52 protein-coding genes (1 of these 52 running past the window's edge) are annotated in these 57671 nt (G+C 65.9%); 20 read left to right on the forward strand and 32 right to left on the reverse strand.

All coding sequences use genetic code 11. The annotated features are described in order from the left end of the window. The first annotated feature begins 33 nt into the window (after window positions 1-33). From WBB14_RS10440 to WBB14_RS10480, 9 genes are all read left to right on the forward strand, one after another. Window positions 34-1449, forward strand: coding sequence for a THUMP domain-containing class I SAM-dependent RNA methyltransferase (locus WBB14_RS10440; RefSeq protein WP_424239836.1), 1416 nt, complete (start codon window positions 34-36; stop codon window positions 1447-1449). A gap of 260 nt (window positions 1450-1709) precedes the next feature. After that, entirely contained in the window at window positions 1710-1898 is a 189-nt protein-coding gene (locus tag WBB14_RS10445) for a hypothetical protein (RefSeq protein WP_006389355.1), read from the forward strand. A 188-nt stretch (window positions 1899-2086) separates the two neighbouring features. Next, window positions 2087-2605, forward strand: coding sequence for an RDD family protein (locus WBB14_RS10450; RefSeq protein ID WP_332013450.1), 519 nt, complete (start codon window positions 2087-2089; stop codon window positions 2603-2605). 147 nt (window positions 2606-2752) lie between these two features. Next, window positions 2753-3661 carry a DUF2167 domain-containing protein gene (locus WBB14_RS10455; protein ID WP_424239764.1) on the forward strand — a complete coding sequence of 303 codons (909 nt, stop codon included), beginning with the start codon at window positions 2753-2755 and terminating at the stop codon, window positions 3659-3661. A 155-nt stretch (window positions 3662-3816) separates the two neighbouring features. Beyond that, entirely contained in the window at window positions 3817-4689 is an 873-nt protein-coding gene (locus tag WBB14_RS10460; RefSeq protein WP_424239765.1) for a UDP-2,3-diacylglucosamine diphosphatase, read from the forward strand. Window positions 4690-4816: 127 nt separating this feature from the next. Beyond that, window positions 4817-6532 (forward strand): acyl-CoA synthetase, encoded by a 1716-nt coding sequence (locus WBB14_RS10465; protein ID WP_424239766.1) that lies wholly within the window; start codon window positions 4817-4819, stop codon window positions 6530-6532. Between the two features lie 2 nt (window positions 6533-6534). Next, the gene (locus WBB14_RS10470; RefSeq protein ID WP_424239767.1) at window positions 6535-7056 is read left to right on the forward strand and encodes a gamma carbonic anhydrase family protein; all 522 of its coding nucleotides are present in this window, start codon (window positions 6535-6537) and stop codon (window positions 7054-7056) included. Window positions 7057-7129: 73 nt separating this feature from the next. After that, complete coding sequence (hslO, locus tag WBB14_RS10475; RefSeq protein ID WP_424239768.1) at window positions 7130-8059, forward strand: Hsp33 family molecular chaperone HslO; 930 nt, start codon at window positions 7130-7132, stop codon at window positions 8057-8059. A gap of 92 nt (window positions 8060-8151) precedes the next feature. Next, entirely contained in the window at window positions 8152-8886 is a 735-nt protein-coding gene (locus tag WBB14_RS10480; protein WP_424239769.1) for a TadE/TadG family type IV pilus assembly protein, read from the forward strand. A 36-nt stretch (window positions 8887-8922) separates the two neighbouring features. Here WBB14_RS10480 and ftsB read toward each other — a convergent pair whose 3' ends face one another. From ftsB to WBB14_RS10500, 4 genes are all read right to left on the reverse strand, one after another. Next, window positions 8923-9336: a cell division protein FtsB gene (gene ftsB, locus WBB14_RS10485; protein WP_424239770.1), complete on the reverse strand. Its 414-nt coding sequence runs from the start codon at window positions 9334-9336 to the stop codon at window positions 8923-8925. A gap of 68 nt (window positions 9337-9404) precedes the next feature. After that, window positions 9405-10691: a phosphopyruvate hydratase gene (eno, locus tag WBB14_RS10490; protein ID WP_006218107.1), complete on the reverse strand. Its 1287-nt coding sequence runs from the start codon at window positions 10689-10691 to the stop codon at window positions 9405-9407. 4 nt (window positions 10692-10695) lie between these two features. Continuing rightward, window positions 10696-10980: a DUF1330 domain-containing protein gene (locus WBB14_RS10495; RefSeq protein WP_013392289.1), complete on the reverse strand. Its 285-nt coding sequence runs from the start codon at window positions 10978-10980 to the stop codon at window positions 10696-10698. Window positions 10981-11183: 203 nt separating this feature from the next. Beyond that, window positions 11184-12836, reverse strand: a complete 1653-nt coding sequence (locus tag WBB14_RS10500) for a CTP synthase (RefSeq protein WP_013392287.1) — start codon at window positions 12834-12836, stop codon at window positions 11184-11186. Window positions 12837-13057: 221 nt separating this feature from the next. Between WBB14_RS10500 and WBB14_RS10505 the strand changes: the two genes are divergently transcribed. Continuing rightward, a complete protein-coding gene (locus WBB14_RS10505) occupies window positions 13058-14059 on the forward strand; it encodes a hypothetical protein (protein ID WP_424239771.1) in 1002 nt (333 codons plus the stop codon). 66 nt (window positions 14060-14125) lie between these two features. Here WBB14_RS10505 and WBB14_RS10510 read toward each other — a convergent pair whose 3' ends face one another. The 9 genes from WBB14_RS10510 to WBB14_RS10550 form a co-directional block, all read right to left on the reverse strand. After that, window positions 14126-15916, reverse strand: coding sequence for an aminopeptidase P family protein (locus tag WBB14_RS10510; protein WP_424239772.1), 1791 nt, complete (start codon window positions 15914-15916; stop codon window positions 14126-14128). A gap of 14 nt (window positions 15917-15930) precedes the next feature. After that, a complete protein-coding gene (locus WBB14_RS10515; RefSeq protein ID WP_424239773.1) occupies window positions 15931-16755 on the reverse strand; it encodes a M55 family metallopeptidase in 825 nt (274 codons plus the stop codon). Window positions 16756-16775: 20 nt separating this feature from the next. Next, window positions 16776-17870, reverse strand: coding sequence for a P1 family peptidase (locus WBB14_RS10520; RefSeq protein ID WP_424239774.1), 1095 nt, complete (start codon window positions 17868-17870; stop codon window positions 16776-16778). Between the two features lie 145 nt (window positions 17871-18015). Next, window positions 18016-18915, reverse strand: a complete 900-nt coding sequence (gene gsiD, locus WBB14_RS10525) for a glutathione ABC transporter permease GsiD (RefSeq protein WP_332011536.1) — start codon at window positions 18913-18915, stop codon at window positions 18016-18018. A gap of 7 nt (window positions 18916-18922) precedes the next feature. Continuing rightward, window positions 18923-19843, reverse strand: coding sequence for a glutathione ABC transporter permease GsiC (gsiC, locus tag WBB14_RS10530; RefSeq protein WP_057284822.1), 921 nt, complete (start codon window positions 19841-19843; stop codon window positions 18923-18925). Between the two features lie 89 nt (window positions 19844-19932). Continuing rightward, window positions 19933-21486, reverse strand: a complete 1554-nt coding sequence (gene gsiB, locus WBB14_RS10535; RefSeq protein WP_424239775.1) for a glutathione ABC transporter substrate-binding protein GsiB — start codon at window positions 21484-21486, stop codon at window positions 19933-19935. Window positions 21487-21551: 65 nt separating this feature from the next. Beyond that, window positions 21552-23432 (reverse strand): dipeptide ABC transporter ATP-binding protein, encoded by a 1881-nt coding sequence (locus tag WBB14_RS10540; protein ID WP_424239776.1) that lies wholly within the window; start codon window positions 23430-23432, stop codon window positions 21552-21554. A gap of 44 nt (window positions 23433-23476) precedes the next feature. Next, window positions 23477-24457, reverse strand: coding sequence for an isoaspartyl peptidase/L-asparaginase (locus WBB14_RS10545; RefSeq protein WP_332011534.1), 981 nt, complete (start codon window positions 24455-24457; stop codon window positions 23477-23479). Continuing rightward, a complete protein-coding gene (locus WBB14_RS10550; protein WP_424239777.1) occupies window positions 24454-25329 on the reverse strand; it encodes a MurR/RpiR family transcriptional regulator in 876 nt (291 codons plus the stop codon). The genes WBB14_RS10545 and WBB14_RS10550 overlap by 4 nt, the downstream gene beginning before the upstream one ends. A 186-nt stretch (window positions 25330-25515) precedes the next feature. On the opposite strand from WBB14_RS10550, the gene WBB14_RS10555 reads away from it, so the two are divergent. Then, window positions 25516-25974, forward strand: coding sequence for a GNAT family N-acetyltransferase (locus WBB14_RS10555; RefSeq protein ID WP_424239778.1), 459 nt, complete (start codon window positions 25516-25518; stop codon window positions 25972-25974). 49 nt (window positions 25975-26023) lie between these two features. Here the strand turns inward: WBB14_RS10555 and WBB14_RS10560 are convergent, their stop codons facing one another. From WBB14_RS10560 to WBB14_RS10570, 3 genes are all read right to left on the reverse strand, one after another. Further along, window positions 26024-26677, reverse strand: a complete 654-nt coding sequence (locus tag WBB14_RS10560) for a CoA transferase subunit B (protein ID WP_013392275.1) — start codon at window positions 26675-26677, stop codon at window positions 26024-26026. Between the two features lie 11 nt (window positions 26678-26688). Then, window positions 26689-27387, reverse strand: a complete 699-nt coding sequence (locus tag WBB14_RS10565; RefSeq protein WP_013392274.1) for a CoA transferase subunit A — start codon at window positions 27385-27387, stop codon at window positions 26689-26691. Between the two features lie 198 nt (window positions 27388-27585). Then, window positions 27586-28035, reverse strand: coding sequence for an acyl-CoA thioesterase (locus WBB14_RS10570; RefSeq protein ID WP_332014433.1), 450 nt, complete (start codon window positions 28033-28035; stop codon window positions 27586-27588). A gap of 112 nt (window positions 28036-28147) precedes the next feature. Here WBB14_RS10570 and WBB14_RS10575 point away from each other — a divergent pair, with 112 nt between their 5' ends. From WBB14_RS10575 to WBB14_RS10590, 4 genes are all read left to right on the forward strand, one after another. Then, window positions 28148-29794, forward strand: coding sequence for an electron transfer flavoprotein-ubiquinone oxidoreductase (locus tag WBB14_RS10575; protein WP_424239779.1), 1647 nt, complete (start codon window positions 28148-28150; stop codon window positions 29792-29794). A 75-nt stretch (window positions 29795-29869) separates the two neighbouring features. Beyond that, window positions 29870-30730 (forward strand): NAD-dependent epimerase/dehydratase family protein, encoded by an 861-nt coding sequence (locus tag WBB14_RS10580; RefSeq protein WP_424239780.1) that lies wholly within the window; start codon window positions 29870-29872, stop codon window positions 30728-30730. A 72-nt stretch (window positions 30731-30802) separates the two neighbouring features. Next, complete coding sequence (locus tag WBB14_RS10585; protein WP_424239781.1) at window positions 30803-31906, forward strand: cytochrome; 1104 nt, start codon at window positions 30803-30805, stop codon at window positions 31904-31906. Next, window positions 31903-32247, forward strand: coding sequence for an antibiotic biosynthesis monooxygenase family protein (locus WBB14_RS10590; protein WP_424239782.1), 345 nt, complete (start codon window positions 31903-31905; stop codon window positions 32245-32247). The genes WBB14_RS10585 and WBB14_RS10590 overlap by 4 nt, the downstream gene beginning before the upstream one ends. 10 nt (window positions 32248-32257) lie before the next feature. Here the strand turns inward: WBB14_RS10590 and WBB14_RS10595 are convergent, their stop codons facing one another. Genes WBB14_RS10595 through WBB14_RS10615 form a run of 5 tightly spaced genes read right to left on the reverse strand, consistent with a single transcriptional unit; the run spans window position 32258 to window position 38537 of the window. After that, window positions 32258-34033, reverse strand: a complete 1776-nt coding sequence (locus WBB14_RS10595; protein WP_424239783.1) for an ABC transporter ATP-binding protein — start codon at window positions 34031-34033, stop codon at window positions 32258-32260. Continuing rightward, window positions 34030-34851, reverse strand: coding sequence for an ABC transporter permease (locus tag WBB14_RS10600; protein WP_332010757.1), 822 nt, complete (start codon window positions 34849-34851; stop codon window positions 34030-34032). Before WBB14_RS10600 ends, WBB14_RS10595 begins: the two co-directional genes overlap by 4 nt. Before the next feature lie 7 nt (window positions 34852-34858). Next, on the reverse strand, window positions 34859-35803 hold the full coding sequence (locus WBB14_RS10605) for an ABC transporter permease (RefSeq protein ID WP_013392266.1): 945 nt from the start codon (window positions 35801-35803) through the stop codon (window positions 34859-34861). 6 nt (window positions 35804-35809) lie between these two features. Then, window positions 35810-37381, reverse strand: a complete 1572-nt coding sequence (locus WBB14_RS10610; RefSeq protein WP_424239784.1) for an ABC transporter substrate-binding protein — start codon at window positions 37379-37381, stop codon at window positions 35810-35812. 49 nt (window positions 37382-37430) lie between these two features. Beyond that, on the reverse strand, window positions 37431-38537 hold the full coding sequence (locus tag WBB14_RS10615) for a C45 family autoproteolytic acyltransferase/hydolase (RefSeq protein WP_424239785.1): 1107 nt from the start codon (window positions 38535-38537) through the stop codon (window positions 37431-37433). A 161-nt stretch (window positions 38538-38698) separates the two neighbouring features. Between WBB14_RS10615 and WBB14_RS10620 the strand changes: the two genes are divergently transcribed. Next, window positions 38699-39580 (forward strand): GntR family transcriptional regulator, encoded by an 882-nt coding sequence (locus tag WBB14_RS10620; RefSeq protein ID WP_424239786.1) that lies wholly within the window; start codon window positions 38699-38701, stop codon window positions 39578-39580. Between the two features lie 163 nt (window positions 39581-39743). Next, window positions 39744-41078 (forward strand): aspartate aminotransferase family protein, encoded by a 1335-nt coding sequence (locus WBB14_RS10625; RefSeq protein ID WP_424239787.1) that lies wholly within the window; start codon window positions 39744-39746, stop codon window positions 41076-41078. A 13-nt stretch (window positions 41079-41091) separates the two neighbouring features. Here WBB14_RS10625 and ltaE read toward each other — a convergent pair whose 3' ends face one another. From ltaE to WBB14_RS10655, 6 genes are all read right to left on the reverse strand, one after another. Next, entirely contained in the window at window positions 41092-42102 is a 1011-nt protein-coding gene (gene ltaE, locus WBB14_RS10630) for a low-specificity L-threonine aldolase (protein ID WP_424239788.1), read from the reverse strand. A 35-nt stretch (window positions 42103-42137) separates the two neighbouring features. Next, window positions 42138-43025 carry a DMT family transporter gene (locus tag WBB14_RS10635; RefSeq protein WP_424239789.1) on the reverse strand — a complete coding sequence of 296 codons (888 nt, stop codon included), beginning with the start codon at window positions 43023-43025 and terminating at the stop codon, window positions 42138-42140. A 153-nt stretch (window positions 43026-43178) separates the two neighbouring features. Continuing rightward, window positions 43179-45158, reverse strand: coding sequence for an acetate--CoA ligase (gene acs / locus WBB14_RS10640; protein ID WP_424239790.1), 1980 nt, complete (start codon window positions 45156-45158; stop codon window positions 43179-43181). A gap of 224 nt (window positions 45159-45382) precedes the next feature. Continuing rightward, entirely contained in the window at window positions 45383-46723 is a 1341-nt protein-coding gene (locus tag WBB14_RS10645; protein ID WP_424239791.1) for an MFS transporter, read from the reverse strand. After that, window positions 46720-47127: a GlcG/HbpS family heme-binding protein gene (locus WBB14_RS10650; RefSeq protein WP_424239792.1), complete on the reverse strand. Its 408-nt coding sequence runs from the start codon at window positions 47125-47127 to the stop codon at window positions 46720-46722. The genes WBB14_RS10645 and WBB14_RS10650 overlap by 4 nt, the downstream gene beginning before the upstream one ends. Then, entirely contained in the window at window positions 47124-49013 is a 1890-nt protein-coding gene (locus WBB14_RS10655) for a propionate--CoA ligase (RefSeq protein WP_424239793.1), read from the reverse strand. Before WBB14_RS10655 ends, WBB14_RS10650 begins: the two co-directional genes overlap by 4 nt. Before the next feature lie 287 nt (window positions 49014-49300). On the opposite strand from WBB14_RS10655, the gene WBB14_RS10660 reads away from it, so the two are divergent. Beyond that, on the forward strand, window positions 49301-49960 hold the full coding sequence (locus WBB14_RS10660; RefSeq protein WP_424239794.1) for a C40 family peptidase: 660 nt from the start codon (window positions 49301-49303) through the stop codon (window positions 49958-49960). Window positions 49961-50114: 154 nt separating this feature from the next. Here WBB14_RS10660 and WBB14_RS10665 read toward each other — a convergent pair whose 3' ends face one another. The 4 genes from WBB14_RS10665 to WBB14_RS10680 all read right to left on the reverse strand — a co-directional run bounded on the left by WBB14_RS10665 (window position 50115) and on the right by WBB14_RS10680 (window position 54484). Beyond that, window positions 50115-50438: a DUF2325 domain-containing protein gene (locus WBB14_RS10665; protein WP_013392254.1), complete on the reverse strand. Its 324-nt coding sequence runs from the start codon at window positions 50436-50438 to the stop codon at window positions 50115-50117. Between the two features lie 199 nt (window positions 50439-50637). Next, the gene (locus WBB14_RS10670; RefSeq protein ID WP_424239795.1) at window positions 50638-51582 is read right to left on the reverse strand and encodes a CysB family HTH-type transcriptional regulator; all 945 of its coding nucleotides are present in this window, start codon (window positions 51580-51582) and stop codon (window positions 50638-50640) included. 94 nt (window positions 51583-51676) lie between these two features. Next, entirely contained in the window at window positions 51677-53170 is a 1494-nt protein-coding gene (locus tag WBB14_RS10675; protein ID WP_207470163.1) for a CoA-acylating methylmalonate-semialdehyde dehydrogenase, read from the reverse strand. Window positions 53171-53266: 96 nt separating this feature from the next. Beyond that, window positions 53267-54484, reverse strand: coding sequence for an ABC transporter substrate-binding protein (locus WBB14_RS10680; protein ID WP_207470161.1), 1218 nt, complete (start codon window positions 54482-54484; stop codon window positions 53267-53269). Window positions 54485-54707: 223 nt separating this feature from the next. Here WBB14_RS10680 and WBB14_RS10685 point away from each other — a divergent pair, with 223 nt between their 5' ends. Further along, window positions 54708-55628 (forward strand): LysR family transcriptional regulator, encoded by a 921-nt coding sequence (locus tag WBB14_RS10685; RefSeq protein WP_424239796.1) that lies wholly within the window; start codon window positions 54708-54710, stop codon window positions 55626-55628. 52 nt (window positions 55629-55680) lie between these two features. On the opposite strand, the gene lptF is transcribed toward WBB14_RS10685, so the two are convergent. Continuing rightward, the gene (gene lptF / locus WBB14_RS10690) at window positions 55681-56784 is read right to left on the reverse strand and encodes an LPS export ABC transporter permease LptF (RefSeq protein ID WP_424239797.1); all 1104 of its coding nucleotides are present in this window, start codon (window positions 56782-56784) and stop codon (window positions 55681-55683) included. Window positions 56785-56841: 57 nt separating this feature from the next. On the opposite strand from lptF, the gene WBB14_RS10695 reads away from it, so the two are divergent. Further along, window positions 56842-57671 carry the 5' portion of a leucyl aminopeptidase gene (locus tag WBB14_RS10695; RefSeq protein ID WP_424239798.1) on the forward strand. It continues 679 nt past the right edge of the window, so 830 of the gene's 1509 nt are visible here — the first part of the coding sequence; it begins with the start codon at window positions 56842-56844; its stop codon lies beyond the right edge, outside the window.

The following is a 57671-nucleotide window of genomic DNA, read 5'->3' on the forward strand; positions in this document are numbered from 1 at the left end:
CGCTCCGGCCGCGCCCCGCAGCGCGCGCCGCGCCTGCGCGACGATCAATACATCGCGCCCGCCACGCCGGCGGGACGCTTCTACGATCCGTTCGAGGACGACGGCCCCGCCCCTGAATATCTGCCCGAACCCGAGCACGCGCAGGCAGCGGATTTCGCCGAGGCACGCGACCATGATGACGGCCGCGACGATAGCGACGATAGCGACGATCATGGCGACGGCCATGGCCACGATCAGCGCCGCGGCAGGCGCGAACCCGCCGCGGAGACCCGCAGCCGCCGCCCGCGCGAAACCCGCCAGGCGGAAGTGTTTCCCATCTTTGCCCCCTGCCCCCAAGGGCTGGAAGAGGCGCTGACGGCGGAAATGCAGGCGCTGGGCTTCGACGACGCGCAGGTCGGCCGCGCCGGCTGCTCCTTTACCGCCGACTGGGCGGGCGTGCAGCGCGCCAATCTGTATTCGCGCCTGGCCACCCGCATCCTGGTGCAGGTGGCCCATTCCGAGATTTCGCACGAAGACGACATCCTGGATCTGGCCCGCGACACCCCCTGGGAACGCTGGTTCGGCGCGGAGCAGACCCTGCGCGTGGACACCTCCGCCATCAAGAGCCCAGTGCAAAGCCTGCAGTATTGCAATCTGCGCGCCAAGGACGGCATCTGCGACCGCCTGCGCGAACTGGAAGGCGAACGCCCGAGCATCGACACGGTGCGCCCGGATGCCCGCGTGCACCTGTTCCTGACCGGACACACGGCGACCCTGTACCTGGACACCTCGGGCGAATCGCTGTTCAAGCGCGGCTGGCGCCTGGACAAGGGCGAGGCGCCGCTGCGCGAAAACCTGGCTGCCGGCATGCTGGCGCTGGCGGGCTGGGACCCGGCCGCGCCGCTGCTGGATCCGTTCTGCGGGTCCGGCACCATCCTGATCGAAGCCGCCTGGATCGCGCTGGGCGTGCCCCCGGGCATCTCGCGCCCGTTCGGCTTCGAGCGCCTGCGCGGCCATGACGCCTACCGCTGGCGCGACCTGAAGGACGACGCCCGCTCGCGCATCCTGCCGCAGCTGGACGCGCCGCTGGTCGGCTACGACCTGGATCCGCAAGCCATCGAATTCGCCCGCAACAACGCCGAACGCGCCTGGCTGACAGAGGATTCCATCCGCTTCGAGGTCGGCGACGCCCGCGACGTCACGGCGCCGGCCGACCATGGCTGGATCGTCACCAACCCGCCCTACGGCGAGCGCATGGGGACGGAACAGGACGCGGATCTGTGGCGCGATTGGGCCACCTGCCTGAAGCGCAATTTCGCCGGCTGGCAGTTGCACGTCATCACCAGCGACCTGACCCTGCCCAACCAGATGCGCCTGAAACCCAAGCGCCGCGTGCCCCTGCACAACGGTTCGCTGGATTGCCGCCTGTTTGGTTTCGAGCTGGTCGCCGCCGGCTACCGCGACGCCTGAACATGCCCCGCCCCGGGCGGCTTCGGCCCCCGGGGCGCCTACGGTTCCCGGCTGTTCGCCCGCTGGGCGGCACGTTGTAAACGCGCAGCAACATGGTGCGCGTATCTTTGCTTATGGTGTTCCCCCGCCCTGTTTGGGAGCATCATCGCACCAAGGTGTTGCCAATTCGCACCGGCCACTTGCACAAGTTCAGGGTTAACCCCTATAATTCGGGTTATCCCTAGTAGCTAATTAAACAGTGCAAGCCCGTGGAGGCTATTGTGATCAACCCGAACAACACCATCCGCCTGACCGACGAACTCGAGCGCCAACTGATGCTCCAGGCTATTGAAGAACAATTCCGTCCGCACCCGATGCGGGCGTTGGCCGCCGGCCTGCGTAAGCTGGCCCACGGCATTCGTGCCCTGGCTGGCAAGACGAGCGCCAAGAACGCGCACTCCGCCGCCTAAGCAAGGCCCCAGGCTTCCGGCCTGAACAGTTTTCCCCTTGGGGGCTGCACAGCCCCTTTTAAGACCCGCCCTTACCGACGGGTTTTTTTTTGCCTGGAACGCCCCGGCAAAACATCTTGCGGGGTCGCCGCAAGCATTGCGCTCGGGCCAGGTCGCCAAAGTCCGGCTTTGTCGGATAATAGCGACCCATGACGACTGACGCCCTGCTCGACCAGACCCCCAACCGGCTGCGCCGGTTCGCCTGCATGATGTACGAGGCCGTGCTGCTGTTCGGCGTGGTGTTCTTGTCGGGCTATCTGCTGGATACCCTGACCCAGAGCAAGAACGCGCTGGAATTGCGCGGAGCCCGGCAGGCCTGGTTATTCCTGGCCATCGGCGCGTACTTCGTGCTGTGCTGGCGCCGCCGCGGCCAGACCCTGCCCATGAAGACCTGGAACATCCGCCTGGTCGACCGCGACGGCAATACGCCGTCCACGGCCAGGCTGATGCTGCGCTATGTCCTGGTCTGGCCCCTGGTGCTGGCCGGCGCGGCAGTCGTCTGGGCCGCCGCCAGCGCCACCGGCTGGCCCTCGATGGACATGTTCATCGTTGCCGCGCCCTTCACCATCTTTATCTGGTCCTGGTTCGACCCCGACGGCCAGTTCCTGCACGACCGCATCCTGGGCACGCGGCTGCGCAACGCGCCGCAACGCAAGAAGGCCCGATAGTCCGGATCCGGCGCGCCCGGCGGCACGCCGCATACATCCTGCGACAAACAGCAACATCGTGCGGCGATTTAGGCGTTTGCTTTCAGAAAGTTGAAAGTCGACCGCAAAGACAATGAGGCCCCTTTTTCAGACGCCTCAGATCCCTTTATGCACGCTTTCCTTTCCCGTGTTGCGCTGGCCGCCGCCAGCGCCCTGTTCCTGCTGCCCGCCGGCGTCCACGCACAGAACGCGTCCGCCCAGCAGGAAATCGAAGCGGCCACGAAAGCGGCCTTCGCGGCCGCCCAGCAAGGACCCGCCGACGTCAAGCTGGGCGAACAGGCCGTCGTGCGCCTGCCGGAATCCATGTTCTTCGTGCCACGCCTGCAGGCGGACCGGCTGATGGCGGCCTACGGCAACGGCAAGGATCCTTCGCTCTTGGGCGTGGTGATGCCCAAGAGCGACGATGACGACTGGGTCATTACCGTCAATTTCGACAAGGCCGGCTACATCAAGGACGACGACGCCAAGAACTGGAACGTCAACGAGTTGCTGGACAGCCTGCGCGAAGGCACAGAACAGTCCAACGAAGAACGCACCAAGCGCGGCTTCCCCGAATTGATCATGGACGGCTGGGTGGAAGCGCCGAAGTACGACAGCCAGACGCAGCGCCTGGTCTGGTCGGTCGCCGTCAAGCACAAGGGCGAAAGCGCTGCCGAGAATCCCACCGTCAACTACAACACTTATGCGCTGGGCCGCGACGGCTACATCACGCTGGACCTGATCACGCAGAAGAGCATGGTGCCCAAGGACAAGACGGCCGTGCTGACCCTGCTGGACAATCTGAACTACGTCGAAGGCAAGCGCTACGCCGACTTCAACTCGTCGACCGACAAGGTCGCCGAGTATGGGCTGGCCGCCCTGGTGGCCGGTGTGGCCGCCAAGAAACTAGGGCTGTTCGCCGTGATCGCCGCCTTCCTGGCGAAATTCGCCAAGGTGGGCGTGCTGGCCGCGGCCGCGCTGGGCGGCGGCCTGTGGAAGCGCCTGCGCAACAAGAAGGCCAACCAGCAGCAACCCTGAGCGCCGGACCCAAAAGCGGCTGCGGCCGCACAATTCCCTGACGTCCGCGCACGGCCACCCGCCGTGCGCCACTGAACCGCGCAGCCGCGCGCGGTCACAACAGCGTCACATGGCGTTCATGTTCCGGTCATCGCCGGGTGGTTTCATTCCCAGGCATGAGCACAGTCCCTGGGAAAGCTACCGTGAACGAGATCCGCCCCGCGCACTGGCGCGCCCTCTGGATTTCCGATATTCACCTGGGCACCGCCGGGTGCAAGGCGGAATTCCTCCTCGACTTCCTCGACCACAACGATTCCGACACGCTTTACCTGGTGGGGGACATCGTCGACGGCTGGCAGTTGCGCAAGCATTGGCACTGGCCCCGGGCGCACAACGACGTCATCCAACGCATCCTGCGCAAGGCGCGCAATGGCACCCGGGTCGTGTTCATCCCGGGAAACCACGACGAATTCGCGCGTGAGTTCGCCGGCTACGCCTTCGGCGACATCGAGATCCTGGACGAGGACGTGCACGTCACCGCCAAGGGAGAGCGACTGCTGGTGTTGCATGGCGACCAGTTCGACGGCGTCATCCAGCACAGCCGCTGGCTGGCACACCTGGGCGACGGGCTCTACCAGTTGGCGCTGTGGATCAACCATCATTTCAACCGGTTGCGCCACCGCCTGGGACTGCATTATTGGTCCCTGTCGCAATACCTGAAGCACAAGGTCAAGAACGCCGTGTCCTTCATCACGGACTTCGAGGAAGCGCTGGCGGGCGAAGCCCGGCGCAGAGGGCTGGACGGCGTGGTCTGCGGCCATATCCACAAGGCCGAACTGCGCTACGTGGGCGAGATCCTCTACTGCAACGACGGCGACTGGGTGGAAAGCCTTTCCGCCCTGGCGGAGACCCACGACGGCCAGCTCCAGCTGCTGGACTGGGCCGCCGTCACGGCGGAACGCGAGGCCGACCCTGCTACCCGTCCGCCCCGCTCGCTCACGCTGCCGGCCCTGCCGTCCGCGCTGCGTCGTCAAGGCAAACACCCGTGATAACCCGTATGCGTCCCCGTTACGCAACGGGGATGTTGCAGTTCACGGCCCTCTAGGTCATGCTTGCATCTGGGGCAACGGGCGAACTTGACCCGTTCACGCTGCAACATGCTTACAACATAGGGCCATGAACGACCAATATCAGGCGCTCTACCAAACATTCCGCTGGCTGGTACCCACCCAGTTCAACATCGCGGAAGCGTGCTGCCACCGCTGGGCATCCAGCAGTCCGGATGCGCGGCGCATTGCCATCTACTACGAAGATGAGTCCGGCAACCGCGAGGTCTGGACCTATGCCCGCCTGGCGGAAGCGGCCAATCAGCTGGCCAACGGCCTGGTGAAAATGGGCGTGGGGCGCGGCGACCGCGTCGGTGTGGTGTTGGGACAACGCCCCGAAACCGTGGTGGCCCACATGGCCATCTACAGCGTCGGCGCGGTAGTGCTGCCGCTGTCCGCCCTGTTCGGCCCGGAAGCCCTGGAAAGCCGCCTGCGTGACTCCGAAACCCGCGTCGCCATCGTGGATCACGCCTCCAGCGCCAACCTGCTGGCGGTAAGCGACAACTGCCCCCAACTGCAGCAAATCATCGGCATCGGCTTCGCCGACGAGCGCGTATTGCCCTGGCGCAGCCTGCTGGCGCGTCAGCCCAGCGAATTCAAGATGATCCAGACCCGCTCCTCGGATCCGGCCATCCTGCTCTATACCTCCGGCACCACCGGCGCCCCCAAGGGCGCGCTGCTGCCGCATAGCGTCCTGATCGGCAACCTGCCGGGCTTCGTGGCGTCCCAAGACTGGTTCCCCAAGCCCGCGGACGTGTTCTGGTCGCCTGCCGACTGGGCCTGGACCGGCGGCATGATGGACGCCCTGCTGCCCACCCTGTACTTCGGACATCCCATCGTCGGCACGCGCGGCCGCTTCTCGGTCGAACGCGCCTTCGAACTCCTGGAGCGCTACCAGGTCACCAACACCTTCCTCTTTCCCACCGCGCTCAAGATGATGATGAAAGCGGTGCCGGAACCGCGCAACCGCTACCAGCTGGCCTTGCGGTCCATCATGAGCGCCGGGGAAAGCGTGGGCGAAACCGTCTTCGAATGGTGCCAGTCGGCATTGGGCGTAACGCCCAACGAAATGTTCGGCCAGACGGAAATGAACTACGTGGTCGGCAACAGCCAGAAGCGCTGGCCCGCCAAGCCGGGCAGCATGGGCCGCCCATACCCGGGCCACAACGTCGCAGTGCTGGACGATGACGGCAAGCCGGTAGCGCCCGGCGCCACCGGCGAGATCGCCGTCAACCGGCTCGATATCCATGGCTACCCGGATCCGGTGATGTTCCTGGGCTACTGGCGCAATGAAGCCGCGACCCAGGCCAAGTTCAAGGGCGACTGGTGCCTGACGGGCGACCTGGCGACGGTCGATGCCGACGGCTACCTCTGGTACGCGGGCCGCGCGGACGACGTGTTCAAATCCGCCGGCTACCGGATCGGCCCCGGAGAAATCGAAAGCTGCCTGATCGGACATCCGGCCGTGGCCAACGCCGCCGTCGTGCCCAAGCCGGACACAGAACGCGGCGCCCTGGTCAAGGCCTATGTGGTGCTGACGCCGGAGTTCGCGCAGCGCGACCGCAACGACATCATCGAAAACCTGCAGGAGCATGTGCGCGAGCGCCTGGCCCCGTACGAGTACCCCAAGGAGATCGAATTCGTCGACGAGCTGCCCATGACGACCACCGGCAAGATCCAGCGCCGCGTCCTGCGCCTGCGCGAAGAAGAACGCTCGCGGGCGACCGCAGGCATTGCAGACGCGCAACAAGCCCCCCAAGGCCTGACGCCGCAACCGGAGAACTAGGCATGCCCATTTACCAGCTCGACGACCTGATCCCCCGCATCGACCCGGCGGCCTATGTGGCCGACAGCGCCGACATCATCGGCAACGTCACGCTGGAGGCAGGCGTCAGCATCTGGTCCAACGTGTCGATCCGCGGCGACAACGACGCCATCCTCATCCGCAGCGGGACCAATATCCAGGAAGGCAGCGTGCTGCACGTGGACGACGGCTGTCCCATGACCATCGGCCCCAACGTGACGGTGGGCCATCAGGCCATGCTGCACGGCTGTACCATCCATGAAGGCGCGCTGGTCGGCATGCAGGCGATCGTGCTGAACAACGCGGTCATCGGCCGCAACTGCCTGATCGGCGCCGGCGCCATCATCCCCGAAGACCGCGTCATCCCCGACAATTCCCTGGTCATCGGCATCGGCAAGGTCGTCCGCGAACTCTCGGACGAGGAAATCGCCAACCTGCACAAGAACACCGCCCATTACGTGGCGCGCGGCCAACACTACAAGACCGCCCTGAAACGGATCGGCTGAGCGCCCTGGCGCAACGCTTCGACCCTGCTGGCGGCAGGGGGAATAGACGGGCCCGATCGGCTAACATTCCTCCATGACCGATCAGCTCAAGAAATACCTTACCGAAGACCGCAGCGTCCGCATCCAGGCCGTGCGCCTGGAGGCGACCTGGAAGGCCGTGCAGGCCAATCACGACTATCCCCCCGCCATCACCCATCTGTTGGGCGAACTGGTGGCGGCATCCACCCTGCTGGCCGCCAACATCAAGTTCGACGGCTCGCTGGTGTTGCAGATCCAGGGCGACGGCCCCATCGCCCTGCTGGTGGTGGAATGCCGCAACGACCTGAGCCTGCGCGCTACCGTCAAGATGCGCGAAGGCCACGAAGTGCCCAGCGACGGCAACATGCAAAGCCTGCTGAACCCGGGCGGCAACGGCCGTTTCATCGTGGTGCTGGACCCGCAGCGCAAGCTGCCAGGCCAACAGGCCTACCAGGGCATCGTGCCCCTGCAGGGCGACACCGTGGCCGAGGCGCTGCAACACTACATGAAGGCCTCCGAACAGCTGGACACGCGCCTCTGGCTGGCCGCCAACGCCGACCATGCCACGGGCATGCTGATCCAGCGCCTGCCGTACCACGGCGGTTCGGACGCGCCTACGCTCACCGAGCAGAACGCCGCCGAAACCTGGGATCGCGCCTGCGCCCTGGCCGCCACCATCAAGCATGACGAACTGCTGGCCACCGACATCGACACGCTGATCCATCGCCTGTTCTGGGAAGAAACCCTGGTGGCGTTCGATCCGCTGGCCGTGCGCTGGCACTGCCCCTGCACCCGCGAACGCGTAGCCAGCATGCTGCGCACGCTGGGCCAGGAAGAGGTCAACAGCATCCTGGCCGAACGCGGCCAGGTCGACGTGGCCTGCGACTTCTGCGGCACGCCGTACAAGTTCGATTCCGTCGACTGCGCCACCTTGTTCTCGTCCAGCGCGGCGCCCGCCGCGGACGAACCTCCCACGGTGCACTGACCCCGTGCCGGCGGCCTCGCCGCCGGGACAATTCCAACACGCCGGCTTATCCTCATCGACAGGCGGCCATGCCTGCGCCAGACTGCGCAGCCATGACCGCCTTTTTTCATGTCCCTTCCTGCCGGCAATGCGGCGCGGCCGCCATCGAATTCGCGGTGGCGGCCGCGCTGGTGCTGATGCTGGGCCTGCTGGCAATCGAGGCCGCCCGCTGGCAAGGCGTGCGCCAGATGGCCTATCTGGCGCTGATGGAGGCGGCTCGCGCCGGCGCCACCGGGCATGGCGATCCGGCACGCATGCGGGCAGCCTTTCTGCAGGCCCTGCTGCCGCTCCACGCCGATGCACACGGCCAAGCCGGCGCCCGCCGCCGCCAGAACGACACGCTGGCTGAACTGACGGCCATTTCAGGCACCCATCCCTGGCGCATCGAAGTCCTGCTGCCCGACCAGCAGTCGTTCCGCGAACACGCCCGCCCGGATCTCAAAGTGCCCGTGGCGGAAGGCCTGCGCGCCATCGACAACGGCTACCAGGATCTGCAACATGCGCGCCGGCCGCCGCGCCCGGGCGGCCAGAGCATCTTCCACGCCAATACCTTGAAATTGCGCCTGACCTATCTGCACAAACCGCTGCTGCCGCCCATGCGTGTGCTGCTGGCCGCGCTCGGCCCCGACCTCAACAGCTACGCCGGCAACGCGCAGGCCAAGGGCCTGCTGCCCTTGCGCATGGAGTTGGAAACGGAGATGCACTCGCACCCTGTGGATTGGGCGCGCAGAATGCCGCAACCCGCCGGCATCGTGTACGGCGAGTGCCGCAGCCTACGCTGCGGCTGAACCAAACGGGGAATGAACAGGAACGGCGGCCGACGCTCAGTGCCGGGCGTTGACCTGATTGGCGGGCTTGGGAGCCGCAGCCGCCGGACGCGCGGCGGGTGCGCTGGCACGCGCGGGCGCGGCCGGCTTGGCCGCGGCATCGGCAGCCAGGGAGGCGCCGCCCGCCGGAGCCGGGGTGTTCTGCGGCAGGATGTGCACGAACACCTCGCCTTCGCGCATCATGCCCAGTTCGCCGCGGGCGCGTTCCTCGATGGCGCCGGAGCCGCCTTCGAGGTCACGCACTTCCGCTTCAAGCGCGGCATTGCGCGCGCGCAGGCCTTCGTTGGTCTCGCGCTGCTCCGCCACCTGGCGTTGCAGATCCCAGACCTTGAACCACCCGCCCTTACCCAGCCACAGCGGGTATTGGATCAGGCCTAGCAGCACGAACAGCACCAGGAACAACAGGCGCATACGCGGGAACCCTCAGCAGTCGTGGCGTGGATGCGGCCCCGGGTTTGCGCCCAGGGCCGAGCTTGTCATCAACGCAGGTTGTAGAAAGCTTCCAGGCCCGGATACGACGCGACTTCAGCCAGCTCTTCCTCGATGCGCAGGAGCTGGTTGTACTTGGCCATGCGGTCCGAACGGGACAGCGAACCCGTCTTGATCTGCATCGCGTTGGTCGCCACGGCGATGTCGGCGATGGTGGAGTCCTCGGTTTCGCCCGAACGGTGCGACACGACGGCGGTGTAGCCGGCGCGCTTGGCCATTTCGATGGCGGCGAAGGTCTCGGTCAAGGTGCCGATCTGGTTGATCTTGATGAGGATCGAGTTGGCCACGCCCTTCTGGATGCCTTCGCGCAGGATCTTGGTGTTGGTGACGAACAGGTCGTCGCCCACCAACTGCACCTTCTTGCCCAACTGGTCGGTCAGCAGCTTCCAACCATCCCAGTCGTTTTCAGCCATGCCGTCTTCGATGGAGATGATGGGGTACTTGTCGCACCAGGTGGCCAGCAGGTTGGTGAATTCCTGCGAGGACAGCGAGATGCCGCCTTCGCCGGCCAGCGTGTACTTGCCGTCGCGGTAGAACTCGGAGCTGGCGCAATCCAGGCCCAGGGCGATCTGCGTGCCCGGCTCGTAGCCGGCTTCGGTGATGGCCTTCAGGATCAGCTGGATGGCGGCCTCGTGGCTGGGCACGTTGGGGGCGAAACCGCCCTCGTCGCCCACGGCCGTGGACATGCCCTGGCCGTGGATCAGCTTCTTGAGCATGTGGAAGACTTCGGCGCCCCAGCGCAGGGCTTCGCGGAAGCTGCCTGCGCCCACCGGCAGAATCATCAATTCCTGCAGGTCCAGCGTGTTGTTGGCGTGCGCGCCGCCGTTGATGACGTTCATCATCGGCACGGGCATGCTCATGGGGCCGCTGCCGCCGAAGTAGCGATACAGGGACAGGCCCGACTCGTCGGCGGCGGCGCGGGCCACGGCCATGGAGGCGGCGAGGATGGCGTTGGCGCCCAGGCGTTCCTTGGATTCGGTGCCGTCCAGCTCGATCAGGGTGCGATCGACGAAGGTCTGTTCCTGGGCGTCCAGGCCCATCAGGGCTTCCGAGATTTCCGTATTCAGGTTCTCGACGGCGCGCAGCACGCCCTTGCCCAGATAGCGGCTCTTGTCGCCGTCGCGCAGCTCGATGGCTTCGCGCGCGCCGGTAGAGGCGCCCGACGGCACGGCCGCGCGGCCCATGGCGCCGGACTCCAGCAGCACATCGCATTCGACGGTGGGGTTGCCGCGCGAATCCAGAATCTCGCGGCCGATGATATCGACGATAGCACTCATGACTTTACATTCCCTGAACGATAAACATATTCATGACAGCCGCACCTTCGCGGGCATTGCGGGCGCGGCGGTACTGCCAGGAGTCGTAGAAAGCCTGGGCCGCGGTCATGGAGGGAAACTCCATGACGACGGTACGACCAGGCTCACGGCCCTCGAGGTGCCTGGAATCGCCGCCGCGCACCAGGATCTTCGCATCGTACGCGCGCATCGCGAGCGTGGACAGACGCTTGTAATCCTCGTACTGCGCGGGCTTGGTCACTGAGACGTCGGCGATGAGGTAGGCACTCATGGGGTTCCTTCAGAGCAGTTGCGTTGGTTTCGGTCTGACGCCGGATACGGCAATGCCGCCAGTGTCGCGCAAGGCGGCCGGGCGACGCATATCCGATGCTAATTGGTTGTATCCGAAAGCAGCGCCGCCGTACAGGGCGGCGCTGGGGCGGCGGCCCGCGGTCCCGAAGATCCGCTTACGGAACTCCAGACCGCAGGCGCGCATTACGCCTCCTGGCCGCGGCGAGCCTTCTGCTCGATGGCGGCGCGGATATAGCTGCTGAACAACGGGTGGCCGTCACGCGGAGTGGACGTGAACTCGGGGTGGAACTGCACGCCCACAAACCACGGATGGTCGGGCAATTCCATCATTTCCGGCAAGTTCTCGGTCGGCGTGCGGGCGCTGATCACCATGCCGGCCTCTTCCAGGCGCGGCACGTAGACGTTGTTGACCTCGTAGCGATGGCGGTGACGTTCGTTCACTTCGTCGCCATAGATGGTCTGCGCGCGGGTGCCCGGCTTGATCGGCACGCGTTGGGCGCCCTTGCGCATCGTGCCACCCAGGTCGGACGAGTTGTCGCGCTTTTCGACCTTGCCTTCGCGGTCCATCCATTCGGTGATCAAAGCCACCACGGGGTGCGGAGCCGAAGGATCGAATTCCGTGCTGTTGGCGCCGCCCAGGCCGGCGACGTGGCGCGCGAACTCGATGACGGCCAGCTGCATGCCCAGGCAGATGCCCAGGTAAGGCACGCCGTTTTCACGGGCGTAGCGTATCGCGGCGATCTTGCCTTCGGTGCCGCGCTTGCCGAAGCCGCCCGGAACCAGGATGGCGTCCAGGTGCTTGAGCTGATCGGTGCCGCGGGTTTCGATGTCTTCGGAGTCGATGTACTCGATGTTGATCTTCGAGCGCGTGTGGATGCCGGCGTGAACCAGGGCTTCCGTCAGCGACTTGTACGACTCGGTCAGGTCGACGTACTTGCCGACCATGCCGATGGTGAGCTGGTGCTGCGGATGCTCCAGCGCCTCGACCAGGTTGTCCCACATGGACAGGTCAGCCGGCGGCGGGGTCAGGCCCAGCGCTTCGCAGACGATGTTGTCCACGCCCTGCTTGTGCAGCATGGCCGGGATCTTGTAGATCGAGTCGGCGTCCCAGACGGAGATGACCGCGTCCAGGGGCACGTTGGAGAACATCGAGATCTTGGCGCGCTCGTCGTCCGGGATGCGGCGGTCGGCGCGGCACAACAGCGCATTCGGGTAGATGCCGATTTCGCGCAGCTTCTGCACCGAGTGCTGGGTCGGCTTGGTCTTGAGTTCACCAGCCGACGCGATGAAGGGCACCAGGGTCAGGTGCACGAAGGCGGCGTTGTTGCGGCCCATGCGCAGGCTCATCTGGCGCGCGGCCTCCAGGAACGGCAGGGACTCGATGTCGCCGACCGTGCCGCCGATCTCAACGATCGCGACGTCGGTGTTGCCATTCCAGCCGGCTTCGGCGCCACGGGCGATGAAGTCCTGGATTTCGTTGGTGATGTGCGGAATGACCTGGACGGTCTTGCCCAGGTAATCGCCGCGGCGCTCCTTGCGGAGCACGGATTCGTAGATCTGGCCGGTGGTGAAGTTGTTCACCTTGTGCATGCGAGCCGAAATGAAACGCTCGTAGTGGCCAAGGTCCAGGTCGGTTTCGGCGCCGTCTTCCGTGACGAACACCTCGCCATGCTGGAACGGGCTCATGGTGCCCGGGTCGACGTTGATGTACGGGTCGAGCTTCAGCATGGTGACTTGCAGGCCACGCGACTCGAGAATAGCGGCGAGCGACGCAGCGGCGATGCCTTTGCCCAGGGAAGACACCACACCGCCGGTGACAAATACGTATTTGGTCATCGTAATGAGCACCCGGGACGAGCGGGCGCGTGCGGGAAATTTGGATTATAGCCGGGAGGCGGAGCTTATTTGGGTTTTCCCCTAGCCTCGGGGCGTAACATTTGGCAGCACTCGAATGGGCGCGAGGGCCATCGCCTTGCGTGGCGCGGTGCGGCGCCGTGCTATGTTCGATCCCTATTTTTTCGGTTGCTGTTTTTTCTCAACACTTCCTCTCTCCGCCGATGACCGATCCCGCCCGATCCTCCTACTCGCTCGCCTGGCGCCTGGCGCTGACCGCCGTTTTCCTGCGGCTGGCCTACTCAGCGCTGGTCCAGTCCTATAGCCTGCTCGCCCTGCCCGGCTTGGAGCAAATGCGGGAGATGTACAGCCAACCCCAGTTCCTGGCGCCGCTCCTCGCCCATATCGTCGCAGGAGCGGCAATCGCCGGATTGACCACCTGGGGGGCCATGAGCGGCTGGCTGGCGCGCCATGACACCACGGCGGTTGACGAACCCCGCAAGCTGTACGGCACTTTCATTGCCCTGTTTCTGCTCTACACCCTGGCCGTGGCGGCGGGAATGGCCTTCCTGCAGAACACGCTGATGCGCGTCGTCATGGACAACCGCGACATGCTGCAGGAACGACTCGGCTTCGGCATGATCGGGCAGTTCCTGACGCTGAACATCATCACCAAGCTCGTGAGCATCGTGCTGGAGATCATCGGCATCTGCGTCATCGTGCGCATTGCCGCCTGGACCGTGCAACCCGCAGGCCCGGCCGGCGGCCCCGCCTACGAACGGCGCCACGCCGCCTGGGTTACCGGGCTGACCGTGCTGGTCTGGCAACTGACCGTTTCAATCTCGGTGGGCAGTTTCCTGCAGATGCAGGCCCCGGGCGCAGGTTGGACCGAATTCGCGCTGGGCTATCTGGCCCTGCCCGCGGCCCTGCTGGCGCTGTGCGTCCTGGTCTGCCTCAAAACCCTGCCGCATCCGATCGGCACGGCCCGATTTGGACGGGCCGTTGCCCACGGCAGCATCGCATTCTGGTTGGCCCAGGGGTTGGGCATAGGCCTGGGATTCCTGGTCGTCCGGGCGATGACCTGGGGCCAGTTGATCCGCGCCTCGGAATCCCATGCTGCCGCCGCCATGACGCTGTTGGCCTACGGCGCGCTGCTGGCCCTGGGCTGCGTGATAGGCAGGCTGGTGCTGTACCGCGGCGCCAAGACTGTCGCGCCGCAAGGCTGACTCGGCCGAACAAGAAAAGGCCGCTGATTCGCATCAGCGGCCTTTTTCATGCGCTCACGAAGCGGTTCAGATCGCCGCGGTGCGGCGCTCCAGCCAGGCCAGCGCCTCTCCTGCGACCAGCGGCGACAGGCGCTCGAACACCGTCTTGTGGTAGTCGTTGAGCCAGGCGACTTCATCAGCGCGCAGCAGCGACGGTTCGATGCAGCGCGTGTCGATCGGGCACAGCGTCAACGTTTCAAAGCACAGGAATTCGCCGAGTTCGGAGGTCAGCCAGCTGCGGTTGGCGACCAGGTTCTCGATGCGCACGCCCCAGCGGCCCGGCCGGTAGATGCCCGGCTCGTTGGAGGTGATCATGCCCGGTTCCATCGCGGTGTGCGGACCGGGCATTGCGCGGTAGGAAATGACCTGCGGGCCTTCGTGCACGTTCAGGAAGTAACCCACGCCATGGCCCGTGCCGTGGCCGTATTCCGCGCCGCCTTCCCAGATGGGAGCGCGCGCGATGGCATCCAGCATGGGCGAAGGCGTGCCGCGCGGGAACGAGGCGCGCGACAACGCGATCATGCCCTTGAGCACCAGCGTGAAGTCCACCTTCTGGTCGGCGCTGGGCGTGCCCACCGCGACCACGCGGGTGATGTCGGTGGTGCCGCCCAGGAACTGGCCGCCCGAGTCGATCAGCAGCAGGCCATCGCCTTCGATGGTCGCGTGCGATTCCTGAGTGGCGCGGTAGTGCGGCATCGCGCCGTTGGCGTTGAAGCCGGCAATGGTGGCGAAGCTGGGGCAGACGTAGGCGGGCCGGCGCGCGCGGGCGGCGGTGATCTGCTCGTCGATGGTCAGCTCGGTGATGGTTTCATTGCCCAGCGCGCCTTCAAACCAGGCGAAAAATTCACAGAGCGCGGCGCCGTCCTGCGCCATGGCCTGGCGCACATTCGCCAGTTCGGCGTCGGTCTTGCGCGACTTCAGCAACGTGGACGGGTTGATGGCTTCGATCCGCGGCACGGCGGGATCCATGGCGTGGAACACGCCGCAGGTCACGCGGGCCGGATCGATCAGCAGCTTCTGGTCCAGTTCCAGCGAGGCCAGCGCGTCGGCGGCCTGGGCATAGCCGGCCACTTCCACACCGTCGGCCGCCAGGACGGCGCGCAGGGCGGCGTCGATCTTGCCGTCGGCCACGAACAGCGTGGCGTGGTCCAGGCCGATCAGCGCATGGCCGACGAACACCGGGTTGTAGTCCACGTCCGCACCGCGCAGGTTGAAGAGCCAGGCGATGTCGTCCAGGGTGCTGATGAAATGCACGTCGGCGCCATGCGCGCGCATGGCCTCGCGCACCCGCGCCAGCTTGTCGGCGCGGGTTACGCAGGCCTCGGGGGCCACGTGTTCATAGATGGCGGCGCCAGGCAGGCCGGCGCGGTCCGTCCAGACTTCGTCCAACAGATCCTCACGGATTTCCAGGATGGCGCCGGAGGAGGCCGCGGCCGCCGACAGGGCGCGGAAAGCGCCCAGGCCCAGCACCTGTCCGTCCACCCCGATGACCTCGCCCGCCTTCGTATTGGCGGCCAGCCAGTCCACGTGGCCTGGCGTGGTCGCCAGCGCGATCTTCATCAGCTGCACGCCGGTGCCGGCCAGCTGCGCTTCGGCCTGCACCCAATAGCGGCTGTCCACCCACAAGCCGGCAAAATCGGCCGTGACTACCAGCGTGCCCACCGAGCCCGTGAAGCCGGACAGCCAGCGCCGCCCCTGCCAGCGCGCGGGCAGGTACTCGGACAGGTGCGGGTCCGAGGAGGGAACGACATAGGCGGACAGGCCGCGGCGGCTCATGGCCTGCCGCAATTGGGCGATACGGGCGTCGGTGCTAGACATGGGGGATGGGATCCTTAGCGCAACATGAAAGACATGGCGGCCAGGCTGTTCAGCGTGCGGACAGCGGACTGCATGCTATCCGTGGTGAATCGCAAGGTCACGCCGTCCACGCGTTCCAGCGTGGGCCACATGCAGAACAGGTCGGCCAATGCCGAGCTCTGCGTCTGCAACCGGCATTCTATAGGGGCGGGAATGCGGAAAGGAACCGCTCCCCCTTTCTTGAGATTACGCACGGCGGTCTCGGCGGCGGCGGCGATCGCGCGGCGCGAGGCTGCCGGCGACAGGGTCACGCCGCTGCCCTGCCCATGGGCCACCTTGGTCTGTACCCATTCCGCGCCCGGGAAGGTGTCGCGGGTTTCCGCGATGAAGGCGTCGTCGCCGGTGCCCAGGATGACGGGCACGCCCATTTCGCCCGCCAGCGCGCCGTACAGGCCGGCCTCGCCCAGTTCCATGCCGTTGATCATCACGCGGGCGAAGGCGAAGCTGTTGATGGTGTGGGCCAGGATGCCGCGGCCTTGCGAGCGCGAGTGGTAGCCGATCATGAAGACGGCGTCGCAGCCCTCTTCCAGCCCGCCCATCATGCCGAGGTAGCGCGGCTTGCCCAGTACCAGGCGGGCGCGCTCGTCCAAGCCGTCGGGCAGCAGGTTGCGAAAGCCGCCATGCGAATCGTTGACGAGAATCTCTTCGGCGCCGCCGGCGATGGCGCCTTGCACGGCCGCATTGGCCTCGGCGGTCATCCAGGCGCGGGCGCGCTCGTATTCGCCGTTGCCGGCACGCACTTGTTCGGAATGGAAGACGCCGGCGACGCCTTCGATATCGGTGGAGATCAGGATCTTCATGGAATCAGCCTTGGGGGATTTCAGAATTCAGTGTCGGCGAGCCACTGGCGCCATTGCGGCGCCGCGTCGCGGATCGCGGCGCGGTGGTTGCCGTCGCGCCCGGTCACGCCATCGGCATGCCAGAGCGCGGAAATGATGGCCTGTTCGCAGGCCTCGGCGGCGGCTTCGAACAGGGGATCGATGCGGGCTTCGTGCAGCATCGCCACCGCCGGCATGGGTTGCTCGGGCAGTTGCGGCACCGTGTAGGCCGTGGAAAACGCCAGCGCGATGTCGCCGCTGCCGTGGCCGAACACCGAGCCGGTGCGGGCCAGCCCCGCCCCCGCCCGCAGCGACAGGCGGCGCAACTGGCGCGAGTCCAGCGGCGCGTCGGTCGCCAGCAGCAGGATGATGGAGCCCTTCTCCGGCACGATGGCGGCGTTCTCGCCCGCTTGCGCCAGGCTTTGGTCCAGCTGCTGCGCCAGCCGGCGGCCGAAGGGCCGGCCCGCCACGGTCAGGTTGGGCAGGCGGCCGAAGTTGGACAGCACCAGCGCCCCGACCGTGTAGCGCGGCCCCGCCTGGATCGACGCCACGCGCGAAGCCGAGCCGATGCCGCCCTTGAACGAAAAGCAGGACATACCCCGGCCGGCGCCTACCGCGCCCTGCTCGAACTGTTTGCCCGCCGCAGCCAGGGCTTCGGCGTAATGCGATTCCTGCACCGCCAGCGCCTGGATGTCGTTCAGATAACCATCGTTGCACTCGAAGACCAGCGGATTGACGGTAGCCATGCCCCGGCCGATGCCGGGGTTGGCTGCGACCGCGGCGCGGATCTGCGCGTTCGCCACCGTGCCCACGCCAAAGGTGTTGGTCAGCGCGATGGGCGTTTCCAGCACGCCCAGCTCCTGCACCTGGACCAGCCCGATGCTCTTGCCGAAGCCGTTCAAGATGGTCGCGGCGGCCGGCGCCTTGTCCAGATAGGGATCGCCGCCATGCGGACGCACCACGGTCACGCCGGTCTGCAGCGGGCCATCGGCCAGCGTGCGGTGGCCGACGGTGACCTCGCCCACGTCGCAGATCGAATCCAGCGGTCCCGAGGGCAGTACGCCGATGCGGGGGAGGTCCAGCGCTTGTTTGTCCATGTTCGCTACGTGTCGCCACGCTCCAGAATGCAAAACGCCGCCGCCCGGGGTCCGCGACGCGCACTTGGCAGCGCGTGGCGGACTGGGGCGGCGGCGGAAATAACCGCCCTCCATGCCGGCCCTCCAGGGAGTTCCGGCGGCAGGCTTACTTGCGGTCGATCTTGGGATCGAGCGCGTCGCGCAGGCCGTCGCCCAGCAGGTTGAACGCCAGAACGGTCAGGAAGATCGCCAGCGCCGGGAAGATCGCCACGTGCGGGGCAATCACCATGTCGGCGCGCGCTTCGTTCAGCATCGCGCCCCACTCCGGGGTGGGAGGCGATGCGCCCATGCCCAGGAACGACAGGCTGGCCGCGGTGATGATGGAGGTGCCGATGCGCATCGTGCCGTACACCACGATGGGCGAGATCGTGCCGGGCAGGATGTGGCGCATGATGATGGTCCAGTCGGACGCGCCCACGCTCTTGACCGCTTCGACGTAGGTCATCTGCTTGATCGACAGCGTGTTGCCGCGCACCAGGCGGGCAAACGCCGGCACGCTGAAAACAGCCACGGCCACGATCACGTTGATCATGCTGGAACCCAGGATGGCGACCACGCCGATGGCCAGCAGCATGCCGGGGAACGCCAGCAGCACGTCGGAGATCCGCATCGTGATGCGCTCCCACCAGCCTTCGTAGTAGCCCGCCATCAGGCCCATGAAGGTGCCGACGACGGCGCCCATGGCGACCGACAGGAAGCCCGCGGCCAGCGAAATGCGCGCGCCCATGATGATGCGGCTGAAGATGTCGCGGCCCAGCGAATCCACGCCCAGCCAATGGGTGGTGGAAGGCCCGGCGTTCAGGGCGTCGTAGTCGAAGAAGTTCTCCGCGTCGAACGGCACGATCCACGGCGCGAAGATCGCGACGACGACCAACAGCAGGACGAAGATGCCGGCGCCGACGGCGAGCTTCTGCTTCTTGAATTTGCGCCAGAACTCGGTGGCGGGCGTGCGCACGTCGTTCTTGGGAGCGGCGGCGATGGTCGTGGCGGGTGTCGTGTTGCTCATGGCCGCCTCACTTGTAACGGATGCTGGGATTGATGACGCCATAGAGCACGTCGACAATCAGGTTGATCAGGATGAATTCCAGCGAGAACAGCAGCACCAGGCCCTGGATCACCGGATAGTCGCGCTGGGTCACGGCGTCCACCAGCAGACGGCCTAGGCCGGGCCAGTTGAACACGGTCTCGACCACGATCGAGCCGCCCAGCAGGAAGCCGAACTGCAGGCCCATCATGGTGACGACGGGGATCAGCGCATTGCGCAGCGCGTGCTTGATCACGACGCGGCGCTCGGTCAGGCCCTTGGCGCGGGCGGTCCGCACGAAGTCTTCCTGGATGACTTCCACGAAGGAAGCCCGGGTGAAACGCGCCATCACGGCAGCCACTGCGGCGCCCAGCGTGATGGACGGAAGAATGTAGTGTTGCCAGGTCGAGGCGCCCACGGTAGGCAGCCAGCCCAGATTCACGGAGAACACCTGCATCAGCATCATGCCCAGCGCGAACGCGGGGAACGAGATGCCGGACACCGCCAGCGTCATGCCGAGACGGTCGGGCCAGCGATTGCGCCATACCGCCGACACGATGCCGATGATCATGCCGAAGGACACTGACCAGACCATGCTGGCAAGCGTCAGCCACAGGGTGGGCATGAAACGGTCGGCGATTTCGGTCGAGACGGGGCGCTTGGTACGCAAGGAGGTACCCAGGTCGCCTTGCAGCATGTGGCTGAAGTAGCGCACGAACTGCTGCGGCAGGGGCAGATCCAGCCCAAGTTCCTTGCGCACGAGCTCGACGGTTTGCTGGTCGGCCTCCTGGCCCGCGGCCAGTCGCGCCGGGTCGCCCGGAAGCATGTGCACAAACAGGAACACGACCACGGCCACCAGCAGCAGCGTGGGGATCATGCCCAAAAGACGTTTGACGATGTAGGTCAGCATTGAAATTCCTGCAACATCGGCGGGGACACCGCGCCCCCGCCGTATGTGGCCTTACAGGGGCGCGCAGGCCCCGAGAGTTACCGCCAGATTTACTGCTTCAGATCGATGTCGCCGAACCAGAACGAGGTGTCCGGCTCAACGTACACGCCCGACAGGTTCTTCGACTTCACGTACAGGTTGTTCTGGGTCACCAGGAAGGCCCACGGGGCGTCCTTCCAGATGGTTTCCTGAACGTTCTTGTAGATTTCGGTCTTCTTGGCGCGGTCGGTCGTGGCCAGGGCTTGCTGGATGCCGTCGTCCACCGACTTGTTCGAGTAATACGACACGTTGTTGAGCACCGGCGGGAAGGCGGCGGTGGTCAGCAGCGGACGCAGGCCCCAGTCGGCTTCGCCGGTCGAGGACGACCAGCCGGCGTAGTACATGCGGACCTTGGCGTCCTCAGGCTTCTGCACCTGCTGCACGCGTTGCACGCGTTGGCCCGATTCCAGCACTTCGACCGACACCTTGATGCCGACTTGCGCCAGCTGCTGCTGCAGGAACTGGACCACCTTCACCGAGGTGCCGTCGTTATAGGCGGACCACAGCTGGCTTTCGAAGCCGTTGGGGTAGCCGGCTTCAGCCAGCAACGCCTTGGCCTTCTTGATGTCGTAGGGCCACGGACCCGTCTTGTGGGCGAAGTCCACGCCCGTCGGCACCACGCCGTCCACAATGGTGGCGTAACCCGAGAAAGCGACCTTGGCCAGGGCTTCCTTGTTGATGGCGTAGTTGATGGCTTCACGCACCTTGACGTTGTCGAACGGCTTTTGCTGCGTGTTCATCGACAGGTAGCGCGCCATGATCGAGTTCTGGTGATCGACCACGTCCAGCTTGTCGTTCTTCTTCAGCACGGCGGCCTGCTCGAACGGCACCGGGAAAGCGAACTGCGCCTCCCCCGTCTGCACCACGGCGGCGCGGGTATTGTTGTCGGTCACGGTGCGGAAGGTCAGCGTATCGACCTTGGGGTAGCCCTTCTTCCAGTAGCCGTCGAACTTCTTGACCTTCAGGTACTCGGCCGGCTTCCATTCGACGAATTCGAAGGGACCGGTGCCCACGGGGTGGAAGCCGATTTCCTTGCCGTACTTGGCCAGGGCAGCGGGCGAGATCATCATGGCGGCCGGGTGGGCCAGCGCGTTGATGAAGGCCGAGAACGGCTTCTTCAGCGTGATCTTGATGGTCATCGGATCGACCACTTCGGTCTTTTCGATGACGCTGAACTGGATGTAGCGCGACAGGCGGTTGTCCGGGTTGGCCGGGCGGTCGAAGTTGATCTTGACGGCTTCGGCGTTGAAATCGGTGCCGTCGTGGAACTTCACGCCGGGACGCAGCGTGAACGTGTAGACCAGGCCGTCTTCGCTAACGGTGTAGTCGGTGGCCAGCACCTTCTGGACCTTCAGGTCCTTGTCGAATTCAAACAGGCCTTCGTAGTAGGCCTTGCCGGCCGCCTGGTTCAGCGTGCTGTTGGTGTTGTACGGATCGAGCGTTTCCAGCGCGATGGAGACGGCGAACGTCACGTCCTTGGCGGCATGCGCCAGCGGCGACGCGATCACGCCGAAGGCCAGCGCGGCGGCGGCCATCAGTTTGGTGGGGCGCAGAACTTTCATCATTGCAACTCCTGGTTCCGTAAGGAATTAGGGGGTTTGGTGGAAGAAAAACAAGTACGTCAACTGACTCAATACGCTCCGCCGACCGGATGCCGGGCGACGAAGTGATCCGTTCCGACCTGCACCAGCGGCTGCACCACCGGCTCGTCGTCGAGCTTGCGGATGGGGCTGGGGATTTCGTCGGACAACAGCGTGCGCTTCATGTGGCGGCGCGCCGGATCGGCGATCGGCACGGCGGACATCAGCTTCTTGGTGTAAGGGTGCTGCGGATTCTCGAAAATGGCGCGGCGCGGGCCGATCTCCACGATCTGGCCCAGGTACATCACGGCCACGCGATGGCTGACGCGCTCGACCACGGCCATGTCGTGCGAGATGAACAGGAAGGAAATGCCCATGTCGCGCTGCAGGTCGATCAGCAGGTTCACGATCTGCGCCTGGATCGACACGTCCAGCGCCGACACCGATTCGTCCGCGATCACGACCTTGGGGTTCAGGGCCAGGGCGCGCGCAATGCAGATGCGCTGGCGCTGGCCGCCGGAGAATTCGTGCGGATAGCGCTGCGCCATTTCCGCCGGCAAGCCCACCCGCTCCAGCAATTCGGCCACGCGGCGTTCGGCGTCGCGGCCCTTGGCCACGCCGTGCACCAGCAGCGGCTCCATGATGGAGAAGCCAACCGTCACGCGCGGGTCCAGCGAGGCGAACGGATCCTGGAACACGAACTGGATGTCGCGGCGCAGGGACTGAAGCTCGGTGTTCTTCAGGCGCACGATGTCGCGGCCGCCGAAGCGGATCTCGCCGCCCTGGCTGTCCACCAGACGCAGCAGCGAACGGCCGGTGGTGGACTTGCCGCAACCGGATTCGCCCACCAGCGACAGCGTCTCGCCGGGATACAGGTCGAAGCTGACTTGCTCCACGGCGTGCACGCGGCGCTGCACGCGGCTCATGATGCCGCCGCGCAGATCGAAGCGGGTAACCAGCTTGCGTACGCTGAGGATGGGCTCGCGCTTGGCGTCCGGCGCGGGCTGCGCGCTGACGGGAGCGGCTTCAGGCTGGGCCTGGCCCTCGGCCTGCAGCAGCGGAAAGCGCGCCGGCAGATCGGTGCCCTGCATGGCGCCCAGCTTCGGCACGGCCGACAGCAGCGCCTTGGTGTAGCTGTGCTGCGGCGAAGCGAACACCTGCTCGGACGGGCCTTCCTCGACCTTGTCGCCGCGGTACATGACCAGCACGCGATCGGCCACTTCGGCGACCACGCCCATGTCGTGGGTGATGAACACCACGCCCATGTGCATTTCTTCCTGCAGCTGGCGGATCAGTTGCAGGATCTGCGCCTGGATGGTGACGTCCAGCGCGGTGGTGGGTTCGTCGGCGATCAGCAGCGCCGGCTTGCAGGCCAGCGCCATGGCGATCATCACGCGCTGGCGCATGCCGCCCGACAACTGGTGCGGGTAGCGGTCCAGCACCGACTTGGCTTCCGGAATGCGCACCTGCTCCAGCATGCGCAGCGCCTCGGCGCGAGCGGCCGCGGCGTCCTTGCCCTGGTGCTGGCGGATCGATTCGGCGATCTGGTCGCCGGCGGTGAAGACCGGGTTCAAGGAGGTCATCGGCTCCTGGAAGATCATGGCCATGTCCGCGCCGCGCACATTGCGCATGACGCGTTGGCTCGATCCGGCCAGGTCGATCACGGAACCGTTGCGCCGCCGCAGGGCCATGCTGCCCTGGGCGATGCGCCCGCCGCCATGTTCCACCAGACGCATGAGCGCCAGGGACGTCACCGATTTGCCCGAACCCGATTCGCCCACGATGGCCAGGGTCTCGCCCCGGTCCACATGGAACGACAGATTGCGCACGGCTTCGACCGTACGCTCCGATCCCACGAAGCGCACCGTCAGGTCGTCGACCTGGACCACGCGGTTTTCCGGCAGCGCCAGGCTGTTTGCGCGATCAACCATCTCTTTTGATTCCCCAAATACTGAAAAAACGAACCCGCCGCCGCTTATCGGTAGATAGCGGTGACCGGCTTCTCGCCGACGCGGGCGTAACCCCGATACATGCCTTCCGTGTTGAACGGCAAGGCCACATTGCCCTGGGCGTCAACGGCCACCAAGCCGCCCTTGCCGTCGATGGTGGGCAGCTTTTCATGCACGACGCGATCGGCGGCCGCTTCCAGCGACGCGCCGCAATATTCCATCTGGGCCGCCACGTCGTAGGCGGCAACCATGCGGATGAACATTTCGCCGGTGCCCGTGGTGGACACGGCGCAGGTCTTGTTGCTGGCATAGGTGCCGGCGCCGATCAGCGGCGCATCACCCACGCGGCCGACCTGCTTGTTGGTGATGCCGCCGGTCGACGTGGCCGCGGCCAGGTTGCCCTGCGCATCCACCGCCACAGCGCCCACCGTGCCGAACTTCTTGTCCGCATCCAGCGGATCGGCCGGTGCGGGCTGGCCGCGCGCGACCAGGGCCTGGCCGTCGTGATCCAGCACTGCCGCTTCCGGCGTTTCGCGCTGCACGCGCAGCAGCTGCTCGCGGCGGGCTTCGGTGGAGAAATACGAAGGATCGACCAGTTCCACGCCCTCTTGCTTGGCGTAGGCTTCGGCGCCCTCGCCCACGAAGAACACGTGCTTGCTGTTTTCCATGACCTTGCGCGCGGCGAAGATCGGGTTGCGCACGCGGTGCACGCCGGCGATCGCGCCCGAGCGCAGCGTGGCGCCGTCCATGATGGCGGCGTCCAGCTCATGCGTGGCGGCGCTGGTAAATACGGCGCCATGGCCGGCATTGAACAGCGGACAGTCTTCCAGCAGGCGCACGGCTTCCGTCACGGCGTCCAGGGCGCTGCCGCCGCGGGCCAGCACGGCCTGCCCGGCAGTCAGGATGGATTCCAGCGCGCTCAGGTACTCCTGTTCTTTCTCGGGCGACATGGCGGCGCGGGACATCGCGCCAGCGCCACCGTGAATCGCGATCACGGGTTGAATCATCGTTTACCTACTCCATGGATGAGCCACGGCATGACGGACTGGGTCACCCCAGCGGCGGCCGCGACGGAATTCTTGGCCCGATAGGCCACTGCCGAGGACAGGGCTTCAATCAGCCCCAGCGCAGCGGTTTCGGAATTGGGAATCAGCTGGCGCGCGGAGTACGCGTACAGCACCACGGAAGCCGTGGGCGCCAGCGGAGACGTGGGCTTGTCGGTCAGCACCAGCACCGGCACGCCGGCCTGCTTGGCCGCGCCGGCCAGGGTCACCGTGTCGGCCAGGTAGCGCGGAAAGCCGATGGCGATCACCAGGTCCTTAGCCGTCATCCGCGCCATCTGGCGCGCCGCGTGCGACACGCCGCCGGGACCGGCCAGCGATTCGACGGAATGCAGGTGCATGCACAGGCCGCGCTGCAACAGGCCGGCCAGGAAACCGCTGGCGCCGAAACCGATGATGAAGACGCGGTCGGCGGCCAGGATGGCTTCTACTGCCTGCTCGCAGGCGGTGGCATCCAGCGACTGCAGATTACGCTGAGCGTTGCGGATGTCTTCTTCCAGCGTGGCGGCGAAGATCTGCACGGCGCTGGCGGAATGCGCGAGCTCGGTGCGCAGCTTTTCCACGGGTTCCAGCGCGGCCTCGAAGCCGCGCGCCAGTTCGGCGCGGAACTGCGGGTAGCCCGGCAGGTCCAGGGCGCGCGCGAAGCGGTTGGCCGTGGCTACCGAAACCCCCACCGCCGCCGCGAATTCGTCGATGGTCATGGTGGCGGCGCGGAACTGGTGCGCCAGCACATACTCGGCCATCTTGTGCTGAGTACGGCTCAGCGCGGGCTGGGCCCGGGCGATCCGGTCAGCAATCGTAAGTGCGGCCTTGTTCATCGATGCGAGAGGTGGTGTAGCTGGCGTTTATGTAAATCTGTTTACAAGCAAATTTTAGATAAGAAAATAGATTTTCATACTAAGGGTATACCCGTGAATATATGTAACAGTGCTTCAAAAGAAACGGGGCCGGTTTGAGTTACGCTAAGCGCGCTCCCCTTTTCCCAGCCACGCCGGATAGACGCAATGCCCGATTGGATCTGCAAAGCCCACCAGGACCTGACCGTGACCGAGATCTACGCGATCCTGCGGCTGCGCACGGAAGTCTTTGTTATTGAACAGAATTGCATCTTCCAGGACATGGACGGCAAGGACCTGGTCGGCCAGACGTCCCACCTGATGGCCTGGCAGGACGGCAAGCTCGCGGCCTACTGCCGCATCCTGGATCCGTCGCTGAAGGACGGCCAGATCGAGATCGGGCGCGTCATCACGGCGCCGTGGACGCGCGGCCAGGGCCTGGGCCACGAACTGATCCGCCACGCGATGCTGGAAGTGCGCCAGCGCTGGCCCGGCCGCGCCATGTACCTGGGCGCCCAGGCCCGCTTGCGCAATTACTACGGTGGACACGGCTTTGTGCAGGTCACCGAGGAATACATCGAGGACGGCATTCCCCATGTGGGAATGCGACTGGACGAAACGGCATAAAGAAAAACGCCCCTTGCGGGGCGTTTTCATTGATGCAGCGGTTGGCGGATTACTTGACCGCCGACACGTCCAGCTTGGCTTGCGTCTTGGACTTGATCTCGTCCACCGTCACGCCCGGCGCCGTTTCCAGCAGCTTGAGGCCGTTTTCGGTGACTTCCATCACGCCCAGGTCGGTGATGATCAGGTCGACCACGCCCACGCCCGTCAGCGGCAGGTTGCATTCCGCCAGCAGCTTGACGTCTTCGGTGCCGTCCTTCTTCTTGGCCACGTGCTCCATCAGGACCACGACGCGGCCCACGCCCGCCACCAGGTCCATGGCGCCGCCCATGCCCTTGACCATCTTGCCCGGAATCATCCAGTTGGCCAGGTCGCCCTTTTCGGACACCTGCATGGCGCCGAGGATGGCCAGGTTGATCTTGCCGCCGCGGATCATCGCAAACGAATCGGCCGACGAGAAGATCGAGGAGCCAGGCAAGGTCGTAACCGTCTGCTTGCCTGCGTTGATGAGGTCGGCGTCGACCTCATCGTCGGTGGGGAACGGGCCGATGCCCAGCAGGCCGTTTTCGGACTGCAGCCACACTTCCATGCCCTTGGGCACGTGGTTGGCCACCAGGGTCGGCAAGCCGATGCCCAGGTTCACATAAAAGCCGTCTTGCAGCTCGCGCGCGGCGCGCGCCGCCATTTCATCGCGGGACCATGCCATGTCTGTTCTCCTTAGGCCGGGCGAGTGGTGCGTTGTTCGATGCGCTTTTCGGGCGTGGCGTTCAGCACGATCCGTTGCACATAGATGCCGGGCAGATGGATCTGATCGGGATCCAGGCTGCCGGTATCAACGATTTCCTCGACTTCGACCACCGTGAACTTGCCCGCCATGGCGACGTTCGGATTGAAGTTGCGGGCGGTCTTGCGGAACACCAGGTTGCCGCTGCGGTCGGCGATATGCGCCTTGACCAGCGACACGTCGGGCACCAGCGAACGTTCCATCACGTATTGCTGGCCGTCGAATTCGCGGATTTCCTTGCCGTCGGCGACGATGGTGCCCACGCCGGTGCGGGTGAAGAAGGCCGGAATGCCGGCGCCGCCGGCGCGCAGCTTCTCGGCCAGCGTGCCCTGGGGCGTGAACTCGAGTTCGAGTTCGCCGGACAGGAACTGGCGTTCGAATTCCTTGTTCTCGCCCACGTAGGACGCGATCATCTTGCGGACCTGGCGCGTATTGAGCAACTGGCCGAGGCCGAAGCCGTCGACGCCGGCATTGTTGCTGATGCAAGTGAGGTCCTTGACGCCCGAATCGCGCAATGCTGCGATCAGGGCTTCGGGAATGCCGCAAAGGCCGAAACCGCCCACGGCGATCATCTGGCCGTCCTTGACGATGCCTGCCAGCGCCTCCTGGGCGCTTGCAAAAACCTTGTCCATCGCTCCAACTCCTAGTTAAGGTCTAACCGAAGAGGGCGCGGCTGCCGGCGCCGGTCCCAGCAACACCGTACGGTGCCCTGTGGCGGCTGGCGCCGAGGGTGGCGCGCCCTTATTGCTTTTTTTGATTTTGCGCTAGATTTTACCGGCATGCCCGGTCAAAGCACGCGCTATTTTGGCCGGTCCGCCCGAAGCGCCGCGTCAAGCCGCGGGCTTGAACATGGCGCCCAGTTTGGACAGCACCTCTTGCGGCCACGGGGCGGACGCATTGACCGTATAGTCCATCCAGACTAGCACGTTGCGTGCGCGGGCATACGGACCGCCTTCGTCGCCTACCTTCTCCAGCAGCAATTCGAATTCCGCGCTGGAGCGGCCGATGCGCGTGAGCTTGTGCGTCACGAGCACCGTGGCCGGATAGGTCAAGGGACGCAGGAAATCGCAGGACGCATGCGCCAGGATCAGGCCCTGATCGGACGGCAGCGCAAAGCCCGCGCCATAGAGTATCTGTATCCGGGCCTCTTCCATGAGGCGAAAATACATTGCGTTATTCAGATGGTTCAGAGCGTCCGAATCGCCCCACCGCAAGGGCAGTTCGACTTGATGGATATCTCCCACGGCCAGTATCCGCGCTGAGGTTTTGTCCGCGTTCACCAATTGCTCCATATGGCTAAAAGAAATACGAAGGCATACATCACCTCCGCCTGCAATACAATCGCCGATAATACTTCCAGCCATATATGGAATACATACGGGGAGCTTTGCAATGTCTGAACGCGAGTCGATGGAATATGACGTGGTCGTGGTTGGCGGTGGACCCGCCGGCCTGGCCACTGCAATCCGTCTTAAGCAGCTGGCCGCTGAAAAGAATCAGGAAATCGGCGTCTGCGTACTGGAAAAGGGCGCGGAGTTGGGTGCCCACATCCTGTCCGGCGCCGTCATGGACCCGCTGGCGCTGACCGAGCTCATCCCCGACTGGAAGGAAAAAGGCGCGCCGCTGAACGTGCCCGTCACGCATGACAAGTTCATGTTCCTGTCCGAAACCGGCGCGCGCACCACGCCCAACTGGCTGCTGCCGCCCTGTTTCCACAACGAAGGCAACTACATCGTCCGCCTGGGCGACGTGGTGAAGTGGATGGGCGAACAGGCCGAGGCGCTGGGCGTGGACATCTTCCCCGGCTTTGCGGCCGTGGAACTGTTGTACGACGAAAACGGCGCCGTCCGCGGCGTGGCCACCGGCGACATGGGCGTAGCCCGCGACGGCTCGCACACCGACCACTACCAGCCCGGCATGGAACTGCATGCCCGCTACACCGTGTTCGCCGAAGGCGCGCGCGGCCAATTGGGCCGCCAGCTGATCGAACGCTACAAGCTGGACGACGGCCGCAATCCGCAGTCCTACGGCATCGGCATCAAGGAAATGTGGGAAGTCGATCCGGCCCAGTCCAAGCCGGGCCTGGTCATCCACACCGCCGGCTGGCCGCTGGACTCCGACACCTACGGCGGCTCGTTCCTCTATCACCTGGACAACAACCTGGTGGCGGTGGGCATGATCGTGGGCCTGGACTACGCCAACCCCTGGCTGTCGCCGTTCGACGAATTCCAGCGCTACAAGACGCACCCCGCCATCCGCGGCACCTTCGAAGGCGGCAAGCGCATCGCCTACGGCGCGCGCGCCATCACCGCGGGCGGCCTGCTGGCCCTGCCCAAGCTGACCTTCCCGGGCGGCGTGCTGGTCGGCTGCGAGGCCGGCTTCCTCAACGCCTCCCGCATCAAGGGCAGCCATGCCGCCATCAAGTCCGGCAAGCTGGCCGCCGAAGCCGCCTTCGACGCGCTGGTCGCCGACCGCCGCCAGGACGAGCTGGCCGCCTATCCCGCGGCCTTCGAGGCCTCCTGGCTGCACGCGGAGCTGAACAAGGCGCGCAACTTCAAGCAGTGGTTCAAGAAGGGCCGCACCGTCGCCACCGTGATGACCGGCGTCGAACAGCTGCTGCTCAAGGGCAAAATGCCCTGGAGCCTGCGCCACAACAAGCCCGACCATGCCTGTCTGCAACCCGCATCGCAGTGCGCGCGCATCGATTATCCCAAGCCCGACGGCAAGCTCACCTTCGACAAGCTCAGCTCGGTGTTCATTTCGAACACCAACCATGACGAAAACGAGCCCATCCACCTGACGCTGAAGGATCCGTCCATACCGGTACAGGTCAACCTGGCCAAATATGGCGGCCCGGAATCGCGCTACTGCCCGGCGGGCGTGTACGAGTTCATCAAGGACGACCACGGCGAGGACCGCCTGCAGATCAATGCGCAGAACTGCGTGCACTGCAAGACCTGCGACATCAAGGACCCCACCCAGAACATCGTATGGGTCGCCCCGCAAGGCGGCGAAGGCCCCGTCTACAGCGGCATGTAAAGCGACCGGACGCCAGCGCCCGGCCACCGAAGGCGCCCCGCGGGGCGCCTTTCTTTCGACCAGAAGGACTATTCCATGACCGAACGCATACTCCTCATCGGCTGCGGCGACCTGGGCCAGCGGGCAGCCCGGCGCTTCCTGGCGCGCGGCGACGAAGTCTACGCGCTGCGCCGCCATCCGCCGGCCGGAGATGCGGACGGCATACGCTGGCTGCGGGGCGATATCTCCCGCGCTGACGCGCTGCCCGCCCTGCCCCTGGGCGTCACGCGGCTCATACACCTGCCTGCGCCCGGCGCCCGCGCAGCAGCCGCGTACCGCGCGGTCTTCATCGACGGCCTGAAGCACGTGCTGGACGCGCTGGACGCTACGCAGCTCAAGCGCGTCGTGTTCGTCTCGTCCAGCGCGGTCTATGGCGAACATGAAGGCGGATGGGTCGACGAAGAAACGCCGCCCGCGCCGCTGGGCGTCAACGGGCAAGTGCTGCTCGAAGCCGAAGCCGCGCTGGCGGCCTGCGGCCTGCCCGCCACCACCTTGCGGCTGGCGGGCCTGTACGGCCCCGGACGCCTGCAATTGATCGAACGCTTGCGCCAAGGCGCGGCCGGCGCGCCGACCCGGCCCGAACACTGGGCCAACCGCATCCACATCGATGACGCCGCCGCGGCCGTGGTCCACCTGGCCCTCCTGCCCGAAGCGGCGCCAGTCTACATAGGCTGCGACGACACGCCCCTGCCCCTGCATGAGCTATACGCCGACCTGGCCAGGCAGATCGGCGCCCCCGCGCCGCGCGAAGCGCCCGCGCCCGCCAACGTCGGCAGCAAGAAGCTCAGCAACGCCCGGCTGCGCGCCAGCGGCTTCACGCTGCAATGGCCGGACTCGCGGCTGGGCTATGCCGCGCTGCTGGCCGCAACCGACGGCACCGGAGCGCCGCAGGCATAGTTCGCTGCGCATCGAATCGTCGTCATCCAGGCTGGACGATACTGGCGGTCGGATTCACCACCGGCCAAGGCCATGCATCCCGCCCATCCCCTGCAGGCAGTCACTCACCCTGACCCCTACCCCTACTACGCCGCGCTGGCGCGAGAGCGGCCGCTGTATCGCGAAGCGACGCTGGACCTGTGGATCGCCAGCCATCCGGACACGATAGCGGCCATCATGCAACACCCTGCCGCGCGCGTGCGCCCCGTGGCGGAGCCGGTACCCAAGGGATTGTGTCCCGGGCCGGCGGGCGAGCTGTTCGGCCGCTTCGTACGCATGAACGACAGCGCAGCGCACCTGCAAGTGAAGGCCTTGCTGAGCGCATTCATCCGCGAGCTAGACGCCCAGGCCTGCCCACCCGCCTGGCCGGATCCGAGGCCGTTGAACGCCATGGCCGTCGACCGCTACCTAAGCGCCGCGCCGGTGCATGGGCAAGCCGCTTTCCTGGGTTTGCCGCCTGGCCTGTACGCCGATTGCGCGGCGGACATCGCGGCGTTTCTGCCGGCGCTGCCCGCCACCGCCACGGCGGATCGCATCGAGGCTGGACACGCCGCCGCGCAGCGCCTGCAAACCCGTCTGGAATCGCATCTGCAGGCCCCCGACGCCGTCCCAGCCTTGCGCAGACTGCGTGAGGACGGCGCGCGGGCGGGCATCGCGCCCGCGCTGCTGGCCGCCAACTTGGCCGGCCTGCTGTTCCAGTCCTGTGAAGCGGGCGCGGGTTTGCTGGGAAACGCGATCATCCTGGCCGGGCGACACGGCACGCCGGACGACCTTACGGACGAGGCCGCGCTGGCGCTGATGGATCAAGTCGAACGCATTGACCCGCCGCTGCACAACACGCGGCGGTTTCTCGCCGCCGACATCGACATCGGCGGCCAGCGCATCGCTGCCGGCCAGACCGTGCTGCTGGTGCTGGCCGCGGCAGCCACGGTACAGCCCGAAGCGCACTGGACTTTCGGCGCGTACGGGCATGCATGCCCCGGCCGCCTGCCCGCCCATCAGCATGCGGCGGGCGCGCTCAGCCACCTGCTGCGCGCAGGCATCGACGCCGCCGCGCTCGCGGCCCGTTTCCGCTACCGGCCGCTGCCGAACGCACGCGTGCCCCAGTTTGATTTTTCCGAGGAACCCGCACCATGATCGCAGTGATATTCGAAGTCGAACCCGCCCACGGCGACCCCAACCCGTATCTACACATCGCGGCCGGCCTGATCGACGAATTGAAGGCCATGGACGGCTTCATTTCGGTGGAACGCTTCCAGAGCCTGACCGAGCCGGGCAAGCTCCTGTCGCTGTCGTTCTGGCGGGACGAAGAATCGGTCAAGCGCTGGCGCACGCTGGAGTCGCACCGCCGGGCCCAGGAAGCCGGGCGCGGCGGCGTCTTCGCCAACTATCGCCTGCGCGTGGCGCAGGTGCTGCGCGACTACGGCATGAATCAGCGCGACGCGGCGCCCGCCGACAGCCGCGACCGCCACGGCTGAAGCCCGCGCTTCAGGCCCCGGCTGCGGCAGTGGCCAGGGCCACCCGGTGGGTGGCGCCGGATTCGAACACCGCCGTCATCGACGGCAGGCTCTGCGCGGCCGATGGATCGAAGTAGTCGGCCTCGTCGCGCTCTTGCCCCGCAGGCAAGTCGCGCACCTCCACGCGAAAGCCTTCGGCCCGGCTGCCGCGCAATTCCGGCACCGCTTGCAGCAAGCGGCGCGTGTAAGGATGCGTCGGCCGGTCGAACACTTCGTCACGCGTGCCTTCTTCGACGATATGGCCGCGCAGCATCACCACCACGCGGTCGGCGATCTGCTCCACCACGCCCAGATCGTGCGATATCAGCAGGCAGGCGAAACCGTGGGAGCGCTGCAGCGACATCAATGTCTCCAGCACCTGCTTCTGCACGGTGACGTCGAGCGCCGACACCGGTTCATCCGCGATGATGACCTCGGGCCGCAGCACCAGCGCCCGGGCGATGGCCACCCGCTGACGCTGTCCGCCGGACAACTCGTGCGCATAGCGCTCCGCGTAGTCGTCGCCCAGACCCACGTCCCGCAGCGCCTCCGCCACGCGCTTGCGCCGGGCCTCGGCCGTCAAGTTGGCTTCCAGCCGCAAGCCCTCGCCCACCAGGTCGCCGATGGTCATGCGCGGATCCAGCGATGAATAGGGATCCTGGAACACCATCTGCACGCGCCTGCGCGCCGCTTGCCAGGCTTGGCCCGTACCGCCTGCGGGCAAGGCCTGGCCGTCCAGTTCGATGCGCCCCCGCGCCTGCGGCACCAGTCCCAGGATGGACATCATGACCGTGGTCTTGCCGCTGCCCGATTCACCGACGATGGCCAGCGTTTCCCCCGGCGCCACCGCGAACGTGGCGCGGTGCACGGCACGCACCGCGCGCTTGCGGAACCAGCCCTCGCGCACCGAGTAGTCGATCGCCAGTCCGTCTACCTGCAGGATGGGCGGCCCCTCCGCGGCGGCGCGCGCCGGGCCGCGCTTGGGCAGCGCGTCCAGCAGGCTGAGCGTGTATGGATCGGCCGGCCGCGACAGCACCTCGGCCACCGGCCCGGTCTCGACCGCCCGGCCGCGGCACATGACCAGCACGCGCTGCGTGTACGCGGCCACCAGCGCCAGGTTGTGGCTGATGAAGACCAGCGCCGTGCCCTCCTCGCGCGTCAGTTCGCACATCAGGTCCAGCACTTCCTTCTGCACCACGCAATCCAGCGCCGTGGTGGGTTCGTCCGCAATCAGCAGGCGTGGTTTGAGCAGCATCACGCCGGCCAGCAGGATGCGCTGCCGCATCCCGCCCGAGAATTCATGCGGGTAACGCTTCATGCAATCCTGCGCGTCACGCACGCGCACGCGCTCCAACATCCGCACGGCCTCGTCCCAGGCCGCGCGCCGCGCCATGCCACGTCGCAGCACCAGCGCCTCGATCAGTTGCTCGCCCACGCGGAACGCGGGGTTGAGCGACACCATCGGCTCCTGAAATACCATGCCTATGCCGGTGCCTCGCACCGCCAGCCAATCGCGCGGCGCCTGCCGCAGCAGGTCCTGGCCATCGAACAGGGCCTGTCCGCCGGCGATGCGGGCCGAGTCCGGCAACAGGCCCAGCAAGGTCTTGCCAATCAGCGTCTTGCCGCTGCCGGATTCGCCGACGATGGACAGCGATTCGCCGGCGTGCAGGTCGAACGACACGCGGTTCACCACCGGCGCGGCGTCGCGCTTGCCGGGAAAGCGGATCTCCAGATCGCGCACGGACAGCAGGGGTTGCGCAGCATTCATGCCATCACCCCCCGCATGCGCGGATCCAGCAGGTCGCGCACCGCGTCGCCGAGCAGGTTGATGCCCAACAGGCTCAGGGAAATCATGGCGCCCGGAAACACCGCCAGCCAGATGGCCTGGTCCATGGCGTTGCGGCTCTCGGACAGCATGCCGCCCCAGGTGGCCAGCGGCGGCGGCACGCCCAGGCCGAGAAAGCTCAGCGCGCTTTCGGCCAGCAGGGCGGAACCGAAAATGGAGGTCGCGAAGATCAGCAGCGGCGGCAGGCAGTTGGGCAGCACGTGGCGGAATACCGTCCACACACCGCTGTGCCCGGTCGCGCGCGAAGCAATGACGAAATCGCGCTGCCGCAAGGACAACGCGGCGCCGCGCGCGATGCGCGACACCGAGGGCGAATACGCCAGGCCCAGCGCCAGCACCACGCCCCATTTGGAGGGGCCCAGCACCGTCATGATGCCCAGCGCGAGCAACAAGCCGGGAAATGCCATCAGCGATTCCACCAGCACCGTGATGCCGCGGTCGACCCAGCCGCCCGCATAGCCCGCCGTGACGCCTATGGTCGTGCCCAGCAGCAGCGCCAACAACACGGAAAACACGCTGACCGCCACGCTGACGCCGGCCCCCGCCATCAGCCGCGACAGCACGTCGCGGCCGAACTCGTCGGTGCCCAGCCAGTACTCCGCCGACGGCGGCGAAAAGCGCGCCAGCAGGTCGCCTTCCAGCGGATCGTGCGGCGTGTACACCAGCCCGACCAGGGCCAGCAGCACGACGCCGCCGACCAGCGCTCCGCCCAGGACGGCATTGGTATGTCTAAAGCCCATGATGATCCTATTGAAGCTTCACGCGCGGGTCGAACAGCGGATACAGCAAATCCACCACCAGATTGACCGCCACGTACAACAGCGCGATGAACAGCAGGCAGCCCTGCACCACGGGATAGTCCCGCGCATAGATGCTCTCCACCAGCAGACGGCCTATGCCGGGCAGCGTGAACACGGTCTCGATCACCGCGGCGCCCGACAGCAGATGGCCTAGCATCAGGCCGATCACCGTCAGGGTCGGGCCGAACGAATTGGGCAGCACGTGGCGCAGCATGACGCGCTTTTCCGGCAGGCCCTTGGCGCGCGCATGCGCCACGTATTCCAGCCGCAGCGTCTCGATGGTGCTGGCCCGCATCATGCGCGTGATGGCGGCGATCTCAGTCAGCACGATGGCGCATACCGGCAGCACCAGATAGCGCGCCGCGCCCAGGCCGCCCTGGGCGATGGATTCAAAGCCATACACCGGCAGCCAGTTGAGCTTCACGCCGAACAGCCAGATCAGAAGGATGCCGACCCAGAAGCTGGGCATGGACACGAACAGGATCGAAGTCGACACGATGGCGGTGTCGGCGCGGCGATTCTGGCGCCAGGCGGCAACCATGCCGGCGGGCACCGCCACCAGGCAGGCCAGCAGCGTCGCCGTCAGCACCACCTGGGCCGTCACCGCGAAATGCGTCAGCACCAGATGCATCACTGGCTCTCGCCGCGCGATGGACATGCCCAGGTCGCCCTGCAGCGCGTTGCCCACCCAGATCAGGAACTGCTCGCCCACCGGGCGGTCCAGCCCCAGGGCGTGGCGCATCTCGGCCAGCAGCGCGGGGTTGTCGATATCGCCCAGCATCAGCGAAGCCGGATCCCCGGGAATCGCGCGGATCAGCGCGAACACCAGCACCGTGACCACGATCACGGTGGGCACCGACGCCGCGATGCGCTTGAGTAGATAGCCCAGCACGGCGCCTCAGTTCTTGGTCACGTTGAAGAAACGCGGCTTGCGCAGCGGCCAGCCCGTAAAACCCTGCAACTTGCTGGAGACCACGACATAGCCCGGCTTGTTGTAGTACATCAGCAGCGGCGTGTCGCGCAGCATCAAGGCATGCAGCTTGTCGAACGCCTGCTTGCGCACGGCGGGATCGGACTCGGCCTCGATGCCTTCCAGAATGGCGGCGGCTTCGGGGCTTTCCCATTGGGCCATGGGCGTCTTGGACTTGTCGCCGATCACGTCGCGGAACATCAGCGCGGGCTCGGTGCGCGCCGAATAGGCGAATGCCATCAGCTGGAATTTTCCTTCGCGGAAGTTGGTCACCTGGGTGCCCCACTCCAGCATGTCCAGTTCGGCCTTGATGCCGGCCTTGCCCAGCAACTGCTGCGTCACCACCGCGACCCGGTACAGATAGGGATAGCGCTTGTTGGCCTGCAGCTTCAAGGGTTCGCCGCGATAGCCGGCGGCGTCGAGCAGACGCTTGACCTCTTTCAGGTTCTTCTCGTAGCCGGCGCGGTCGGCCTCGGAGTAGTACGAGCTGGCCGCGGGCACCAGGGACGGGTTGTAGGCCGCCTGACCGTTGTTCAGAGCCCGGGCAATGCCGGGGAAATCCAGCGCCAGCGCGATGGCGCGGCGCATGTTCACATCCGACAACAAGGGCGCGCGCGTCTGCATCAGCAGGTTGACGGTATCCAGCCCCTGCTCGGTAACGATGTTCCAGCGCGGATCCTTGACCGGAAGATTGTCTTCGTCGGCGTTGTAGGCGTCCACCTGCCCCGCCATCAGGGCCGCCTTCTGCGCCGCGGCGTCCGGAATCACAACGAAGCGCACGTTGGCCTGCGCGGTCTTCCTGCCGGCCATGCCGCTGGGCGCTTCCTCGCGCGGCTTGTAGCCCGCGTACGGCGTCAGCAGCAGATACTGCTCCTTCTTCCATTCGGCGAGGACGTAGGGACCGGTGCCGATGGGTTTGGCCCACTTGCCGTCGGCGTCCACGCTTTTGGCGCTCAGCACCGGCATGGGGCACTGGACGCTGGCCATCTGGTCCAGGAATAGCGCGTAGGGCTGGTCGAGCTTGAACACCACGGTGGCCGGATCGGGCGTTTCCACCGCCACGACCTTGGCGCCCTTGCTGCCGTCGTAGAGGTTCTTGCAGGAATACTCGGACTGGGCGCCGTTCAGATAGTCGTAGGTCCATTTGACGTCGGCCGAGGTCATCGGCGTGCCGTCGTGGAAAGTGACGCCCTGGCGCAGCTTGAAGGTATAGGCGCGCTTGTCGTCGGACAGCGTCCAGCTGTCCGCCAGCATGGGGGCCACGCTCATGTCGGCGCGCAGCGCCACCAGGGACTCCACCACGTGCGCCAGCACGTTGTCGGTGGAGGTGTTGCGGGAACGCCCGCCGGGCAGCGTGGTGGGCGTGCCCGAACCTTCGGCGTAGCGGATTTCGGGAACGGCGGCCTGCGCCCGCACCGTGGCGGGCATGCCGGCCATGGCGCCAGCCAGAGCGGCGGACAACAGCAGCGCATTCTTGACGCGCGAAGCATGCGAATTCATGGGGATCACTCCAGGTGCGGCGCTCGCCGCATAGGGGTCTGGGGCCGGCTCAGAAGAGCCGGTACTCAGCGAAGTTGCGTCCTTCGTAGGGCTTGCGCGCGATCCACATCACGCCGCTCGCCGGCTCCATCAAGGTGGTGGCCACCGTGGCCGAGATGCTGTCGAAGCTGGCGGGCTTGGGCGAACGCAGCACGCCGTCCGGGGCGGCGAAGTCGTCGGCCAGGATGCGCTTGACCGTGTCCCAGTCGATGCTGCCGGCCGCGCGCGCCAGCATGTCCTGCACGCGGCGTTGGCGGTAGATCGAATCCGGATTGGCGGCCAGGCCCTTGTCGAACAGCTTGGCGCGCGCGGGCGGGCTGATCCAGTGGTTGGCGTGGACCAGCAGGCCGTCCTCGGGCGTGATCCAGAAGATCTCGTCAGGCGAGCATTCCAGGTCCACGGACTCTCCCTGGGCTTGCGCCAGCATCAGGTTGTTGGAGCAGAAACGCCGCGACGCCCACAGCACCTTCATGGCGTTGCAGATGTTGGTGGCTTCCAGCATCTTGCGCCGCACCAGCACCAGCGGCACCTCGGCGGGACGCTGGTAATCGTGCTCGCAGGACAGGAAGTTGCCCGACAGGGAAACGCCCGCGCTGTTGAAACCATGGCGCGCCAGGCTGCCCGCCTCGGTGAACATCAAGAGATCGGGGCCGTCCTCGCGCCGCATGCGCAGGACGATGCCGGTGTCGACGCACTCCTCGCGCCAATCCCAGTTGTGGGCATGCATGAGCTTGCCGCCTGCGGCGGCCTCGGGCAGCACGATCAGGCCGGTGCAGCCGTCATCCAGCCCCTTGCGGGCGCGGCCCAGCTCGGCATGGCCGAACATCATTTCGGTGCGGCAGTTGATGACCACCACGTCCTCCAGCGCCTGGCCCGATCCGTCGGCGATGCCGCGCAGTTCTTCCAGGTAGGCCGCGTCATAGTCGCCCACCACCGGCACCATGGCGGCGGCCAATTCCTTCAGGCGGTCCGCGGCGACCCCGCGCCGCTCCAGCTGCCCGCAGTAGAGAGCCACGCTGCGCGCTACGCGCTCGGGGACGGCGGCGCCATGCTGACGGCCCCGCTCATAGGGACTGCCCTGTACGTCGACCAGGGGGAAAGGGGTAGGCAAAGTCACGGCTCAAGGCTCCGGCGGGAGATTCATAAAGACCGGCAAATTTTGTACTAATATATTAAAAAGTTCAATACAAGGGTTTCCCCGAAGCCATCATCACAAAGTCCGCAGCCGAAGCTCTCCGGTACCATTCCGACTCCGTCGCCACTCGCGTCCGTTCCCCCATGCCCAACGCCGCTCCCGCCCGCCCCACTCCGCTGCAAGTCGATCTGGCGCGCCACATCGCGGAAGACATCGTGGCCCGGCGTTACGCGCCCGGCGACCACCTGTCGGAGGAAACGCTGGCGGCAGGCTACGAGGTGTCGCGCACGCCAGTGCGCGGCGCGCTCAGGCTGCTGGCCGCGCAAGGCCTCATCACGCATCGCCCCAACAGCGGCTACACGGTGGCGGCCCATGCCGCCGCGGCGCCTCCTGCCATCGAGGGCGCCGGCCCCACGCAGGACGAGTTGTACCGCCGCCTGATCGACGACCGCGCCGCGCGCGTGCTGCCGGAGACCTTTACCGAGCGCGACCTGCAGCAGCGCTATCCGGCGCCGCGCAGCGTGCTGGCCAAGACCCTGCTGCAGCTCTCCGCGGACGGCCTGATCGAAAAGCGCAAGGGACACGGCTGGCAATTTTCGCCGTCGCTGGAAAACCGCGACGCGCTCAATGAGAGCTACCGGTTCCGCATGACCATCGAATGCGCCGGCCTGCTGGAACCCACGTTCCGCCTCGACCGGGAGGCGCTCACGCGCATGCGCGCCGCGCATGAAGCCCTGGCCGCGCGCTGCGATGCCGACATCTCGGCCACTGAATTCTTCAATCTCAACGCCTCGTTCCACGAGATGCTTGCCCGCTTTTCCGGCAACCGCTACATCCTGCAGGCGGTGCAGCAGCAGAACCAGCTGCGCCGGCTGGAAGAGCATGCCGCGTTCTACCGCGACGCGCGCTTCGTCAATTCCAGCAGCGAACACCTGCAGATCATCGACGCCCTCGAGGCCGGCGACCAGGAATGGGCTTCCCAACTCATGCGGCGCCATTTGAAGACGTCGCTGCAAGTCTCCTAGGGGAAGGCTCACCCCACGGGCCTACGTGCCCAAGCGCTGCGCGTCGAACCGCCGGCACGCCCGACGTGCGCCTCTTCGGGAGGCATATGGCTCACCCATATTGTATTTATAATTCTATTAATACAAAATAGAGAGCCCGAACATCTCCAAAGCAGGATCTCCCATGTCCTCCTCAGCGTCTCACCCCACCCCCGCCATCAACGCCGAAGCCTATTGGATGCCTTTCACCGCGAACCGGCGGTACAAGCGCGCACCCGTGCTGTTCAGCGCGGCCGAAGGCATGCATTACATCCGGCCGGACGGGCGCCGCGTGCTGGACGGTATTGCCGGCCTGTGGTGCGTGAACGCCGGGCACCGCCGCCCTGAAATCGTCGACGCCATCGCCCGCACCGCCCACGAACTGGACTACGCGCCGTCGTTCCAGATGAGCCATCCCCTGGCCTTTGAGCTGGCCGAGGCCTTGCGCCAGGAAGCGCCCGCCGGATTCTCCAACGTGTTCTTCTCGAACTCCGGTTCCGAAGCGGTGGATACCGCGCTGAAGATCGCGCTGGGCTATCACCGCGCGCGCGGCCAGGGCCAGCGAGTGCGCCTGATCGGACGCGAGCGTTCGTACCATGGCGTGGGTTTCGGCGGGCTATCGGTATCGGGCATCGCCGGCCACCGCAAGCCCTTCGGCAATTTACTGCCCTATGTGGACCACCTGCCGCACACCTATGACCGCAGCCAGATGGCCTACACGCGCGGCCAACCCGATTGGGGCGCCCACCTGGCCGATACGCTGGAGCGCATCGTCGCGCTGCATGACGCGTCCACCATCGCCGCCGTCATCGTGGAACCCGTGGCAGGCTCGACTGGCGTGCTGGTGCCGCCCAAAGGCTACCTGCAGAAGCTGCGGCAGATTTGCGACGCGCACGGCATCCTGCTGATCTTCGATGAAGTGATCTGCGCCTTCGGCCGCATCGACGGCGCCTTCGCCTCATCGCACTTCGGCGTCACGCCGGACATCATCACCAGCGCCAAGGGGCTGACCAATGGCGCCATCCCGATGGGCGCGACGCTGGTGCAGCAGCATGTCTACGACGCCTTCATGCAAGGACCGGACAGCGCCATCGAACTGTCCCATGGCTATACCTATTCCGGCCACCCGGTGGCCTGCGCCGCCGGCCTGGCGACGCTGGACATCTGCCGGCGCGAGGGCCTGTTCCAGCGCAGCCGCGAACTCTGGCGCTATTGGGAGGATGCCGCGCACGGCCTGAAAGGACTGCCGCACGTGGTGGACATCCGCAACATCGGCCTGCTGGCCGCCATCGAGCTGGAGCCGCTGGAAGGCAAGCCCGGCCAGCGGGCCTACGCCGTGCACCAGGCCTGCCTGGAACGCGGCTGCCTGATCCGCTCCGCCGGCGACACCATGCTGCTGTCACCCCCGCTTATCATCGAACGCGCGCAGATCGACGAATTGTTCTCTGTGCTGTCGGACGTGCTGCGCGCGGAAGCCTGAGCGCCGGCCCTGGCTATGCCAGGTGCCGCGCCACCGCCTGGACCACCTGCCGCACGTCCGCGGCGGACACGTCCAGGTGCGTGACCAGGCGCGTGGGGCCGCCGTAGACGGCCCGCATCTGGATGCCATCGGCGGCCAGCTTGGCCGTCAACGCCTCGCAGCGCGCCGGTTCGAACTCGGCGAACACCATGTTGGTGTCCTGGCTCAATACCTTGACGCCCGCAATGCCGCGCAGCCCCTGCGCCAGCAGGCGGGCGTTGTCGTGGTCATCGGCAAGACGCTCCACGTTGTGCTCCAGCGCATACAGGCAGCCCGCGGCCAGCACGCCGGCCTGGCGCAAGCCGCCGCCCAGCATCTTGCGCCAGCGGCGGGCGCGGGCGATGAGATCGACGCTGCCCACCAGCACCGAGCCCACCGGCGCGCCCAACCCTTTCGAAAAGCAGATGGACACCGAATCGAAGGGCTGGCACAGGTCGGCCACCGGCTTGCCGCTGGCCACTGCCGCGTTGAACACGCGGGCGCCGTCCAGATGGGTAGCCAGCCCGTGCTGGCGCGCCCAGTCGGTCGCGGCCTGCACGTAGTCGGCGGGTATCAGCTTGCCATGGAAGGTGTTCTCCAGCGCCAGCAGGCGGGTGCGGGCGAAGTGCGCATCGCCTTCCGGTTTGAGCGCCGCAGCCAATTTTTCCAGCGGCAGGGAGCCGTCCGCCGCGTGCTCGACGGGCTGCGGCTGGATGCTGCCCAGCACGGCCGCGCCGCCCCCTTCGTACTTGTAGGTGTGCGCGAGCTGGCCCACCAGATACTCGTCGCCGCGCTCGCAGTGGGCCATCAGCGCCCCCAGATTGCTTTGCGTGCCGGACGGAAAGAACAGGCCCGCCGCCTTGCCCGTGCGTTCGGCAACCGCTTCCTGCAAGCGGATCACGGTCGGGTCGTCGCCCATCACGTCATCGCCCAAGGGCGCGCAGACCATGGCCTGCAGCATGGCCGCGGATGGCCGGGTGACGGTGTCGCTACGCAGATCGATCATGGGAAATCCTGGAATGGAAAAGAATTCTGAAAAGATTAATCGGCGCGCACCGCCGGGGCGGCGCGGCTCACCACCCATATGCCGGCCAGGATCAGCGCCATGCCGCCCAGTTCGGCCGCAGTGGGCTGTTCGGACAACAGCGCCCAGGCGAACAGCATGGCCACGACGGGCACGCCCAGGCTGGACAGGCCGGCGATCGAAGCCGGCACCAGGCGTACCACCAGCAGCCACAACAGCCAACCCGCGGCCGTCGCGATCAGCACGATGTAGGCCATGCCGGTCCAGAGCTGCCAGCCCCATTGTGCCGGCATCTGCGGCACCAGAAAGGCGACAGGCGTCATGACCAGCCCGCCCAGCAGCATCTGCCAGGCCGTGAACGTCATTACGTCGGGCGCGTGCCGCTCGAACATACGCTTGGACAATACGGTGCCCACGCCCCAGCACAGACCGCTGCCCAGGCCCAACAGCACGGGACGGATATCACCCAAGCCGTTCCAGGGCTCCACGAAGCAGATCAGCCCAATGGCAGCCAGGGCGATGCCCAGCCCATGCCGCGCCGCGGGGCGTTCGCCCAGGAACCACCAGGCAAACAGGATTACCCAGAACGGCATCGTGTAGGCCATGAGCGAGACCTTGCCCACGCCGCCCGACACCAGGGCCGTCTGCACGAAGCCCTGGAACCCGGCCGTCTGGGTCAGGCCGATCAGCAAGGTCAGCTTCCATGGCGGCATCGCCAGCGGACGCCGCATCGCGAAGGCCAGCGCGAACAGCACCAGGCCGCCCGTCACGTAGCGCAGCGCCACGAAGTCGAACGGGCCGATGTAGGGGACGATCAGTTTCATCGCGATCCAGCTGCCCGCCCAGACCAGAATGGTGCTGAACATCAGGGCTAGCCCTGCACGATCGAAACTGCTGCGGCTCACTGGCACGGCTCCGTAGGAATGAATTCTGGACGCGGAAAAGCAAATACGCCCGTACCGGCGGTTCCGATACGGGCGTATGACATTATGCGCCTGCCTTACCAACGTTGGCGGTCACAGGCAGGCCATTCCCGTCCATCATGCGGACGGGAACGATCACAGGGACTTGGCTAGCTGTTCCAGGATGGCCGGGTTCTCCAGCGTGGAAACGTCCTGCGTGATTTCCTCGCCCTTGGCGACCACGCGCAACAGGCGGCGCATGATCTTGCCCGAGCGCGTCTTGGGCAGGTTGTCGCCGAAGCGGATGTCCTTGGGCTTGGCGATGGGGCCGATTTCCTTGGCCACCCAGTCGCGCAGCACCTTGGCGATGGCTTGCGCCTCGTCGCCTTCCGGACGCGAACGCTTGAGCACCACGAAGGCCACCACGGCTTCGCCGGTGGTGTCGTCGGGGCGGCCCACCACGGCGGCTTCCGCTACCAGCTCGTGCGCAACCAGGGCCGACTCGACCTCCATCGTGCCCAGGCGGTGGCCCGACACGTTCAACACGTCGTCGATGCGGCCCATGATCCAGAAGTAGCCGTCAGCATCGCGCTGCGCGCCGTCGCCAGCCAGGTAGTAGCCGCGCAATTCGGGCGGGAAGTAGCTCTTCTTGAAACGCTCCGGGTCACCCCAGATGTTGCGGATCATGGCGGGCCAGGGGCGCTTGATGACCAGGAAGCCACCATTGCCCTGCTCCACATCGCCGCCCGTCTCGTCGACGATGGCGGCGGCGATGCCCGGCAGCGGCAAGGTGCAGGAACCCGGCTTGGTCGGCGTGGCGCCCGGCAGCGGGGTGATCATGTGGCCGCCGGTCTCGGTCTGCCACCAGGTATCCACGATGGGGCAGCGTTCGCGGCCGATGTTCTTGTGATACCACATCCAGGCTTCGGGATTGATGGGCTCGCCCACCGTGCCGATGATGCGCAGGCTGTCCAGGTCGTAGTTCTTCGGGTGCGCTTCGGGCGCGGCCTCGGCGGCCTTGATCAGCGAGCGGATCGCGGTGGGCGCCGTGTAGAAGGTGGTGACCTTGTGGCGCGCGATCATGTCCCAGAAGCGGCCGGCGTTGGGATAGGTCGGCACGCCTTCGAACACGACCTGGGTCAGGCCGGCCGCCAGCGGGCCGTAGGTGATGTAGGTGTGGCCGGTGACCCAGCCCACGTCGGCCGTGCACCAATACACGTCGTCCTTGCGGGCGTCGAAGGTCCACTTCACCGTCAACAGCGCCCACAGCAGGTAGCCGGCCGAGGAATGCTGCACGCCCTTGGGCTTGCCGGTGGAGCCGGAGGTGTAGAGGATGAAGAGCGGGTGCTCGGCGTTGACCGGCACGGGCTCGCAGGTGTCGGGTTGGCCGGCCTCGACGTCGTGCATCCAGAGGTCGCGGCCTTCGTTCCATTGCACCTTGCCGCCGGTGCGGCGGTACACGATGACCTTGGTCACGGCCTCGCAGCCGCCCATGGTGAAGGCTTCTTCCACGGCGGGCTTGAGCGGGATGGTCTTGCCGCCGCGCACCTGCTCGTCGGCAGTGATGACCAGCGACGCGCCCACGTCCATGATGCGCTCCTGCAGGCTCTTGGCCGAGAAGCCGCCGAACACCACCGAGTGCGTCACGCCCAGGCGCGCGCAGGCCTGCATGGCCACCACGGCTTCGATCGACATGGGCATGTAGATGATGGCGCGGTCGCCCTTCTTGTAGCCCAGCGCCGCCAGGCCGTTGGCGAAGCGGCAAACGCGCGCCAGCAGTTCGCGGTAGCTGACCTTGTCGACCTTGCCGTCGTCGGTTTCGAAGATGATGGCGGTCTTGTCGGCGTTGCCGTTGGTCAGGTGCACGTCCAGACAGTTGGCCGACACGTTCAGTTCGCCGTCGCCGAACCAGCGGTAGAACGGCGCATCCGATTCATCCAGGACTTGCGTGAACGGCTTGGTCCATTGCAGGTTGTCGCGCGCCTGCCCGGCCCAAAATCCGTCGAAATCGTTCTCGACCTGCGCGCACAGCGCGTTGTAGGCCTCCATGCTGGGAATCGCGGCGCCTTGTGCGGCGCGCTCGGGCGGCGGGAACACCCGGGTTTCCACCAGTACGGACTCAATAGCGTTCGACATGATTTTTGTCTCCAATCGGTAATTCTGTTGTTTGTGCCGCTTGTTCATTACCCAACCGCAACCGTATCGCCACGCTCTTACGGGCACCTTACGCAAAATGCGGGCCGGAGCCCGCGGCGCAAGGTCGGCGCCGGGCAATCAAGGCGTGCCGCCGCCAGTCGCTGCGACGTCACCGGACAGTCCATAAGGATAGCAGCCGGCGCGGTCTGGTCGAACGGCGCGCCTCAAGCCGCGCGCCGCGCCAGCCCGCGCTTCACGTCCACGCGCGACAAAAGGATGAGGCCGCCCACGAAGAACAGGCCGGTCACCAGGATCGCGAGGCGGTGGTTGCCATGCGTGGCCCAGGTCACCAGGCCGTAAGTGAGGGGACCGATCACCGCGGCCAATTGCACCGCGAAGGTCCACAGCGAGTAGAACTCGGCCAGCCGGCCGGCGGGAGCCAGCGCGCCAGTCATGGCCCGGCCGGCGCTCTGCGTGGTGCCCATGCACAAACCGGCCAATGTGGCAGCCACCCAGAACACAGGCGCGGTCACGGCGGCGTAGGCCACCAGCACCATCACGATCCAGCCGCACAGCGTCACGGCCAGCGCCGGCTTGTGGCCGATGCGGTCCTGCACATAGCCGAAGGAGAACGCGCCGGCCGCCGCGCCGATGTTCACGGTGAACACCAGCAGCATGATCTGCGGCGTGGTGAAGCCCATGACCTCCGAGGCATAGACCGCGGCCAGCGTGATCACCACCGAGATCCCCGCCTGATAGCAGGCGATGCACATCAACAGCCGGCGGAATTCCGGAAAGTGCTGGCCGGTTTCGCGCCAGGCATAGGCCAGGCGCTTGAGCATATGCAGGGCTTCCTGCTTGCGGGCCTGCGGCTTGGCGCGTTCGCGCAGCAGGAAGAACGACGGCAGCGCCGCCAGCGCGAACACCGCGCAGGTGACGACGATGACCCAGGGCACGAAATGCTCGGCGGTTTCGCCACGCGCCTCGGCCAAGGTCACAACGACCAGGGACAAGCCCAGCGTGAGCATGCCGCCGCAATAGCCGAAGCTCCAGCCCCAACCCGAGACTCGTCCCAGCGCGGACGGCCGAGCCAATTCGGGCAGAAAGGCCGCAACCACGGATTCGCCGACGCAGTAGCAGTAGTTGGAGATGACGATGGCGGCCAGCGCCAGCCAGACATCACCAGGCCCGGCCTGCGTCAGCACCAGCGTGGCGGCCACGCAGCCCACCGTGCTCGTGAAGAGCAGGCGGCGCTTGCTGGCGCGCACATCGGCGCGGGCGCCCAGGGTGGGCATGGTCAGCATGATGAGCAGATAGGACAGCGACAGCGCCGCAGTCCAGGCCAGCGTGGCCCAGGGCGCGCGCCCGCCGACCACACCGACGAAATAAGTGCTGAACACCGCCGTGAGGATGACGGTGGTGTAGCCGGAATTGGCGAAGTCGTACATGGCCCAGGCCCAGACTTCGCGTTTGGCCACGCCAGGATTCAGGGGGCCGTCGCCCCCTGCTCCGGCGTTCTGCGCGGAAGCGCCAGCCGGCGCTTCCGACGGCTCGCCGTGGCTCATAGGCCCAGTGCGGCGATGCCAGCTTGAGCGATCAGTGCGTCTTCAGTCGACTTCACGCCCGACACGCCGACTGCGCCCACGACCTGGCCGTTGGCCACGATCGGCACGCCGCCCTCCAACATGCCTTCGAGGAGCGGCGCCGACAGGAACGAATAGCGCCCGTTGTTGATGATTTCTTCGTAGATGCGCGATTCGCGGCAGCCCATGGCCGCCGTCTTGGCCTTGGCCGGCGCAATGTGGGAGGAAATCGGCGCCACACCGTCCAGGCGCAGCATGCCCATCAGGTGCCCGCCATCGTCGACGACAGCGATGGCGACCGCCCACTTGTTCTGCAGGGCGTGCGCTTCGGCCGCGGCCAAAATCTTCTTGACGTCTTCGGCGGTCAGCACGGGCTTGGTGTTCATTGCAGCGACTCCTTTATCTGTTCCAGGGCGGATGGATCTTCCATGGTGGTCAGGTCGCCGGGATCGCGCCCTTCGCATACGGCGACGATCGCGCGGCGCAGGACCTTGCCGGACCGGGTCTTGGGCAACGCGCCCACGAACCGGATCCTGGCGGGCCTCGCCACGGCTCCCAGCTGATCTTCCACCAGCCGCATGATATCGCCTTCCAGGCGCTTTGCCCCTTCCTCCGTCTCGGCGCCCGCGGGATTCTTGAGCACGGCGAACGCCATCGCGACCTGTCCCTTGAGCGAGTCGGCCACGCCCACCACCGCGCATTCGGCGATCGCATTGTGGCTGTTGACCGATTCCTCGATCTCGCGCGTGCCTAGCCGATGGCCTGCCACGTTGATCACATCGTCGGTGCGGCCCAGGATGAACCAGTAGCCGTCGGCGTCCACTAGCCCCCAGTCGAAGGTCGAATACACCTGGCGGCCGGGAATGGAGGTGAAGTAGGTCTGCACGAAACGCTCGTCGTCGCCCCAGATGGTGGACATGGCGCCGGGCGGCAGCGGCGGCACGATGGCCACCACGCCCTTCTGGTCGGGGCCCAGGTCCTCGCCGGTGGACTCGCTGACGATGCGCGCATCGAAGCCGTATACCGGGAACGACGGACTGCCGAAACGCGTCGGCACTTTTTCCACGCCAGGTTGGGCCGACAGGATGGGCCAGCCCGACTCCGTCTGCCAGTAATTGTCGATGATGGGCTTGCCCAGGCCGCCGGAGATCCATTGCGCCGTGGGCTCATCCAGCGGCTCGCCCGCCAGGTAGACCGCGCGCAGCGAGGACAGGTCGTGGCGCTTGAGCAGCGCCGGATCCTGGCGCTTGAGCACCCGCACCGCGGTCGGCGCCGAAAACAAGGTGTTGACGCCGAACTGCTCCACCAGTTTCCACAGGATGGCGCCGTCGGGGCGCACCGGCGTGCCTTCATACAGCACCGTCGCCTGTCCGCCGATCAACGGGCCGTAGATGATGTAGGAATGGCCCACCACCCAGCCGATGTCGCTGGTGCAGAAGAAGGTTTCACCGGCACGGCCGTCGAACAGGTATTCCATGGACGAGGCCAGCGCCACGGCATAGCCGCCGGTATCGCGCTGCACGCCCTTGGGCTTGCCCGTGGTGCCGGAGGTATAGAGGATGTAGCTGGGCTCGGAGGACTCCAGCCACTCCACCGGCACCCGGGCGCCCCGATGGCGCTGGCGCAAGGTCGCGTAGTCCAGGTCGCGCCCCGCCACGGGCTCGAACGGCGCCAGGCCGCGGTCAAACACCACCACCGAGGCCGGCGGCGTCTTGGTCAGCGCCAAGGCGCGGTCCAGCAGCGGCTTGTAGGCCACGACCTTGCCGCCGCGCGAACCGCCGTCGGTGCAGACCACCACCTTGGGCGCCGCATCGTCGATGCGCTGGGCCAGGTTGACCGAGGCGAAGCCGCCGAACACCACCGAGTGCACCGCGCCGATCCGCGCGCACGCCAGCATGGTGAACACGGCTTCCGGCACCATTGGCATGTAGAGCAGCACCCGGTCGCCACGCCCCACCCCGAGCTCCTTGAGCATGGCGGCGGCGGCGTTGACCTCTTCGTAGACGTCCTGGCGGGTATAGACTTGCTCGCGCTCCACCTCGGTGGATACCCAGATCAGGGCCGGCGCGTCGGCCTGGGTCGGCAGCCAGCGGTCGACGGCGTTATAGCAAAGGTTGGTGCGCCCGCCCGTGAACCACTTCGCGAACGGCGGCCGGGAGAAGTCCAGCACGGACTCGAAAGGCGTCTCCCAGTGTATGCGGCCGGCCTCTTCCCGCCAGAACGCATCGCGGTCATGAATCGAGCGGTAATGGAAATCCCGGGTTTTTTGCATTTATGTCTCCTGTTATCTTTCTTACGCCTTAAGGCTGATTGATTTCTTCTCGAATCCTTTGGTCATTCTGGTAGGCAAACCTTGCACGAGGCTTGCCGCAAGTCAAAATGTTCTGCCAAATGTCCACGCTGCATGGACCTTTAGGCCGGTTTCGTCACGAACAGGTCTTAAAAGTTTGGTAGAATCCCCGCGAAGTTGTAGAACAATGTTGATTTTGCTGACATCTCGGCCACATTCACGGCGAATTCCGTGTTTTTTGCCGTTATCTGCAAATCACCCCCAGGCGCATGCATCGACACTCCAACCACGCGAGACTGAATTCATCCTCCGGCCAAGCAACTCGCGGTCTGCGCTTGCTGGCGTTGGTTGCGTGCGTGGTAGGTCTGGCAGGTTGTGCCGCTACAAATCAAAAGTCAACCGCCCATACGTCCGAGATCGATCCCTACGAAACGGAATGGGTAGCCACCACCGATGATCCCATCGGCGTGCTGGTAAGCCAGAAATTCAAGCGCGAGCGCCAGAAGACCCATTCGGGCGTCAACAGCGACAACGCCCTGGTCAGCGAAGCCTTGAACCACCTGGGCATCCGCTACCGCTTCGGCGGCAACTCCCCCGATACCGGATTCGATTGCAGCGGCCTGGTCACCTACACCGCCGAACGTTCGCTCGGCCTGAAGCTGCCGCGCAACGCCGCCGAAATGGCACAACAAGGCGTCTCCATCGCCAAGAACGAGCTGAAGGCCGGCGACCTGGTCTTCTTCAATACGCTGGGCCGCCGTTACTCGCACGTGGGCATCTACCTGGGCGACGACCGCTTCGTGCACTCGCCCAGCGCCGGCGGCGTGGTTCGCGTGGAAAACATGACCATGGCTTATTGGTCCAAGCGCTACAACGGCGCGCGCCGCCTGGACAACAGCCTGATGGCGTCCGCCCGCGCCGCCAACTGACACCTTTCCAGGATAGCCGCCAGGCTCTCCTCGCTACAAGCAAAACGCCGCCGGACTTTCCAGTCCGGCGGCGTTTTTCATATCTCTTCGCGACCCAGGGTCGCAGGCCGTTTCGGCCTCCCCAGTTTTTGTTTGGCGGCGGCAGACCGCGCTGTCAGTGCACCGAGCCCGAGCGCGGGCACAGGCCGCATTGCTGCAGGGCCTGCTGCATGCTGCATACCGAACGCCGACAAGCCACGACGCGGATGCCACCGCGTTGCGCGGCATTGCGGAAGGTTTTCATGACGTTGTGGCCCAGGAAATCGGTCAGCAGGATGACCAGCTGGGTGCCGGAGGGCAGTTGCAACGTCTTCTTCTGATGCGAGGGATCACGGCCGCTGATGTGGTGCGTGATCGAAATATTGTGTCCTTTGAGCAGATCCGGGATGTTGCCTAGGCGGTCGGCGCCCACTACCACTGCACTTAATCCTGCCGTCATGATGAACCTCACTGGGTCGTTGAGACTGATGTAATGATAATGATTCCTATTTTTTAGTCAACTCAAATGAGATCAGTTCTTATTTAATTATTTTTATGAGCATATGGAAAGGGATAGCGCGGACCGCGGCGCGCCAAGAAAAAAAGGCGCGCCGCCCAATGGCGCCGCGCCTCTTGCTCCCCGCAAAAACCGGCCCTTGCTACTTGGGCGCCCCCTGCACCGCCTCGGTCACCACCGCGCGAGTCAGCGAAGGCGCCAGCATTTCCAGGAACGTGTAGACGTAGTCGCGCAGGAACACCCCGGACTTCACGCCCACGCGGGTCGTGTGCGTCCCGAACAGGTGTCCCACGGGCAAGCCCACCAGATTGCCGTCGCGGCGCGGATCGTAAGCCACGCCGGCGATGATGCCGATACCCAGGCCCACGTCGACATAAGTCTTGATGACGTCGGCGTCGATGGCTTCCAGCACGATGTCCGGATGGATGCCCTGGTTGGCGAAGATTTCGTCTATGGTGCTGCGGCCGGTGAAGGCGCGGTCATAGGTGACGATGGGGAACTCGGCCAGTTGCGCCAGCGACAGGCGCTTGGCGGCGCTGGAGGTCAGTTCGGCCAAGGGATGATCCGGGCGCACCACCACGGTGTGTTCCCAGGCATAGACCGGCAAGGTCGCCAAGCCTGGCGTCAAGGCCAGCGATTCCGTCGCCAAGGCCAGGTCGGCCTGCTCGTGCAGCACCATTTCGGCCAGTTGCGCGGGGCTGCCTTCGGCCAGCGACAGGTGCACCTTGGGGAATTGCTTGCGGAACGCGGGAATGACGCGCGGCAGCAGGTAGCGCGCCTGGGTGTGGGTGCAGGCAATGACCAGGCCGCCTTCGTCGCGGCGCGCGAACTCATCGCTGACCTTCTTCAGGTTGTCCACCTCGCGCATGATGCGGTCGATGACCTGCGACACCGCCAGGCCGGGCTTGGTCAGGCCCTTGATGCGCTTGCCGTGCCGTTCGAAGATCTTGATGCCCAGTTCGTCCTCGAACTCGATGATCGCCTTGGAGACGCCGGGCTGTGAGGTGTAGAGCATCCGGGCGGCTTCGGTCAGGTTGAAGTCGCGCCGGATGGTTTCACGCACAAAACGAAATTGCTGCAGGTTCATGAATTGGCCCCTGATAGACGGGCCAATTATAAGTAATAAGGACGACTCGTTATATAACTTATTTATATAAGCTTACTTGCGAGGCGTCCCCAGTTCAGCGCATCGAGATCGTGGTGTTCACGCTCTTGGCATGAGCCGACCAGCGTGCGGTGACGGTCTTGGTCTGAGTCCAGAACTGCACCGCCTGCTTGCCGTTGGGGCCCAGGTCCCCCAGCTTGGAGCCGCGCGAACCGGTGAAGCTGAACCAGGCGACCGGCACGGGGATCGGCACGTTGATGCCAACCTGGCCGACGTCGATGTTGTTCTGGAAGTAGCGCGCCGCGCCGCCGTCCTGGGTGAACAGCGCCACGCCGTTGCCGTTGGGGTTGCGGTTGATGAACGCCACCGCGTCTTCCAGCGTTTCCACGCCCACCACGCACAGGACCGGCCCGAAGATTTCCTCGGTGTAGATGGTCATGTTTTCGGTGACGCCGTCGAAAATCGTCGGGCCGACGAAGTTGCCCTGCTCGAAGCCGGCAACCTTCAGGCTGCGGCCGTCCAGCAGCAGCTTGGCGCCTTCGTCCACGCCCTTCTGGATCAGGCTTTCGACACGCTTCTTGGCGTTGGGCGAAACCAGGGGGCCGAGGTCCGCTTCGCGGTCCATGCCGGAATTGACCTTGAGCTTCTTGGACCGTTCGACGAAGTCGGGCAGCCAGTTGCGGGCTTCGCCCACCAGCACGGCCACGGACGAGGCCATGCAGCGCTGGCCGGCCGCGCCGAAGGCGGCGCCCACCAGCTGGTTCAGCGCAACCTCGGGATCGGCGTCCGGCAGGATCACGCAGTGGTTCTTGGCGCCCATCATGGACTGGCAGCGCTTGCCGGCGGCCGAAGCGCGGTTGTAGATCTCGGTGCCGACACGAGTCGAACCGATGAACGAGACCGCCTTGATATCGGGATGTTCGCACAGGCCGTTGGCCGTTTCCGGGCCGCCGTGCACCACGTTCAGCACGCCTGCCGGCAGGCCGGCTTCCAGCGCCAGCTGCGCCAGGAACAACGACGACGTCGGGTCCTGCTCGGAGGGCTTGAGGATGAAGGTGTTGCCGCAGGCCACGGCGATCGGGAACATGAAGCAAGGCAGCATGACCGGGAAGTTGAACGCGGTAATGCCCGCGCATACGCCCAGCGGCTGGATCAGCGTGTAGACGTCGATGCCGGACGCGGCATTCTCGGCGTACTCGCCCAATTGCAAGTTGGCGATGGAGCAGGCGTGCTCCACGACTTCCAGGCCGCGGCCGACTTCGCCCTCGGCGTCCGGCAGGGTCTTGCCGTGCTCGCGGGTGATCATTTCGGCCAGCTTGCCGGAGTTGGCGCGCAGCAGTTCCTGGAACTTCAGCATGACGCGCATGCGAGCGCCCTGCCCGCTGTTGCGCCAGGTCTTGAAAGCCTCCTTGGCGTTGGAGATGGCCAGGTCCAGTTCTTCGCGCGTGGCGAAGGGCACCTTGGCGACGACCTCCTGGGTAGCGGGATTGATCACGTCCCGCCATTCGGTGGTTTTGGACTGCACGAGCTTGCCGCCGATCAATAGCGGAACGCGGGGGACTTCACTCATTTGATGCTCCTCACACTGCGTAGTCGATGCGGATGGAATCCGCGTTCATGGATCTTCAGGCGCGCCGGCGGCCATGGCCTGCCGGCGCGCCAGGGTTTACTTCTTGACCAGCGGGCAGCTCGAATCCGCCAGCGGCTGGAAGGCCTCGGCCGCCGGAATGGTGGCCACCAACTTGGAATAGTCCCAGCCGCCCTTGGACTCGGCCGGCTTTTTCACTTCGTACAGGTACATGTCGTGGATCACGCGGCCATCGGGACGGATGGACGCGTTGCGCATGATCGGATCCTCGATGGGCAGCGCGCGCATCTTGTCGGCCACCACCTTGCCGTCGGTGCTGCCGGACGCGGCGACCGAACGCAGGTAGTGCCGCACGCTGGAGTACACGCCGGCCTGCGTCATGGTGGGTTTGAGGCCGCGGAAGGCCTTTTCGAAGCGCGTGGACCACTGGCGCGTGGCATCGTCGTAATCCCAGTAGAAACCGTCCACGTACGACAGCCCCTGCGCGCTTTCCAGGCCCAGCGCGCGCAGGTCGGACAGGAAGATCAACAGCGACACCAGGCGCTGGCCCCCGGCCACGATGCCGAATTCGCGCGCCTGTTTGACCGCGTTGACCGTGTCCTGGCCGCCATTGGCCAAGGCCACGACCTGGGCCTTGGAGGCCTGCGCCTGCAGCAGGTAGGAAGCGAAGTCCGGCGCGTTCAGGGGATGCCGCACGCTGCCCGCCACGGTGCCGCCCAGCGCCTGCACGGCCTTGGCGGTGTCGGCTTCCAGCGAGTGCCCGAAGGCGTAATCCACGGTAATGAAGTACCAGGACTTGCCGCCCGCCCTCACCGTGGCCTTGGCGCCGCCGGCGGACTGCGAATAGGTGTCGAACATCCAGTGGAAGCCGACGGGCGAGCATTCCTTGTTGGTCAACGCCGTGGTGGCGGGACCGGAGAACATCACCACCTTGTTCTTTTCGCGCGCAATGCCCTGAACGGCCAGCGCCACCGCGGAATTGGTCAGGTCGGCGATGGCGGTGACGCCGTCGCGGTCGAACCATTCGCGCGCCTTGGCCGCACCCACGTCGGCCTTGTTCTGGTTGTCCGCGGACACCAGTTCGATCTTCATGCCCTTGCATTCCGCGGCCAGGCAGTCGTCGATCGCCAGTTGCGCCGCCGCCACCGAACCAGGTCCCCCCATGCCGGCATAGGTGCCAGACATGTCCGTCAGAATGCCGATCTTCACTGGCGGCTTATCCGCCGCCTGAGCCTGGCCGACCAATGCGGCGCCCAGACACAAGCCTACGGCAAGCCCGCGTGCGTGCAATTTCATGGATTTGTCTCCTGAGTTTTATGCGTTATGGCGCCGTCTGCGCGGCCTGCGGTCCCAGGGCTTGAGCCCCGGAAAGCCTGGCTACAGGCTTTGAGCCCGCCGACCCAGTGTAGATGTGTGAAAATCAACAAGCAACACTAGAAATGCACATTCCTTGTGCATTAATGCACAAGTGAAATTTGGCCGGCGGCGCGGTGCGCGACCGGCCCTGGAGAGCCGGAAAGTGCTTGATTGGGACAGCCTGAGATATTTTCTTGAAGTGGCCCGCACCCAGCGGGTCAGCGCCGCGGCGCGCAAGCTGGGGGTCGAGCACACCACGGTGTCGCGGCGCATCCGCGCGCTGGAAGCCGAGCTGGACACCCTGCTGTTCGAGAAGTCGCGCGGCGCGGGCTTCGTGCTGACCGAGGACGGCCAACGCCTGTTCGTCCATGCCGAGCAGATGGAAAGCACCGTGCATTCCGCCCGCGAAAACCTGTCGGGCATCGGCCAGGCGCTGTCGGGCCATTTGCGCATCGGCGCCACCGAGGGTTTCGGCAGCTATGTGCTGACGCCGCTGGCGGCGGACTTCCAGCGGCGCTACCCGCACATCACGCTGGACATCCTGCCGGTGCCGCGCTTCGTCAGCCTGTCCAAGCGCGAGGCCGACCTGGCCATCACCATCGAGCGGCCCCAGCGCGGCCCCTATGTGTGCAGCAAGCTGTGCGACTACACGCTGCGCCTGTACGGCACGCCCGGCTATCTGGCCCGCCATCCGCCGATCCGGGAGCGCGCGGACCTGGCCGGGCACACCTTCATCGGCTACGTCGACGAACTGCTGTTCAGCGAGCGGTTGCGCTATCTGGAAGACCTGCTGCCCGCCAGCAAGGTGGTGTTGCGCAGCACCAGCGTGGTTGCGCAATACCACGCCGCGCTGCAGGGCCAGTCGCTGGCGATCCTGCCCTGCTTCATCGCGGCGCAGGATCCGCGGCTGACGCCGGTGCTGGAGGATGAGGTCGAGATCACCCGTTCGTTCTGGATGTACTGCCATGAAGACCTGCGCAAGCTCAAGCGCGTGACGGCCTTGTGGGATTTCATCCGCAAGTCGGTACTGAAGAACGCAGACCTGCTGGCCGGCAAGGGCGGCACGATGAAGTACCTGCCCTGAAAACGGCGCGGCCCGCTCAAGGCGGGCCGCGTGGCGTAAGGTCCGGCTGGCGTCAAGCGCTGTTCTTGGGCGCCTTGACGCGCAAGCGCCGCATCAGCAGGAAAACCGTCAACAGCGCCACGGCGGCGTGGATCGCCCACACCCCCAAGCCGAAGCTGAGCTTGCCGTTGGAAATCCAGGCGCGCGACAGGTTGATCAGGTTCATGTACAGCAGGCCGACCAGGCCGGCAATGAGCAGGTCGCCCGACCGTCCCAGGCGCGGATTGACGGCACCCAGGGGAATCGCCAACAGCGCCAGGTTCAGCGCGGCCAGCGGCAGCGAGATCCGCCACATCACCTGCGACCAGCTGTTGGTGGTGTTGTCGGCGATCAACTGGGACGTGGTGCGCGCCTTGGAGGAACGTTCCGCGTTGGCGCGGGCTTCCGCCACGGGATCGCTGCCCGACTTGCTTTCCAGGCGCAGGCCGTACTTGTCGAAATGCACCAGGCGGATCTCGGGGGTGCCCGGCTTCAGGTCGTAACGATGGCCTTCGCCCAGCACCAGGAAGCGGTCGCCGTTGGGCATGGTTTCGCTGTGCGCCTTGCTTGCGGTCAGGACGCTGAGCCACTCGGGACCGGTTTCGCGTGCGAACACGTTGCCCAGTTCGTCGCTGGGCTGCAGCGGATCCTCGGCAAAGAACACGCGGTTGCCGCCGGACGATTCCGCGAATTGCCCGGCCGTGACCTTGGACAGGTCCGAACGCTGCTCGAAGCGTTCGTGGTATTCGCCGATCTGGCGGTAGGCCCAGGGCGCCGCCACCAGCGTCAGCCCCGCCACCGCCAGCGCCACGGGGATGGCGACGCGCAGCACCGGCCTGAGCCAGTCGGCCAGCGACAGGCCGCTGGCGAACCACACCACCATTTCGGATTCACGGTAGTTGCGTGTAACGGTGGTGAGGACCGCGATGAAGACGGAGACCGCGAGGATGGTCGGCAAGGCGGTGATGGTCGACAGCGCGGCCAGCACCAGCACGACGTCCGCTCCGATACTGCCGCCTGCGGCTTCGCCGAGCAGGCGCACGAGCAGCACGCTGAGCCACACGACGAGCAACGTGGAAAAGACAACGCCAGCGTGACTGGTGATCTCGCTGACGACAGAGCGTTTAAATAGAGACATGGGAGAATATGCGGGATAATCGACCGCATTCTACACAGACGTACACGGGAAACCCTCATGGAATTTAGCACACAGACCACTGCTTCCCTGCACCAAGTCAAAACCGCCGCCCTGGCTGTCGGGGTGTTTGCGGAAGGCGTGTTGAGCCCCGCCGCCGACCTCATCGACCGCGCCTCCAATGGCGCGGTGCGTTCGGTGGTCAAGGCCGAGTTCCGCGGCCGCGCCGGCTCCACCCTGACCTTGCGCAACCTGCCCGGGGTGTCCGCGCAGCGCGTGGTGCTGGTCGGCCTGGGCAAGCAGGAAGAATATTCGGCGCGCGCCCACGCCTCGGCCGAGCAGGCCTTCGCCGCGGCCTGCGTGTCGGCCCAGTTGACTGAGGGCGTGTCCACGCTCGTCGCCAATCCGATCGCGGACGTGGCCATCATCGCCCGCGCGCGCAGCGCCGCCATCGCCGCTGGCAACGCCACCTATCATTACGACGCCAGCTTCGGCAAACCCGACCGCGATGCCCGTCCCAAGCTCAAGAAGATCGTCCAGGTCGTCGAACGCGCCGAGGCGGCCCAGACCCAGAAGGGCCTGCGCGAAGGCGGCGCCATCGCCAATGGCATGGACCTGACCCGCACGCTGGGCAATCTGCCCGGCAATATCTGCACGCCGACCTATCTGGGCGAAACCGCCAAGCGCCTGGCCCGCGAATTCAAATCGCTGAAGGTGGAAGTGCTGGACCGCAAGCAGGTCGAAGCGCTGGGCATGGGCTCGTTCCTGTCGGTCGCGCGCGGCTCCGAGGAAGCGCTGCGCTTCATCGTCCTGCGCCACGCCGGCAACAAGACCGCCAAGAAGGCCGCCAAGGGCGCGCAAGGTCCCATCGTGCTGGTCGGCAAGGGCAT

It is taken from the genome of Achromobacter sp., assembly GCF_049647645.1.
Classification (GTDB): Bacteria; Pseudomonadota; Gammaproteobacteria; order Burkholderiales; family Burkholderiaceae_B; genus Achromobacter.

Coding starts and splice junctions, on each gene's coding strand:
- WBB14_RS10450 (WP_332013450.1), top strand. CDS start 2,087: ATGACGACTGACGCCCTGCTCGACCAGACCCCCAACCGGCTGCGCCGG.
- WBB14_RS10455 (WP_424239764.1), top strand. CDS start 2,753: ATGCACGCTTTCCTTTCCCGTGTTGCGCTGGCCGCCGCCAGCGCCCTG.
- WBB14_RS10460 (WP_424239765.1), top strand. CDS start 3,817: ATGAGCACAGTCCCTGGGAAAGCTACCGTGAACGAGATCCGCCCCGCG.
- WBB14_RS10465 (WP_424239766.1), top strand. CDS start 4,817: ATGAACGACCAATATCAGGCGCTCTACCAAACATTCCGCTGGCTGGTA.
- WBB14_RS10470 (WP_424239767.1), top strand. CDS start 6,535: ATGCCCATTTACCAGCTCGACGACCTGATCCCCCGCATCGACCCGGCG.
- hslO (WP_424239768.1), top strand. CDS start 7,130: ATGACCGATCAGCTCAAGAAATACCTTACCGAAGACCGCAGCGTCCGC.
- WBB14_RS10480 (WP_424239769.1), top strand. CDS start 8,152: ATGACCGCCTTTTTTCATGTCCCTTCCTGCCGGCAATGCGGCGCGGCC.
- ftsB (WP_424239770.1), bottom strand. CDS start 9,336: ATGCGCCTGTTGTTCCTGGTGCTGTTCGTGCTGCTAGGCCTGATCCAA.
- eno (WP_006218107.1), bottom strand. CDS start 10,691: ATGAGTGCTATCGTCGATATCATCGGCCGCGAGATTCTGGATTCGCGC.
- WBB14_RS10495 (WP_013392289.1), bottom strand. CDS start 10,980: ATGAGTGCCTACCTCATCGCCGACGTCTCAGTGACCAAGCCCGCGCAG.
- WBB14_RS10500 (WP_013392287.1), bottom strand. CDS start 12,836: ATGACCAAATACGTATTTGTCACCGGCGGTGTGGTGTCTTCCCTGGGC.
- WBB14_RS10505 (WP_424239771.1), top strand. CDS start 13,058: ATGACCGATCCCGCCCGATCCTCCTACTCGCTCGCCTGGCGCCTGGCG.
- WBB14_RS10510 (WP_424239772.1), bottom strand. CDS start 15,916: ATGTCTAGCACCGACGCCCGTATCGCCCAATTGCGGCAGGCCATGAGC.
- WBB14_RS10515 (WP_424239773.1), bottom strand. CDS start 16,755: ATGAAGATCCTGATCTCCACCGATATCGAAGGCGTCGCCGGCGTCTTC.
- WBB14_RS10520 (WP_424239774.1), bottom strand. CDS start 17,870: ATGGACAAACAAGCGCTGGACCTCCCCCGCATCGGCGTACTGCCCTCG.
- gsiD (WP_332011536.1), bottom strand. CDS start 18,915: ATGAGCAACACGACACCCGCCACGACCATCGCCGCCGCTCCCAAGAAC.
- gsiC (WP_057284822.1), bottom strand. CDS start 19,843: ATGCTGACCTACATCGTCAAACGTCTTTTGGGCATGATCCCCACGCTG.
- gsiB (WP_424239775.1), bottom strand. CDS start 21,486: ATGATGAAAGTTCTGCGCCCCACCAAACTGATGGCCGCCGCCGCGCTG.
- WBB14_RS10540 (WP_424239776.1), bottom strand. CDS start 23,432: ATGGTTGATCGCGCAAACAGCCTGGCGCTGCCGGAAAACCGCGTGGTC.
- WBB14_RS10545 (WP_332011534.1), bottom strand. CDS start 24,457: ATGATTCAACCCGTGATCGCGATTCACGGTGGCGCTGGCGCGATGTCC.
- WBB14_RS10550 (WP_424239777.1), bottom strand. CDS start 25,329: ATGAACAAGGCCGCACTTACGATTGCTGACCGGATCGCCCGGGCCCAG.
- WBB14_RS10555 (WP_424239778.1), top strand. CDS start 25,516: ATGCCCGATTGGATCTGCAAAGCCCACCAGGACCTGACCGTGACCGAG.
- WBB14_RS10560 (WP_013392275.1), bottom strand. CDS start 26,677: ATGGCATGGTCCCGCGATGAAATGGCGGCGCGCGCCGCGCGCGAGCTG.
- WBB14_RS10565 (WP_013392274.1), bottom strand. CDS start 27,387: ATGGACAAGGTTTTTGCAAGCGCCCAGGAGGCGCTGGCAGGCATCGTC.
- WBB14_RS10575 (WP_424239779.1), top strand. CDS start 28,148: ATGTCTGAACGCGAGTCGATGGAATATGACGTGGTCGTGGTTGGCGGT.
- WBB14_RS10580 (WP_424239780.1), top strand. CDS start 29,870: ATGACCGAACGCATACTCCTCATCGGCTGCGGCGACCTGGGCCAGCGG.
- WBB14_RS10585 (WP_424239781.1), top strand. CDS start 30,803: ATGCATCCCGCCCATCCCCTGCAGGCAGTCACTCACCCTGACCCCTAC.
- WBB14_RS10590 (WP_424239782.1), top strand. CDS start 31,903: ATGATCGCAGTGATATTCGAAGTCGAACCCGCCCACGGCGACCCCAAC.
- WBB14_RS10595 (WP_424239783.1), bottom strand. CDS start 34,033: ATGAATGCTGCGCAACCCCTGCTGTCCGTGCGCGATCTGGAGATCCGC.
- WBB14_RS10600 (WP_332010757.1), bottom strand. CDS start 34,851: ATGGGCTTTAGACATACCAATGCCGTCCTGGGCGGAGCGCTGGTCGGC.
- WBB14_RS10610 (WP_424239784.1), bottom strand. CDS start 37,381: ATGAATTCGCATGCTTCGCGCGTCAAGAATGCGCTGCTGTTGTCCGCC.
- WBB14_RS10620 (WP_424239786.1), top strand. CDS start 38,699: ATGCCCAACGCCGCTCCCGCCCGCCCCACTCCGCTGCAAGTCGATCTG.
- WBB14_RS10625 (WP_424239787.1), top strand. CDS start 39,744: ATGTCCTCCTCAGCGTCTCACCCCACCCCCGCCATCAACGCCGAAGCC.
- ltaE (WP_424239788.1), bottom strand. CDS start 42,102: ATGATCGATCTGCGTAGCGACACCGTCACCCGGCCATCCGCGGCCATG.
- acs (WP_424239790.1), bottom strand. CDS start 45,158: ATGTCGAACGCTATTGAGTCCGTACTGGTGGAAACCCGGGTGTTCCCG.
- WBB14_RS10645 (WP_424239791.1), bottom strand. CDS start 46,723: ATGAGCCACGGCGAGCCGTCGGAAGCGCCGGCTGGCGCTTCCGCGCAG.
- WBB14_RS10650 (WP_424239792.1), bottom strand. CDS start 47,127: ATGAACACCAAGCCCGTGCTGACCGCCGAAGACGTCAAGAAGATTTTG.
- WBB14_RS10655 (WP_424239793.1), bottom strand. CDS start 49,013: ATGCAAAAAACCCGGGATTTCCATTACCGCTCGATTCATGACCGCGAT.
- WBB14_RS10660 (WP_424239794.1), top strand. CDS start 49,301: ATGCATCGACACTCCAACCACGCGAGACTGAATTCATCCTCCGGCCAA.
- WBB14_RS10665 (WP_013392254.1), bottom strand. CDS start 50,438: ATGACGGCAGGATTAAGTGCAGTGGTAGTGGGCGCCGACCGCCTAGGC.
- WBB14_RS10670 (WP_424239795.1), bottom strand. CDS start 51,582: ATGAACCTGCAGCAATTTCGTTTTGTGCGTGAAACCATCCGGCGCGAC.
- WBB14_RS10675 (WP_207470163.1), bottom strand. CDS start 53,170: ATGAGTGAAGTCCCCCGCGTTCCGCTATTGATCGGCGGCAAGCTCGTG.
- WBB14_RS10680 (WP_207470161.1), bottom strand. CDS start 54,484: ATGAAATTGCACGCACGCGGGCTTGCCGTAGGCTTGTGTCTGGGCGCC.
- lptF (WP_424239797.1), bottom strand. CDS start 56,784: ATGTCTCTATTTAAACGCTCTGTCGTCAGCGAGATCACCAGTCACGCT.